This window comes from Streptomyces sp. S4.7 (genome assembly GCF_010384365.1).
GTDB lineage: Bacteria > Actinomycetota > Actinomycetes > Streptomycetales > Streptomycetaceae > Streptomyces.
In genome coordinates, this window is the sequence record NZ_CP048397.1 from 2,234,270 (window position 1) to 2,291,940 (window position 57,671).

Annotated in this window: 46 protein-coding genes and 2 tRNA genes (2 of these 48 running past the window's edge); 8 read left to right on the forward strand and 40 right to left on the reverse strand. The window is 69.9% G+C overall.

From position 1 onward, the window contains the following. From SSPS47_RS09865 to rplU, 5 genes are all read right to left on the reverse strand, one after another. Positions 1-1,052: the 5' portion of a bifunctional cytidylyltransferase/SDR family oxidoreductase gene (locus SSPS47_RS09865; protein WP_164250307.1), read on the reverse strand. 451 nt of this gene lie to the left of the window's left edge; the window shows 1,052 of its 1,503 coding nt (coding positions 1-1,052); its start codon is at positions 1,050-1,052; its stop codon lies beyond the left edge, outside the window. Positions 1,053-1,356: 304 nt separating this feature from the next. Then, positions 1,357-3,393 (reverse strand): glycosyltransferase family 4 protein, encoded by a 2,037-nt coding sequence (locus SSPS47_RS09870; RefSeq protein ID WP_164250308.1) that lies wholly within the window; start codon positions 3,391-3,393, stop codon positions 1,357-1,359. Positions 3,394-3,753: 360 nt separating this feature from the next. After that, on the reverse strand, positions 3,754-5,190 hold the full coding sequence (obgE, locus tag SSPS47_RS09875; protein WP_164250310.1) for a GTPase ObgE: 1,437 nt from the start codon (positions 5,188-5,190) through the stop codon (positions 3,754-3,756). Between the two features lie 139 nt (positions 5,191-5,329). Further along, positions 5,330-5,587, reverse strand: a complete 258-nt coding sequence (gene rpmA / locus SSPS47_RS09880) for a 50S ribosomal protein L27 (RefSeq protein WP_078077376.1) — start codon at positions 5,585-5,587, stop codon at positions 5,330-5,332. A 14-nt stretch (positions 5,588-5,601) separates the two neighbouring features. Beyond that, positions 5,602-5,925, reverse strand: a complete 324-nt coding sequence (gene rplU / locus SSPS47_RS09885; protein WP_147873018.1) for a 50S ribosomal protein L21 — start codon at positions 5,923-5,925, stop codon at positions 5,602-5,604. A 216-nt stretch (positions 5,926-6,141) separates the two neighbouring features. Here rplU and SSPS47_RS09890 point away from each other — a divergent pair, with 216 nt between their 5' ends. Together SSPS47_RS09890 and SSPS47_RS09895 are read left to right on the forward strand one after the other, a co-directional pair. Then, positions 6,142-7,230 carry an acyltransferase family protein gene (locus SSPS47_RS09890; protein ID WP_164250312.1) on the forward strand — a complete coding sequence of 363 codons (1,089 nt, stop codon included), beginning with the start codon at positions 6,142-6,144 and terminating at the stop codon, positions 7,228-7,230. A gap of 67 nt (positions 7,231-7,297) precedes the next feature. Beyond that, entirely contained in the window at positions 7,298-7,897 is a 600-nt protein-coding gene (locus SSPS47_RS09895) for an acyltransferase (protein ID WP_164250314.1), read from the forward strand. A gap of 92 nt (positions 7,898-7,989) precedes the next feature. Here SSPS47_RS09895 and SSPS47_RS09900 read toward each other — a convergent pair whose 3' ends face one another. The 19 genes from SSPS47_RS09900 to SSPS47_RS09990 all read right to left on the reverse strand — a co-directional run bounded on the left by SSPS47_RS09900 (position 7,990) and on the right by SSPS47_RS09990 (position 36,751). Next, positions 7,990-9,273, reverse strand: a complete 1,284-nt coding sequence (locus tag SSPS47_RS09900) for a nucleotide sugar dehydrogenase (RefSeq protein WP_164250324.1) — start codon at positions 9,271-9,273, stop codon at positions 7,990-7,992. Continuing rightward, positions 9,270-10,901 carry a glycosyltransferase gene (locus SSPS47_RS09905; protein ID WP_164250326.1) on the reverse strand — a complete coding sequence of 544 codons (1,632 nt, stop codon included), beginning with the start codon at positions 10,899-10,901 and terminating at the stop codon, positions 9,270-9,272. Before SSPS47_RS09905 ends, SSPS47_RS09900 begins: the two co-directional genes overlap by 4 nt. Further along, on the reverse strand, positions 10,898-12,478 hold the full coding sequence (locus SSPS47_RS09910; RefSeq protein WP_239064830.1) for a glycosyltransferase family 4 protein: 1,581 nt from the start codon (positions 12,476-12,478) through the stop codon (positions 10,898-10,900). Before SSPS47_RS09910 ends, SSPS47_RS09905 begins: the two co-directional genes overlap by 4 nt. Beyond that, complete coding sequence (locus tag SSPS47_RS09915) at positions 12,468-13,490, reverse strand: Gfo/Idh/MocA family oxidoreductase (RefSeq protein ID WP_164250328.1); 1,023 nt, start codon at positions 13,488-13,490, stop codon at positions 12,468-12,470. Before SSPS47_RS09915 ends, SSPS47_RS09910 begins: the two co-directional genes overlap by 11 nt. Next, positions 13,487-14,605, reverse strand: a complete 1,119-nt coding sequence (locus tag SSPS47_RS09920) for a DegT/DnrJ/EryC1/StrS family aminotransferase (protein WP_164250330.1) — start codon at positions 14,603-14,605, stop codon at positions 13,487-13,489. Before SSPS47_RS09920 ends, SSPS47_RS09915 begins: the two co-directional genes overlap by 4 nt. A gap of 350 nt (positions 14,606-14,955) precedes the next feature. Next, on the reverse strand, positions 14,956-19,032 hold the full coding sequence (locus tag SSPS47_RS09925) for an Rne/Rng family ribonuclease (protein WP_164250332.1): 4,077 nt from the start codon (positions 19,030-19,032) through the stop codon (positions 14,956-14,958). A 244-nt stretch (positions 19,033-19,276) separates the two neighbouring features. Continuing rightward, positions 19,277-20,059 carry a TIGR03936 family radical SAM-associated protein gene (locus tag SSPS47_RS09930; RefSeq protein ID WP_164250334.1) on the reverse strand — a complete coding sequence of 261 codons (783 nt, stop codon included), beginning with the start codon at positions 20,057-20,059 and terminating at the stop codon, positions 19,277-19,279. Between the two features lie 131 nt (positions 20,060-20,190). Then, positions 20,191-21,153, reverse strand: coding sequence for a hypothetical protein (locus SSPS47_RS09935; RefSeq protein ID WP_164254482.1), 963 nt, complete (start codon positions 21,151-21,153; stop codon positions 20,191-20,193). 108 nt (positions 21,154-21,261) lie between these two features. Next, positions 21,262-23,190 (reverse strand): TIGR03960 family B12-binding radical SAM protein, encoded by a 1,929-nt coding sequence (locus SSPS47_RS09940; RefSeq protein ID WP_164250336.1) that lies wholly within the window; start codon positions 23,188-23,190, stop codon positions 21,262-21,264. A 103-nt stretch (positions 23,191-23,293) separates the two neighbouring features. Further along, on the reverse strand, positions 23,294-24,889 hold the full coding sequence (locus tag SSPS47_RS09945) for a CYTH and CHAD domain-containing protein (RefSeq protein WP_164250338.1): 1,596 nt from the start codon (positions 24,887-24,889) through the stop codon (positions 23,294-23,296). A 61-nt stretch (positions 24,890-24,950) separates the two neighbouring features. Continuing rightward, positions 24,951-26,150 (reverse strand): rod shape-determining protein RodA, encoded by a 1,200-nt coding sequence (gene rodA / locus SSPS47_RS09950; protein WP_147875280.1) that lies wholly within the window; start codon positions 26,148-26,150, stop codon positions 24,951-24,953. Positions 26,151-26,153: 3 nt separating this feature from the next. Then, on the reverse strand, positions 26,154-28,457 hold the full coding sequence (mrdA, locus tag SSPS47_RS09955; protein ID WP_164250340.1) for a penicillin-binding protein 2: 2,304 nt from the start codon (positions 28,455-28,457) through the stop codon (positions 26,154-26,156). Then, complete coding sequence (mreD, locus tag SSPS47_RS09960; protein WP_164250342.1) at positions 28,454-29,119, reverse strand: rod shape-determining protein MreD; 666 nt, start codon at positions 29,117-29,119, stop codon at positions 28,454-28,456. The genes mrdA and mreD overlap by 4 nt, the downstream gene beginning before the upstream one ends. 11 nt (positions 29,120-29,130) lie before the next feature. Continuing rightward, complete coding sequence (gene mreC, locus SSPS47_RS09965) at positions 29,131-30,090, reverse strand: rod shape-determining protein MreC (protein WP_147875283.1); 960 nt, start codon at positions 30,088-30,090, stop codon at positions 29,131-29,133. A gap of 258 nt (positions 30,091-30,348) precedes the next feature. Further along, complete coding sequence (locus SSPS47_RS09970; protein ID WP_031231655.1) at positions 30,349-31,368, reverse strand: rod shape-determining protein; 1,020 nt, start codon at positions 31,366-31,368, stop codon at positions 30,349-30,351. A gap of 285 nt (positions 31,369-31,653) precedes the next feature. Then, positions 31,654-32,064 (reverse strand): nucleoside-diphosphate kinase, encoded by a 411-nt coding sequence (gene ndk, locus SSPS47_RS09975; protein WP_147875284.1) that lies wholly within the window; start codon positions 32,062-32,064, stop codon positions 31,654-31,656. 103 nt (positions 32,065-32,167) lie between these two features. Continuing rightward, complete coding sequence (locus SSPS47_RS09980; RefSeq protein ID WP_164250344.1) at positions 32,168-32,530, reverse strand: DUF4233 domain-containing protein; 363 nt, start codon at positions 32,528-32,530, stop codon at positions 32,168-32,170. A 6-nt stretch (positions 32,531-32,536) separates the two neighbouring features. Further along, a complete protein-coding gene (locus tag SSPS47_RS09985) occupies positions 32,537-34,060 on the reverse strand; it encodes a folylpolyglutamate synthase/dihydrofolate synthase family protein (RefSeq protein ID WP_164250346.1) in 1,524 nt (507 codons plus the stop codon). Positions 34,061-34,129: 69 nt separating this feature from the next. Beyond that, complete coding sequence (locus SSPS47_RS09990) at positions 34,130-36,751, reverse strand: valine--tRNA ligase (RefSeq protein WP_164250354.1); 2,622 nt, start codon at positions 36,749-36,751, stop codon at positions 34,130-34,132. A gap of 137 nt (positions 36,752-36,888) precedes the next feature. Between SSPS47_RS09990 and SSPS47_RS09995 the strand changes: the two genes are divergently transcribed. Further along, the gene (locus tag SSPS47_RS09995) at positions 36,889-37,833 is read left to right on the forward strand and encodes a hypothetical protein (protein ID WP_164250356.1); all 945 of its coding nucleotides are present in this window, start codon (positions 36,889-36,891) and stop codon (positions 37,831-37,833) included. 78 nt (positions 37,834-37,911) lie between these two features. Here SSPS47_RS09995 and clpX read toward each other — a convergent pair whose 3' ends face one another. The 5 genes from clpX to SSPS47_RS10020 all read right to left on the reverse strand — a co-directional run bounded on the left by clpX (position 37,912) and on the right by SSPS47_RS10020 (position 42,668). Beyond that, entirely contained in the window at positions 37,912-39,204 is a 1,293-nt protein-coding gene (gene clpX, locus SSPS47_RS10000; protein WP_078077342.1) for an ATP-dependent Clp protease ATP-binding subunit ClpX, read from the reverse strand. A gap of 153 nt (positions 39,205-39,357) precedes the next feature. Next, positions 39,358-40,041, reverse strand: coding sequence for an ATP-dependent Clp protease proteolytic subunit (locus SSPS47_RS10005; RefSeq protein WP_164250358.1), 684 nt, complete (start codon positions 40,039-40,041; stop codon positions 39,358-39,360). Positions 40,042-40,094: 53 nt separating this feature from the next. Further along, positions 40,095-40,700 (reverse strand): ATP-dependent Clp protease proteolytic subunit, encoded by a 606-nt coding sequence (locus SSPS47_RS10010; protein WP_203558053.1) that lies wholly within the window; start codon positions 40,698-40,700, stop codon positions 40,095-40,097. Positions 40,701-40,977: 277 nt separating this feature from the next. Continuing rightward, positions 40,978-42,414: a trigger factor gene (gene tig, locus SSPS47_RS10015; RefSeq protein WP_164250362.1), complete on the reverse strand. Its 1,437-nt coding sequence runs from the start codon at positions 42,412-42,414 to the stop codon at positions 40,978-40,980. A gap of 177 nt (positions 42,415-42,591) precedes the next feature. Next, positions 42,592-42,668 (reverse strand) — tRNA-Pro (locus SSPS47_RS10020). Between the two features lie 147 nt (positions 42,669-42,815). On the opposite strand from SSPS47_RS10020, the gene SSPS47_RS10025 reads away from it, so the two are divergent. Next, positions 42,816-42,889: transfer RNA gene (locus tag SSPS47_RS10025), tRNA-Gly, on the forward strand. Between the two features lie 104 nt (positions 42,890-42,993). Here the strand turns inward: SSPS47_RS10025 and SSPS47_RS10030 are convergent. Next, on the reverse strand, positions 42,994-43,188 hold the full coding sequence (locus tag SSPS47_RS10030; RefSeq protein WP_147875291.1) for a hypothetical protein: 195 nt from the start codon (positions 43,186-43,188) through the stop codon (positions 42,994-42,996). A 460-nt stretch (positions 43,189-43,648) separates the two neighbouring features. Here SSPS47_RS10030 and SSPS47_RS10035 point away from each other — a divergent pair, with 460 nt between their 5' ends. Next, positions 43,649-44,848 carry an acyltransferase family protein gene (locus SSPS47_RS10035; protein WP_164250364.1) on the forward strand — a complete coding sequence of 400 codons (1,200 nt, stop codon included), beginning with the start codon at positions 43,649-43,651 and terminating at the stop codon, positions 44,846-44,848. Here SSPS47_RS10035 and SSPS47_RS10040 read toward each other — a convergent pair. Then, a complete protein-coding gene (locus tag SSPS47_RS10040) occupies positions 44,825-45,274 on the reverse strand; it encodes an HD domain-containing protein (protein ID WP_164250366.1) in 450 nt (149 codons plus the stop codon). The genes SSPS47_RS10035 and SSPS47_RS10040 overlap by 24 nt on opposite strands. Positions 45,275-45,405: 131 nt before the next feature. Between SSPS47_RS10040 and SSPS47_RS10045 the strand changes: the two genes are divergently transcribed. Then, a complete protein-coding gene (locus SSPS47_RS10045) occupies positions 45,406-46,638 on the forward strand; it encodes a cation:proton antiporter (RefSeq protein ID WP_164250368.1) in 1,233 nt (410 codons plus the stop codon). A 37-nt stretch (positions 46,639-46,675) separates the two neighbouring features. On the opposite strand, the gene SSPS47_RS10050 is transcribed toward SSPS47_RS10045, so the two are convergent. Next, a complete protein-coding gene (locus tag SSPS47_RS10050) occupies positions 46,676-47,821 on the reverse strand; it encodes a PP2C family protein-serine/threonine phosphatase (protein ID WP_164250370.1) in 1,146 nt (381 codons plus the stop codon). Positions 47,822-47,929: 108 nt separating this feature from the next. Between SSPS47_RS10050 and SSPS47_RS10055 the strand changes: the two genes are divergently transcribed. Next, on the forward strand, positions 47,930-49,198 hold the full coding sequence (locus tag SSPS47_RS10055) for a GNAT family N-acetyltransferase (RefSeq protein WP_164250371.1): 1,269 nt from the start codon (positions 47,930-47,932) through the stop codon (positions 49,196-49,198). A gap of 324 nt (positions 49,199-49,522) precedes the next feature. Here the strand turns inward: SSPS47_RS10055 and SSPS47_RS10060 are convergent, their stop codons facing one another. The 3 genes from SSPS47_RS10060 to SSPS47_RS10070 all read right to left on the reverse strand — a co-directional run bounded on the left by SSPS47_RS10060 (position 49,523) and on the right by SSPS47_RS10070 (position 51,581). Beyond that, positions 49,523-50,344, reverse strand: coding sequence for an Fpg/Nei family DNA glycosylase (locus SSPS47_RS10060; RefSeq protein WP_164250373.1), 822 nt, complete (start codon positions 50,342-50,344; stop codon positions 49,523-49,525). An 85-nt stretch (positions 50,345-50,429) separates the two neighbouring features. Beyond that, the gene (locus SSPS47_RS10065) at positions 50,430-50,918 is read right to left on the reverse strand and encodes a ribose-5-phosphate isomerase (protein ID WP_164250375.1); all 489 of its coding nucleotides are present in this window, start codon (positions 50,916-50,918) and stop codon (positions 50,430-50,432) included. A gap of 69 nt (positions 50,919-50,987) precedes the next feature. Then, positions 50,988-51,581: a biotin transporter BioY gene (locus SSPS47_RS10070; RefSeq protein WP_164250377.1), complete on the reverse strand. Its 594-nt coding sequence runs from the start codon at positions 51,579-51,581 to the stop codon at positions 50,988-50,990. Positions 51,582-51,977: 396 nt separating this feature from the next. On the opposite strand from SSPS47_RS10070, the gene SSPS47_RS10075 reads away from it, so the two are divergent. Beyond that, positions 51,978-53,429, forward strand: a complete 1,452-nt coding sequence (locus SSPS47_RS10075; protein ID WP_164250379.1) for an amino acid permease — start codon at positions 51,978-51,980, stop codon at positions 53,427-53,429. A gap of 236 nt (positions 53,430-53,665) precedes the next feature. On the opposite strand, the gene SSPS47_RS10080 is transcribed toward SSPS47_RS10075, so the two are convergent. From SSPS47_RS10080 to SSPS47_RS10100, 5 genes are all read right to left on the reverse strand, one after another. After that, positions 53,666-53,863: a DUF397 domain-containing protein gene (locus SSPS47_RS10080; RefSeq protein ID WP_164250381.1), complete on the reverse strand. Its 198-nt coding sequence runs from the start codon at positions 53,861-53,863 to the stop codon at positions 53,666-53,668. Beyond that, positions 53,839-54,687, reverse strand: a complete 849-nt coding sequence (locus SSPS47_RS10085; protein ID WP_164250383.1) for a helix-turn-helix transcriptional regulator — start codon at positions 54,685-54,687, stop codon at positions 53,839-53,841. Before SSPS47_RS10085 ends, SSPS47_RS10080 begins: the two co-directional genes overlap by 25 nt. 173 nt (positions 54,688-54,860) lie before the next feature. Beyond that, positions 54,861-55,415, reverse strand: coding sequence for a hypothetical protein (locus tag SSPS47_RS10090; protein WP_164250385.1), 555 nt, complete (start codon positions 55,413-55,415; stop codon positions 54,861-54,863). Positions 55,416-55,667: 252 nt separating this feature from the next. Then, positions 55,668-56,291 (reverse strand): histidine phosphatase family protein, encoded by a 624-nt coding sequence (locus tag SSPS47_RS10095; protein ID WP_164250387.1) that lies wholly within the window; start codon positions 56,289-56,291, stop codon positions 55,668-55,670. Continuing rightward, positions 56,288-57,671, reverse strand: partial view of an FGGY family carbohydrate kinase gene (locus SSPS47_RS10100; protein ID WP_164250389.1) — the 3' portion only. It continues 77 nt past the right edge of the window; the window shows 1,384 of its 1,461 coding nt (coding positions 78-1,461); its start codon lies off the right edge, out of view — the gene reads right to left on this strand; it ends in the stop codon at positions 56,288-56,290. The genes SSPS47_RS10095 and SSPS47_RS10100 overlap by 4 nt, the downstream gene beginning before the upstream one ends.

Here is a 57,671-nt window from a genome sequence, read left to right on the forward strand (position 1 = left end):
GCTTCCTGAATCGTCGTGTTGTCCGTCTCGGCCAGCTTGCCGATACGCAGCACGCCCGCCGTGTTGATCACGTAGTCGATCCGGCCGGTCGCCGAGTACGCCTTCGACAGCGCGTCGTCGACGTGCTCCGGGTTCTCGACATGGGTGCCGGTGGTGGAGCGGCCCAGCGCGTACACCTTCGCGCCGTACCGCTCGGCGAGGGCGGCGATGTCGGCGCCGATGCCGTACGAACCGCCGAAGACCACCAGGGTCTTGCCGGAGAGCAGTTCGCGGTAGGCCGCCTCGTCCGCCTGGACGGGGGCGGCGGTGGAGGCGAGCTGGAACAGCTTGTCGGCGATGAAGACGTCGACCGGCTGCGTCACCTTCATGTTGTACTCGTCACCCGCGACCACATAGATCGGCACGTCGGGGAGATAGCGCAGGACCACCGAACAGTCGTCGGTGGCCTGGAAGTTGGGGTCGCCCGCGGCGATCTCGTACGCCTTGCGGATCGTGGACAGCTTGAACGCCTGGGGCGTCTGGCCGCGCCGCAGCCGGGAGCGGTCGGGGACCTCGGTGATGAACTCGCCGTCACCGCCGTGGGTGCGGGTCACGATGATGGTGTCGGCGGAGGGGATCGCGACGTCGACGGCCTCGTAGCGGTCGAGCGCGTCCACACAGTCCTTGATGACACGCTGTGACAGAAGCGGACGGACGGCGTCATGGAACAGGACGTTGCGGTCCTCACCCTCCGCGAGGCCCTCGCCGAGGGCCGAGATGGCACGCTCGGTGGTCTCGTTCCGGGTCTGGCCGCCCTCGATCACCTTCGTGACTTTGGTGAGACCGGCCTTGGCGACGATCTTCTCCACGTCGGGCACGAAACCCGGTGCCATCAGCACGATCACGTCGTCGATCGAATCCGACTGCTCGAAGATCGACAGCGTGTGCTCGATGACAGCCTTCCCCGCGATCTTCAGCAGCTGCTTGGGGATCGACAGGCCCACGCGCTGGCCGGTACCACCGGCGAGCACGACTGCCGTGGTGCGGGGATGGGCTGCATGCGGCACAGACACAGAACGACCTACCTTGAGACGAGTGGGGGACGCTGTGATAGTCGCACTCTCCGTGACCGTCTCGCAAGGCGGACGCCGGATGCCCCTCACCCACAGGAAACCATCTGTTTACCCTTTGGCCAGCCACATTGGGGCGTCATCCGGCCAAGTGCGGCGTGACCGACACCACATCGGCACGCCGGACCGGTATGTACCTCCACGGGACCTCTACTTCGCGTCCGCTATTTCGCGATCGCGGTGTAAGTACTACGTAAGGGAAATCCCCTGCCCGTCAGCCCGTTTGCGTGCTTTCCGAGGTCCCGCGCTATTTCCGCGGTGCGTCCGCGACGTTGACGATGAGGTCGTTGGTCCCCATGTACATGATCCGCACCCGCACCCACTGGGCCGGCCGGCTCCTCAGTTTACGGACCACTCTGCGCAACGGTCCCCAGGGCCTGCTCTTGCGCACCTCCGTGACCGGGTACTCGTAGATCGGCCGCTTCTCCACGACGTCGTCGAGCACCCGCGCGACCTTCACGGGCGCCGCGTCCGGGGCGTACTTCAGCAGCAGGTCCCACGACTCCGACCTGGCGATCTGGCGCCCGGCCGGTCCCGAGACGGGGAAGGTGAAACGGAAGCCGCGCTCCCCCTGCCGGCTGCCCGCGTACGTCAACTCCTCGGCGGGCTTGCCCCGTCGGCGTACCACCAGTGACGGGTCCCGGACCATCACACCGGCGCCGAACAGCTCGCCCGCGACCGTGATGCGCTTGCCGTCGACCCTGATGTCACCGGCCTCCGCGTGGATCGGCCGGACCCACGAGCGCAGCGCGAGCTGCTTCTGGGGCCGGGTCGCGTACGGGACGAGATTGTGGACGGGCTCGCCTTCGCGCGCGCGTTCGCAGGCGCTCATCGCGCCGCGCTGGTCGATGGAGCGGGCGCCGATCCGTACCCGCCGTCCGGATTCCGGGAGTTCGGCGAAGCACTCCCAGACACCCTCGGTGAACGCGGCGTCGGCCGGAATCGTGACCGTGCCGTTGCCGGACATCGGGAAGACACGCTCCTGGGTACGGATGTCGGAGCGCACACAGACCAGCTTCAGGCCCTCGTGGACGACCGCCGCGGCCTGCGGGGCGACGAGGGAGAAGGCCACCGCGCCGCCGGACTCCACCACGCAGTCGGCGACCGGCGCGAAGTCACCCACGGCCGCGCGCTGGGCGGAGACGGTCCGCAGCTCGCCGAAGAGTTCCTCGTACTTCTTGGCGATCTGGCCGGGGTCGAACCGGGAGGCGTTCTTCACGGCCGCCGCGCTCATCCGGCGGCGCAGCGGCTCGTCGTCGATGAGGGTCAGCAGCGCCCGCGCGACGGCGTCGGGGTCCGACACGGGCACCAACAGGCCGTCCACACCGGGCTGGAGGATCTCCCGGGGGCCGTAGTCGCAGTCGCTGCTGACGACGGGCAGGCCGCAGCGCATGGCCTCCACGAGGGTCATGCCGAACGACTCGTGGCGCGAGGTGGACGCGGCGATGGCGCCCTTCGCCCACTCCGGCTCGATGGGCGAGACCGAGCCCATCAGCCGCACGCTGTTGTAGAGACCGAGCTTGTCGATCTGCTTACGGAGGTTCTCCTTCTCCGGACCCCCGCCGTAGATCCTCAGGTCCCACTCCGGGCGCTCGGCGACGACCTTGGCGAAGGCGTCGACGAGCACGCTGTACTGCTTCTCGGAGGAGAGCCGGCCGGCGGCGACGATCGTGGTGCCGGAGCCCGTGGACGGCTGGATGGACGGCTCGGGAACGCTGTTGGAGATGGCGAGCACACGGGTCGCGGGCAGCGGCATCTGCGCGCGGTAGACGGCGGCGTCGCCCTCGGAGACGGTGACGTAGGCGTCGAGCGCGTCGATGTGCTGGTACATCTCGTTGCGCAGCGCGGGCTTGTGATGGTTGTACGTCATGTGCTCCTGGCCGATGAGCACCGCGCTCGCGGGGGCGAACTGGGCGACGTACGCGGCGAGTCCGGGTCTGGTCCCGATGACGACGTCGGCGTCCGAGCCCGCGTAGTGGTCCCTGACCCGCTCGTCCGTCAGCTTGCTGTACTCGCGGTAGCGCGCCTCGTTGCGCGGGAAGTACTCGGCGGGCTGGAGATGGAGCGGATGGTCCTTCTCGTGCGCCGGGGACTCCTTCCAGGTGTGGATGAGCGGTACGAGGGTGATGCGGGGGTCCACGTCGAAGAGCGGGACGGGCCGGTGCCGGAAGACCGAGACGATCTCCACCTCATGCTGTTCGGCGAACTCCTCCGCGAGGTTCAGCGTGGTGCGGATGGTGCCGCCGATGCCATAGATGGTGTGGATGAGGAAGGAGATCTTCATCAACGCTCCGTTCGGTGTTCGGAATCCCGGGCGGTCATTCCCAAGTTCCCCTTCAGGTCCGGACGGGTTCCCGCGGCCCCCGGCCGCCCCCACATGCAGGACGGGCGAAGCCGACCGACGGTTGTGCGAGCACTTGCAAAGAAACCGCATGACTCATTATTCCGCCCATATCACTCAATACCCGTAGATGGGTTTCGGCCAGCCGTCGCGTCGCGCGGTCCGGGCACGACAAAGGTCGCGGCCCGCTCCGGACGGAGTGGACCGCGACCCTGTCGCGTGCGGTGCGTGACCCCTCGATCACTGCTCGAAATCGACCCTTACGGAAGCGGACCCGAGCCGGACGGAGTCCGCCCGGAACCGCTAGAACGGCTTGAAGTCGTCGTACTCCTTGTCCGCTTCGTCCCGCTCCGCGTCCCGGTCCCTGCGCCGTACGGCGGCGGGCCGCGGCGCGTCGAGCCGGTGGTCCTCGCCGCGCCGCCCGAGCATCTCGGCGCCGGCCATCACGGTCGGCTCCCAGTCGAAGACGACCGCGTCGTCCTCGGGGCCGATCGCCACGCCGTCGCCGGAGCGGGCCCCGGCCTTCATCAGTTCGCCCTCGACGCCGAGCCTGCTGAGCCGGTCCGCGAGATAGCCGACCGCCTCGTCGTTGCTGAAGTCCGTCTGCCTGACCCAGCGTTCGGGCTTCTCGCCCCGTACGCGGTACAGGCCGTCCTCCTCCAGCGAGACGGTGAAGCCCGAGTCGTCGACCGCCTTCGGCCGGATGACGACCCGGGTCGCCTCCTCCACGGGCTTCGCCGCGCGCTGGGCGGCGATGATCTCGGCGAGGGCGAAGGAGAGCTCCTTGAGGCCGGTACGGGCCACGGCGGAGACCTCGTACACGCGCAGGCCGCGCGCCTCCAGCTCGGGACGGATCATCTCGGCCAGATCCAGGCCGTCCGGGATGTCGATCTTGTTGAGGACCGCGATGCGCGGGCGGTCGTCGAGACCGCCGTACTGCTTCAGCTCCTCCTCGATCGTGTCGAGGTCGGAGATGGGGTCGCGATCGGACTCCAGCGTGGCGGTGTCCAGGATGTGCACGAGGACCGAGCAGCGCTCCACATGGCGCAGGAACTCAAGGCCCAGGCCGCGGCCCTGGCTGGCGCCCGGGATCAGACCGGGGACGTCCGCGATGGTGTAGACGGTCGAACCCGCGGTGACGACGCCCAGGTTGGGGACGAGCGTCGTGAACGGGTAGTCGGCGATCTTGGGCTTGGCCGCGGAGAGCACGGAGATCAGCGACGACTTCCCGGCGCTCGGGTAGCCGACGAGCGCGACGTCGGCGACGGTCTTGAGCTCCAGGACGATGTCGCCGGAGCGGCCGGGCTCGCCGAGGAGCGCGAAGCCGGGGGCCTTGCGGCGGGCGGAGGCGAGAGCGGCGTTGCCGAGACCGCCGCGACCGCCTTCGGCGGCGACGTAGGTGGTGCCCTGACCGACGAGGTCGGCGAGCACGTTGCCCTTCTTGTCGAGGATGACGGTGCCGTCCGGGACGGGCAGGACGAGGTCCTGGCCGTCCTTGCCGGAACGGTTGGCGCCCTCGCCGGGCCTGCCGTTGGTGGCCTTGCGGTGCGGCGAGTGGTGGTATTCGAGCAGCGTGGTCACCGACTGGTCGACGACCAGGATGACGTCGCCGCCCCGGCCGCCGGTGCCGCCGTCGGGTCCGCCGAGGGGCTTGAACTTCTCACGGTGGACGGAGGCGCAGCCGTGGCCCCCGTTACCCGCGGCGACATGCAGCTCGACGCGGTCCACGAAGGTGGTCATGGTGGTGCCTCCAGTACATACGGAAAGTCCTGCGTTGACTTCAACGGTTGCAACAAGCGAAGGGCGGACCCGCTTCCCCTACGGGAAGTGAGGTCCGCCCTCGCGAGGAACCGATCGAATTCGCTCTACGGGTACCGAGTTACTCGGCGACCGGAACGATGTTCACGACCTTGCGGCCACGGCTCTTGCCGAACTCGACCGCGCCGGGGGCGAGGGCGAACAGCGTGTCGTCGCCACCACGGCCCACACCCGAACCGGGGTGGAAGTGGGTGCCGCGCTGACGGACGAGGATCTCACCGGCGAGCACGACCTGACCGCCGAAGCGCTTCACGCCGAGCCGCTGAGCGTTCGAGTCGCGCCCGTTACGGGTGGACGATGCGCCCTTCTTGTGTGCCATGTCTCCTCAGTCCCTTACTTCTTCGCGGCCGCGGGAATAGCGGTGACCTTGATCGCCGTGTACTGCTGGCGGTGACCCTGACGACGGCGGTAGCCGGTCTTGTTCTTGTAGCGAAGGATGTCGATCTTCGCGCCCTTGTGGTGGTCCACGACCTCGGCGGTGACCTTGATGCCGTCCAGGACCCACGGGTCGCTGGTCACGGCGTCGCCGTCGACCACGAGCAGGGTCGAGAGCTCGACCGTGTCGCCAACCTTGGCAGTGGGAATCTTGTCAACCTCAACGATGTCGTCAACAGCAACCTTGTGCTGACGACCACCGCTGCGCACGATGGCGTACACGCGGATCTCACTCTCGCTCGGAACGGAACTCCTGAAGCCAGCCGCCGCAACCGGATGGTGACGAGCGGCCTCCGCCGACGGCGTCGAGGACAGCCACCGGAAGGTGAGGTGCTCAGGAGTAGGCGCGCACAGAAACACGCCGACGGTCAAGAGTACGGGGCGGCCGCGTGGGGGGTCAAACCAGGTGGGGGCCGGGACACCCCCTAGGGTGTCGTGATGGTCTCACCCCTCTCGCCGGCCCGGGCCGGAAGCCCGTCGTCCGACTCCGCTCCCGTCGGCGGCGGTGCCGGTGCCGTGGAGCGGGATCCGTTCTTCGACAACGCGAAGTACCTGGCCATCGCGCTGGTCGCCGTCGGGCACGCGTGGGAGCCGCTGCCGGGCAGCGGGCGGGTAGTCGAGGCCCTCTACACCTTCGTGTACGCGTTCCACATGCCCGTCTTCATCGTGCTCGCGGGCTACTTCTCGCGCGGCTTCGACCTGAGCCCGAAGCGGCTGTGGCGGCTGGTCACCGGGGTCCTGGTGCCGTACGCCGTCTTCGAGGTGGCGTACACGCTCTTCCACCGCGCGGTGGAGGACCCCGGCTTCCCGCTGACGCCCGCCGACCCGTACTGGATCCTCTGGTTCCTGCCCGCCCTGTTCCTGTGGCGGATCACGGCGCCGCTCTGGCAGCTGGTCCGGTGGCCGGTGCCGCTGGCCCTCGCGATCGCCGCGCTCGCCTCGATGTCGACCGGGATCGGGGACGACCTCCAGCTCATGCGTGTCCTGCAGTTCCTGCCGTTCTTCGTCCTGGGACTGCGACTGCGCCCCGAGCACTTCGCGTATCTGCGCCGCGCCTGGGTACGGGCCGCCGCGCTGCCTGTCTTTCTGGCCGCCCTGCTGGTGGCGTACTGGTCGGTCCCGCGTGTCACCACCTCGTGGCTGTTCAGGAGCTACAGCGCCCGCGAGCTGAACGAGCCGGTGTGGACCGGCGCGGCGATGACCCTGCTGCTGTTCGCCGCCGCGATCGTGCTGGGCGCGTGCTTCCTGGCCTGGGTCCCGCGCCGCCGCCTGTGGATGACCGCACTGGGCGCCGGCACGCTCTACGGCTATCTGCTGCACGGCTTCTTCATCCGTGGCGCCCGGTACCTCGGCGGCTACGACGACCCTTTCCTGGAGACCCCACCGGGCCGGGTCGCGGTGACGCTGGCGGCCGCGCTGCTGGTGACGGCGCTGTGCACGCCGCCCGTACAGCGGCTGTTCCGGTACGCCGTGGAACCGAGGATGCGGTGGGCGCTCCGGCGGGACGGGGACGGGACGCAGGCGTAGCCGGGCCCGCACCGGGACGTATGCTCAACCGTCGTCAAACATGCTCGGGCATCCGAAAGGCAGCAGCGTGAACTACAGGGTCCAGCCAACCGCCCAGGTCGACGAGACCGCGGTGGTCGGTGACGGCAGCAGCGTCTGGGAGCTCGCGCAGATCCGGGAGAACGCGCGCCTGGGTGAGAACTGTGTGGTGGGGCGTGGTGCCTACGTCGGGACCGGGGTGCGGATCGGCGACAACGTCAAGATCCAGAACTACGCGCTGGTGTACGAGCCCGCCGAGCTGGCCGACGGTGTCTTCATCGGGCCCGCCGTCGTCCTCACCAACGATCTGAACCCCCGCTCCGTCGACCCCGACGGCAAGCTCAAGCGCGGCTCCGACTGGGAGGCGGTCGGTGTGAGGATCGCGGAGGGTGCCTCGCTGGGCGCCCGGTCGGTCTGCGTCGCGCCCGTGCGTATCGGGCGCTGGGCGATGATCGCGGCCGGGGCCGTCGTCACCCGGGACGTACCGGACTTCGGGCTGGTCGTGGGTGTCCCGGCCCACCGGATCGGCTGGGTCGGGCGGGCAGGCGTGAAGCTCGTGGAGCGGGCCGGGGGGCCCGGGGTGTGGGAGTGCCCCAGGACCGGGGCGCTGCACGACGAGAAGGACGGCGTCCTGACGGAGCGCGCGTGATCCTGACGGAGCGCGCGCAGGCGTCGGCGCCGATACGGCGCGAGGCCCGAACCGGCTTGCGGTTCGGGCCTCTTGCGGTTCCGTGCGGAGCGTCAGCCGCCGATGACGACGCGGCGAACACCGCGCCAGGCGTCCGGGTCGGTGGTGCGCCGGCCGTCGACGAGCACCGTGACGTCGGGCAGGTCGGCGGGCTTCAGATCGCGGTACTCGGCGTGGTCGGCCTGGAGCACGGCCGCCGTGACCTTCTGGCCCTCGTGCGGCGGCAGGCCGTGCGCCGTCAGCTCCTCGGAGGTGTACATCGGGTCGGAGACGTACGGCACGGCGCCGCGCGCCCGCAGCGCATCGACGGTCGGGAAGACACCGGAGAACGCCGTCTCCTTCACGCCGCCGCGGTAGGCCGCGCCCAGCACGAGCACGTTGACGCCGGTCAGGTCGCCGTACGCCGCGGCCAGCAGGTCCACCGCGTACTCGGGCATCGCGGCGTTCGCCTCGCGCGCCGAGCGCACGACGGTCGCCGCCGGGTCGTTCCACAGGTACATCCGCGGGTAGATCGGGATGCAGTGGCCGCCGACGGCGATGCCGGGCTGGTGGATGTGGCTGTACGGCTGGCTGTTGCAGGCCTCGATGACCTTCTTGACGTCGATGTCGTTCTGGTCGGCGAAGCGCGCGAACTGGTTGGCCAGGCCGATGTTGACGTCGCGGTACGTGGTCTCGGCGAGCTTGGCCAGCTCGGACGCCTCGGCGGTGCCGAGATCCCACACGCCGTTCTCGCGCGGCAGGTCCTCGCGTACGTCGAAGTCGAGCACGGCCTCGTAGAAGTCGACGCCGTGCTTGGCCGACGCCTCGTCGATGCCGCCGACGAGCTTGGGGTAGCGGCGCAGGTCGGCGAAGACCCGGCCGGTCAGGACGCGTTCGGGTGAGAAGACGAGGTGGAAGTCCTCGCCGGGGGTGAGCCCCGAGCCCTCCTGGAGCATCGGCGCCCAGCGGGTGCGGGTGGTGCCGACGGGCAGGGTGGTCTCGTAGCTGACGAGGGTGCCGGGCTTGAGGCCCTTGGCGATCGCCTTCGTCGCCGAGTCCATCCAGCCGAAGTCGGGCACGCCCTCGGCGTCCACGAAGAGCGGGACGACGACCACGACGGCGTCGCACTGCGCGACGGCGGCGGCGGTGTCGGTCGTGGCCGTCAGCAGCCCGGCGTCGACGGTCTGCTTGAGCTTGACGTCGAGGTCGTGCTCGCCGGGGAAGGGCTCCGTACCGGCGTTGACCAGCTCGACGACCTTCTCGTTGACGTCGGCGCCGAAGACGCGGTGGCCCTTGGCGGCGAACTGCACGGCGAGCGGCAGACCGATCTTGCCGAGCGCGACTACACAGATATTCATCGGACTACTTTCCTCTTGAACCGGGGCAGCAGGCGTCGTACCCGCGCGCGGAAGGACGGTGTCGGCTCCCACAGCGGAGCCGTGGTGATCACCAGTCGCCCCTTGGGATTCACATTGGCCGACGCCCGGTACGGGACGGTGTCGCCCCACCGGCGGGCCAGCGGCATCGGCAGACCCTGCGTACGGATCGGGATCTCGTAGGTCGATCCGGCGACGTCCACGTAGACACGGACGCCTCCCTTGACCTTGACCGCCGGAAGCGGAATCCGGGCGGTGAGTATGGTGCCGCCGCCACCGGGCTCCAAGACACGGTTGAACTCCCCCACAGGGTCGGGGAGTTGGTGCCCCGCGGGCAGTCGGCGTGCCGCCGCCTTGTCCGCGCTGTTCGGCATCGCGGTCCGGGCCATCCGGATCACGGCGGAGTCCGTGTCTCCGATCACACCGATCCGTACGGCGACGGCCAGGGAGAGCGCGGTCCCCTTCTGTTCCCATTCCGCCGAAATCAGCCGGGTGCCGTTGGCGAGCCGGCCGGGGACCGCCTCCCCGACCAGTTCGTAGGCCCGGTCGGGCAGTTGGACGACCGGAGCACGCAGACCGGGGTAGGCGGCGAACGCCCGCCCGCCGTCGAGCAGGAACGGCGGCGCACCGTGCTCGGCCTCGTCCGAGATCGCCTTCAAGAGCTCGGTCAGGGCACCTCGCTGTGCGAGCAGAATCCGCACCCGTCTCTTGACGTCGAGCGAGTCACGCAGCTCGTCCGTCAGGTAGTCGTCGGCGAGTTCGGCGATCCCCGTGCACAGCTCGCGCTGGGTCCCGGGGTCGAGCGGCAGGAAGTCGTCCTGGACGAGCTTGGCCAGCTCCCAGGTGAAGTGCCGCTTGAACACGGCGTCCCGCCGCGGACCCGCCTCGATCAGACCGGCCGCGTGCCGCATGATGCGGGTGGTGCAGCGCAGCCTGGCCAGATGGTCGGCTCGGTAGGTGATGTTGCTCGCGTCGCCGCGCTTCACCGCGTAGTAGTACGTGTAGTCGCCGAGGACGGAGATCCGGGCGGCCCGCACGCACGCCTCGATGGTGAACGGCTGGTCGCTGCCGACCGGCAGGTCCTCGGGGAACCGCAGCTTGTGCTGCTCCACCAGCTCGCGCCGGAAGAGCTTGGTGTTGGAGAGGGTGAACGGCAGATCGGAGCCGTACAGGCTGACGTCCGGATCGTTCTTCTTGTACATCGCCTGGCGCACGTAGCGGCCGTTGGTGCCGACCATCTTGCCGATCACCACGTCCGAGCCGTGCTCGTCGGCGCAGGCGACCATGCGCTCCAGCGCTTCTTCACCGAGGTAGTCGTCGGAACCGATGAAGTAGACGAAGCGGCCGGTGGCGACCTCGAGGGCGCGGTTGCTCGGAGCCGCCGGGCCACCGCTGTTCTCCTGATGGATGACCTTGACGGTGCCCGGGTACAACTCGGCGAACCGGTCGAGTTCGGCACCGCTGTCGTCGGTCGAGCCGTCGTTCACGGCCACGACCTCCAGCCGGCCGAGACCGATGGTCTGGCCGACGAGCGAGTTCAGGCACTCGGTCAGGTACGGCATCGTGTTGTACACCGCCACCACGACCGTCACATCGGGCGTGGTGCTCATGCCGCCACCCGAGTCGCCGGGACTCCGGTCTCGCCGCGCGGACGGCCCAGGAGCCGGGAGTAGACGCCGTCGAGGATCTCGGCCTGCGCCTCCCAGGTCCACTCGGAGAGCAGACCCCGGTCCTCGTACACGTCCCGGTACTTCTTGGGGTCGGCAAGGACCGCCTTGGCCGCGCGCACGTAGTCCGAGACGTCCTCGGCCGTGAAGACCTCACCCTGCCCGGTCTTCGCCACCATCTCCCCCATCGTCTTCACATCGCTGACCACGAACGGCAGCCTGGCGTGCGAGTACTCGAAGAACTTGGTGATCAGGGCGATCTCGTGGTTGGGCCAGTGGTGTATCGGGATGACACCCACATCGGCCGCCGAGAGGAACGGCACGACCTGGTAGTGCGGTACGTACGGGAGTATGTGGACCCGCTCGGTCACACCCAGCTCCGCCGCCCGTACCAGCAGCGACTTCATGTACTCCGAGCCCGGCCGCAGCACCACGAACGCGACATGGACGCCGGGCAGGCTCGGGAGTGACTCGACCATGATGTCGAGTCCGCGCTGCGGGGCCGCGGCGCCGCTGTAGACCGTGAGCGGGACATCGGGGCCGATCCCGCACAGCTCGCGCAGATCGGGCACCGGCTCGGCGGCCTGCTCCGGGGAGATCTCCGCGTCCGGGGCGTTGAGCACGATCTCCGGGGTGGCGGGGAGACCGTGGCGCTCCACGAGCATCTCGCCGAGCGTCCCCGAGACGGTGGTGACCGCGTCGGCGTGCCTCGCGTACTCGCTCTCGTGCGCGCACTGGGCGATGTGCCAGCGGGGGTGCGGGTTCCACGGCTTGATGCCCGGCAGGAACTCGTGTGCGTCCCAGACCAGCTTGACCTCTCGGCCCTTGCCCTTGGCGCGCAGTTTCGCCCGAGCGCCCACACCGATCATGCGGAAGTCGTTCGCATGGATCAGGTCGGGTTCGAGGGCGTCGATGACCTTGCCGTACGCCAGCTCCAGATCCCACAGGAACGGGTCGAGCCGCCGCCACGCGCGGACACCCATCGTCCGCTGCCAGAAGGCGGTGGAGAAGCGGTCCAGCGAGGACGTCATGTCCTTCCGGCGACGCTCCAGGGAACGCGCCTGTCCCGCGCGCAGGCCCACCCACTTGCTCAGCACATTGGAGGCGACGCGCGGCGGGATCAAGGCCAGTTTCCGGAAGGTCGAGCCCGCCAGCTTCGCCTCGATCAGCCGCAGATTGAGCTCGGCGCGCCATGCCTTCATCCGCTGCGTGCGGTAGGCCGCGAGCGGTCCCGGACGGTAGGCGAGGGGGGCGCGCAGGATCGCGCGCCGGTACTCGTAGCGCCGCCTGTGCATGGGACCCGGCACGTGGAGCAGCCTGACCTCGGCGTCCCCGAGATGCCATGTCTGCTCGGTCTTGTTCGGCGACTTGCCCAGCAGAACGACGTCCCAGCCGGCCGCCGCGGCCGAACGTGCTTCCTTCTGTACGCGCGAATCGCCGTTCACGCCGTTGTCGACGAGCATCACGATCCGCCCGCGCGGACTCTCATGACGCCGTGCCACCAAGTTGTCAGCCGACATGGCTCGCGCTGTCTCCCGTCTCGAAAACCACTGTGCGACCGTTCGCGGCCGACTCCAGAACGGACGCTGCCACCTCCACCGTTCGCAGCCCCTGCCGCAGTGTGCAGATGTCGTGCGACTCCCCGAGCACGGCGTCGCGGAACAGCTCGTGCTCCACCAGCAGCGGCTCGCGCTTGGGGATGGCGTAGCGGATCATGTCGCCCTCGGCGACGCCGCGGAACGCGCGCAGCGCCTCCCACTCGGTGGTCACCGCGGCGTTGGAGAAGAAGGTCAGGTCGGCGGTCAGCGTGTCGGCGATGAAGCAGCCGCGCTCACCGGTGACCGAGGTGAAGCGCTCCTTGAGCGGGCTCAGCCAGTTCACCAGGTGGTTGACCATCGTGCCGTCGGAGAGCCGGCCCACGGCGGAGACCATGTCCTCGTGCGGACGGCCGCTCTTGGACACCGTGTGGGCGGAGATCGAGGTGTACGTCTGGCCGGTCACCCAGCCGGTCAGGTCGATGTCGTGGGTGGCGAGGTCCTTGACCACGCCGACATCGGCGATCCGGTGCGGGAACGGACCCTGACGGCGCGTCACCACCTGGTACACGTCGCCGAGTTCACCGGCCTCCAGGCGGGAGCGCAGGCTGCGCAGCGCCGGGTTGCAGCGCTCGATGTGGCCGACGCCCGCGACGAGGTCGCGCGATTCGAACGCCTCGACCAGACGGCGCGCGCCGTCGACGGTGTCGGCCAGCGGCTTCTCGATGAGCGCGCTCACCCCGGCCTCGGCGAGCTGGAGCCCGACCTCCTCGTGCAGGGCGGTCGGGCAGGCGATGACGGCGTAGTCGACGCCGATCGCGAGCAGTTCCTCGACGGTGGCGAGGACGGGCGCGCCCTGCGCCAGTCCGTTCTTGTCGCCGAGCGGGTCGACGACACCGACGAGCGTGACGCCGTCGAGGCCGACCAGTACGCGGGCGTGGTGGCGCCCCATCGAGCCCAGGCCGATCAGGCCGGCGCGCAGTCCCCCGGTGGTCACAGGTTCTCTCCCAGCTCATTCACGGCGGAAACGATTCGCTCCAGGTCCGACTTGGAGAGCGAGGGGTGCACGGGCAGCGAGACGACCTCGGCGGCGGCCCGCTCGGTCTCCGGCAGGTCCCAGTTCCGGCCGGCCTTCTGGTCCGGCTCCCAGAACGGCCGCAGCCGGTGGATGGGGGTGGGGTAGTACACGGCGTTGCCGACGCCCGCCTCGGTGAGCTTCGCCATCGCGGCGTCGCGGTCACCGGTGATCCGGACGGTGTACTGGTGGTAGACGTGGTACGCGCCCTCGGCGACCGGCGGCGTCACCACACCGGGCGCGGTGATGTGCTCGCTCAGGTACGCGGCGTTGGCGCGGCGCTGCTCGGTCCAGCCGCCGAGCTTGCCGAGCTGCACCCGGCCGACGGCGGCGGCCACGTCGGTGAGGCGCATGTTGGCGCCGACGATCTCGTTCGCGTACCGCTGCTCCATGCCCTGGTTGCGCAGCAGGCGCAGGGTGCGGGCGACCTCGGCGTCACCGGTGGAGATCATGCCGCCTTCGAGGGAGTGCATGTTCTTCGTCGGGTAGAAGCTGAAGGTGCCGCCGGAGCCGAAGGCGCCGACCGGCGTGCCGTGCAGCGACGCGGCGTGCGCCTGGCAGGCGTCCTCCACGACGGCGAGCTTGTGCTTGTCGGCGATGGGCATCAGCTTGTCCATCGACGCCGGGTTGCCGTAGAGGTGCACCGGCATGATGGCGGCGGTGCGCGGGGTGATCGCGGCCTCGACGGCCGCCGGGTCGAGCCCGAAGTTGCCGGGCTCGATGTCGGCGAAGACGACGTCGGCGCCGACGAGGCGGACGGCGTTGGCCGACGCGGCGAACGAGAACGACGGCACGATCACCTCGTCGCCCGGGCCGATGCCGAGGGCGAGCAGCAGGAGATGGAGTGCCGAAGTGCCGGAGTTCACGGCCACGCAGTGGCGGCCGGCGACGAGTTCGGCGAAGCCTTCCTCGAAAGCGGCCACCTCGGGGCCCTGTACGACCCGGCCGGTGCGCAGTACGCGTACAGCGGCCTCGATCTCCTCTTCCCCGATGACGGGGCGGGCAGCGGGAATGGGCTGCACTTCACTGCTCGACATGGACGTCGTCCTCCTTGAACACCGCGAAAGCTCTCTGTGGCAGAGGCCAGGAGTGCAGCGGGCGTCTCACGAGGCCGCGTGTACTCCTACGGCGCGATTGGCCGACGCCCTGCCGAGGAATGTGGGACCGCTGTCCCTGGACGGGCCGGTCTCCGACCGCAGGTTCCGGGCGGAGACTGTCGACGGCGGGGACCGCCAGTCACATTATCAGGGATTTCCGACCGAATTTCGGCCCTGTTAACCGGCAATCGCATCAATTCCGAAACAGAAGAGCCCGTGCCCATCACTGGATTCACAGTGATGGGCACGGGCCGATCAACCGGCTGTCACCAAACGTTCAGCTGAACAGCTCAGCCATCCGTGGGGACCGACACGGCCGGGGCCGACTGCTGTTCGGCAGCCGATGTCTTCTTGGCCACGGACTTCGCGGCCGCCTTCTTGGTGGTGGTCTTCTTCGCGGCGGTCTTCTTGGCGGCCGTCTTCTTCGTCGCCGCCTTCTTGGCCGTGGCCTTCTTGGCGGTCTTTCGAGCCGCCTTCTTGGCCGGAGCGGAAGATTCCGCATTGTCGTCGCCGTCGGACCGATCAGCGTGTCCCTCGGATTCGGCCGATTCCGCGGGGGCCGGGGCCGTCTCCGGCGCCGAATCCACCACGAGGACCGCTCCCTCCTCGGCGCCCGCCGGCGAACCGGCCGGAGCCGACGCCTTACGGGTCGCCCTGCGGCGCGCCCGCGGCGGTGCCGCCTCGGGCGTGTCGCCGGACGGCGTGTCACCGGACGGCGTGTCACCGGCGGGCTCGGCCGATACGGCCTCCGGCTCCGCCGCGACCGGCGCCGCCGACTGCTCGACGACGACCTCGGCCGCCTGCTCCGCGACCTCGTCCGACCCGGCCGCCTTCGGCGAACCGGCCGGAGCCGACGCCTTACGGGTGGCCCTGCGGCGGGGGCGGCCCTGCGGGGCCGCCTCCTCCACCACTTCCTCGGGTTCGGCCACCGGCACGGACGAGGCGACCGGGACCGGCACCTGCGCCTGCTCGTCGGGGCGCACCCGCTGCTCGGGCTCCGCCGAACGCGGCGAACCGGCCGGAGCCGACGCCTTGCGCGAGGCCCGGCGGCGCGAACGCCCGCCACGGGCGGCCGTCTCGGCCTCCGCGACGCTGCTGTACAGCTCCTCGTCGGGCACGAACTCCGGCGCGGGCAGCGCCACCGGGGTAGCGACCTCCGCCGCGACCTCGGCCTCGGACTCGGTCTCCGCCGGACCCTCGGCCGTCTCGTGGTCGTGGTCATGGCTGTGGTCGTGGTCCGCGCCGGACCCGCCGCGGCGCTTCTTCGCGCGCTTGCCGTTGCCGCCACCGCCGGCGCCGCCACCGCCACCGGAGCCGGTCGGCTGCTCCATGTGGACGATCACGCCTCGCCCGTTGCAGTGGACACAGGTCTCGGAGAACGACTCCAGCAGACCCTGGCCGACGCGCTTACGGGTCATCTGGACCAGGCCCAGCGACGTCACTTCGGCGACCTGGTGCTTCGTACGGTCCCGGCCCAGGCACTCCAGCAGCCGCCGCAGCACCAGATCCCGGTTCGATTCGAGGACCATGTCGATGAAGTCGATGACGACGATGCCGCCGAGGTCACGCAGCCGCAGCTGACGCACGATCTCCTCGGCCGCCTCCAGGTTGTTCCTGGTGACGGTCTCTTCGAGGTTGCCGCCCTGACCGGTGAACTTCCCGGTGTTGACGTCGACCACGATCATGGCCTCGGTCTTGTCGATCACCAGCGAGCCACCGCTCGGCAGCCAGACCTTGCGGTCCAGCGCCTTCATCAGCTGCTCGTCGATCCGGTACGAGGCGAAGACGTCGACCTCGCTCGTCCAGCGGTTCAGCCGGTCGGACAGGTCGGGCGCCACGTGCGCCACATAACCGTGGATGGTCTGCCACGCCTCGTCACCGCTGACGATGACCTTGGTGAAGTCCTCGTTGAAGATGTCGCGCACGACCCGGACGGTCATGTCCGGCTCACCGTAGAGAAGGGTCGGGGCGTTGCCGCTCTTCGCCTTCTTCTGGATGTCCTCCCACTGCGACTGGAGGCGCTCGACGTCACGGCGCAGCTCGTCCTCGCTCGCGCCCTCGGCGGCAGTGCGGACGATGACGCCCGCGTCCTCGGGGACGATCTTCTTCAGGATGGTCTTCAGCCGCGCCCGCTCGGTGTCCGGGAGCTTGCGGCTGATGCCGGTCATCGAGCCCTCGGGGACGTACACGAGGTAACGGCCGGGGAGCGAGACCTGGCTGGTGAGACGCGCGCCCTTGTGACCGATCGGGTCCTTCGTCACCTGGACGAGGACCGACTGGCCGGACTTGAGCGCGGTCTCGATACGGCGCGGGCCGCCCGACATGCCCAGCGCCTCGAAGTTGACCTCACCGGCGTACAGGACGGCGTTGCGTCCCTTGCCGATGTCCACGAAGGCGGCCTCCATGGACGGCAGTACGTTCTGCACCTTGCCCAGGTAGACGTTGCCGACGTAGCTGGTGGCCTGCTCCTTGTTGACGTAGTGCTCGACGAGCACGTCGTCCTCGAGGACACCGATCTGGGTGCGCTCGCCGCTCTGCCGGACGACCATCACACGCTCGACGGCCTCACGGCGCGCCAGGAACTCCGCCTCGGTGATGATCGGCACACGGCGGCGGCCCTGCTCGCGCCCCTCGCGGCGGCGCTGCTTCTTCGCTTCGAGACGGGTCGAGCCCTTGATGGACTGGACCTCGTCCACGCCGGTGCCGGGCTCGGTGTCCTTCGTACGGCGCTCCCGCGGCTCACGGACCTTGACGACCGTACGCTCCGGGTCGTCCACGCCGTTGTTCTCGGTGTCGGAGCCGCCGTCGCCGCTGCGACGGCGCCTGCGGCGACGCCGGCGGCTGCTGCTGCTTCCGCCGCCCGACTGGCCGGCGGAGTCGTCGTCGTCCTGCTCGTCCAAGTCGCCCTCGACAGCGGTGTCGCCGTCGGTGTCGGCAGCCTCCTGCGACACCTGCTTCCTGCCGCGCTCGCGGCTCCGCTCCTCGGGCGCGTCCTCGGACTGTTCGTCCGACTGCTCGTCGGCCTCGGCCGACTCGCCGCGGCGACGGCGGCGGCCGCCCCTGCGGCGGCGGCGCGAGGGACGGTCGTAGTCGTCGGACTCGTCCGAATCGGACTCGTCACCCTCGGCGGACTGCTCGGTGCCGGACTCGTCGTCGGCGTCCCGCTCGGCGGCGGGGGCCTGCGCGGGCGCGGGCTCGGCCGCTTCGGCGGACTCACCGCGGCGACGGCGCCGACGGCGGCCCGAGGGCTCGGGCGCGGGCGCGGCCGTGGTCTCGTCCTCGATGTCGAAATCGTCGACGTCACCGCCGTCCTCGACGTCACCGGCGGCGGCCATCGCGGCGGCCGTCTCGGGGGTCTGGAACATCGGCTCGGCGAAGACGGGCGCCTGGAAGACGGCCACGGCGGGCCGGTTGGCACGCCGGCGCGACCGCTCGGGCGCCTCGGTCTCGCCGTCCTTCGTGGCGGCGGGGCCGGAGCCGTTGCGCTGCTCGGCCTTCCTGCTCCTGGGCTCGGGCTTCGTCTCGGTCTTCGGCGCGGGCGCCGGCTCCGTACTCGACTCGGCCTTCGGCTCGGTGGACTCGGACGCGCCACCGGCCCTGCGGCGGCCGCGGCCACGGGTCGCGGCCTTCTCCGCGGCCTCGACCCGCTCCTCGTCGGCGGTGATCTGCGTGACGGCGGTCGCGGGCAGCGTCTCGCCCTGCGTGGTCTCTTCGTCCGCCTCGGCGGCGGGGGTGGTGGCCGGTGCGGTCACCTTCCGGGTCGCGCGGCGGCGGGCACGCGGCGGCGCGGCCTCCTCGGCCACCGACTCGGGAGCGGTCTCGACGACCGGCTCCGGCGCACTCTCGGCGGGGGCGGCGACCTTACGGGTGGCGCGGCGGCGGGCACGCGGCGGCGCGGCCTCCTCGGCGACGGGCTCGGCGGCGGGCTCCGGGGCGGCGACGGCCGCGGGAGCGGCGGGCTCGACCACGGGCTCGACGACCTGTTCGGCGACCGTCTCGGCGGGAGCGGCGACCTTACGGGTCGCGCGGCGCCGGGCGCGCGGGGGCGCGACCTCCTCCGCCGCCGGCTCGGCGAGCGTCTCGGCCGCGGCGACCTCGGGTGCGGGCTCGGCCACGATCTCCACGGGAGCGGTGGCCTTACGGGTGGCGCGGCGGCGGGCACGCGGCGGCGCGGCCTCCTCGGCCACCGGCTCGCCGGCGGGCTCGACCGCGCCGTCCTGCGTCACGTCGTCGGCCCCGGCCGCCGCGGACGGCGGCCCCGCGGGACGCGACGCGGCGCGGCGCCTGCGGCGCGGCGGCAGCGTGTCGCTGGGGCTGTTCAGTTCTTCTTCGGTGTCCCGGTTCGTACCGGGCTCGTTCTGGGACATGCGGGCGGTTCTCCCGTCACGCTCCCGGGCGCCACGCCTTGATCCGGTCCGGCCGCGGCCCGCGCCAGTGCGCGAATGCCGCCGTCCGGGGCGCGGGCGCCGCACAGGAGCTGTTATGTCTGGGTCGCCGGTTCCGTTCGTACGCGTTTGTACGTACGGCCTGGCGAAAGTCTTCGTGGTCAGCGCGCCGCCCGACCCAGGTGGCTCCCGAGGCAGTTCGAGGGCAGCGCTACAACAACCGTCCCTACGCGGAACCTGCACCTTCCGGCGCCTTCGCGGCGGCGGGTCCGGCGGCCATGGACAGGCCTGCCGTGACTGCCTCGCGGTCGGGCGCGAGCGGGTCGGTCACCGTTCCGGACTCCTCGTCGAAGAGCCCCTGCGCCAGCCTGGTCACCGCTGCGGGGACCGGCGGCGCCAGGTCGGCCACAGCTCGGAGACCGGAAAGGACGTCGTCGGGTCGTACGGCGGGTGTCACGTGCCGAACAACCAGCCGCAGTATCGCACAGCGCTCGCCCTGCGGCCTATCGGCCTGTGGAGGAAGCGTCCGCAGGTCGACGACGGCTTCCCGGGCGTCGAAGGTGCGCATGCCGTTCTTCGCGCGCCGCTCGACCTCCACCACCTCGGCGGCGAGGAAGGCGGCCACGGCGCGCCCGGCCTCTTCCTCGTCCACCCCGTCGAGCCGCAGCTCCCACTCCGAGGCGGTGAGCCGGTCGGCGAGTCCCGAGGTACGGGCCTCGACGGCGTCGATGATGTCGAGCCCGGTGGGCAGCGACTCGTCGAGCAGTTCGCGCAGGGTGTCCGGGTCGCGTGGCGCCGCGAGGGCGATCTCCAGGTACTCGGCCTCGCTGCCCGTGCCGGTGGGTGCGGCATTGGCGTAACTGACCTTCGGATGCGGGGTGAAGCCCGCCGAGTACGCCATGGGGACGTCGGCGCGGCGCAGTGCCCGCTCGAAGGCGCGCTGGAAATCGCGGTGGCTGGTGAACCGGAGGCGGCCACGCTTGGTGTAACGCAGTCGGATGCGCTGCACCGCCGGCGCGGGCGGTGGGCCTTCGGGCTGTCGCTTGCCCAGTGGTTCTTCTCCTCGGTGCGGGGTGCGCGCGGTGGCGCACACCCTCGAAATCGCGCGGCCGACCGGGCGGTCGGCCCCGGGAACCCGGCTCACACCTGCTTGCGCAGGGAGATCTCGGGTGCGGGTACCGCGCCGGGGACGGTTGTTGTACTACCCAGCGTACGCGCCCCGTCGACCGGCCACGCCACAGGCTCGGCCGGGCGGGGAGGGCCGACCAGCGCGCGCCACGCGTCGCGGCGGGCCTGCCGGACCGTTTCGCCCGCTGAGCGCAGTGCGCTCCCGACGGCCCGGCCCGCCTCGATGGCGGCGCTCCTGGCCGGGACCCGGACATGGTCGCGCAGGAGGTGCCCGACCGGGGTGCAGACGGCGCGGTAGAACCAGCTCACGGGCTGCCCGATCAGAATCCAGGCCAGCCATTTCAGCGCCCGGCCCACGGCCCGGGAGATCTGTCCGGCGATCCGCCAGGCAACGCCGAAGGCGGCGGCGATCTCCCGGCCGACGGGGGCGAGGACCGCGCGGTGGAACCAGCCGAGCGGGGTGATCAGCAGGGTGACGACGAGCCATCCGAGCGCCGTCCCGATACCGGCGGCGATCAGCGCGATGCCTCTGCCGAGCCAGGTGAGCGACCAGAGGGTGCCGTGGCCGACCGGGGTGAGCACCTGCCGGTACAGCCACACCAGCGGCACGACGAGCCCGTAGTGCACGACCGGCACCAGCACATAACGCCACAGCGCCACCCACGGCCACACGAACAACGCCTTGCCCAGCCACCCCAGCACCACGCCCAGCGCACGCCCGAGCGGGGCGAGCAGTGCCTCGTACACCCACGAGCAGACGAACGCGGTGCCCCGTCCGAAGGGCCGGAACACCGAGCGGTGCAGCGCCCGTGCCCCGGCGGCGAGCAGATCCCACACCATGCGCACCGGGACGACGAGCACCAGTACGACGATCCGCACCGGAATCCGGATGGCGGTGGTCAGACAGCCGTCACCCGGCTCGTACCCCTCGCGCGCCGGCGGGGCCGACGGGGCCGGCCTCTTGTCCAGATCCATGCCCCACAGGACGCCCCCGGCGCCCGCCCTGATCCCGGATCCGGCCACGAGGCGGCGTCTGTGCCCGATTCGAGACCGGGCACCGGCTCCGCGCCTCGCTTCGGGGCCCTACTTCACGACCGTCAGCGGCAGCAGCTTCTTGCCCGTCGGGCCGATCTGGATGTCGAGGTCCAGCTGCGGGCACACGCCACAGTCGAAGCACGGCGTCCAGCGGCAGTCCTCGACCTCGGTCTCGTCGAGGGCGTCCTGCCAGTCCTCCCAGAGCCAGTCCTTGTCGAGACCGGAGTCCAGGTGGTCCCAGGGCAGGACCTCCTCGTACGTGCGCTCGCGCGTGGTGTACCAGTCGATGTCCAGGCCGAACCCGGGCAGCGTCTTCTCGGCGCTCGCCATCCAGCGGTCGTAGCTGAAGTGCTCACGCCAGCCGTCGAACCGGCCGCCGTCCTCGTAGACCGCGCGGATGACCGCGCCCACCCGGCGGTCGCCGCGCGAGAGAAGGCCCTCGACGATGCCGGGCTTGCCGTCGTGGTACCGGAAGCCGATCGAGCGGCCGTACTTCTTGTCCGCGCGGATCTTGTCGCGCAGCTTCAGCAGGCGCGCGTCGGTCTCCTCGACGCTCAGCTGCGGCGCCCACTGGAACGGGGTGTGCGGCTTGGGCACGAACCCGCCGATGGAGACGGTGCAGCGGATGTCGTTCTGGCCGGACACCTTGCGGCCCTCGGCGATGACCTTGACGGCCATGTCGCCGATCTGCAGGACGTCCTCGTCGGTCTCCGTCGGCAGCCCGCACATGAAGTAGAGCTTCACCTGGCGCCAGCCGTTGCCGTACGCGGTGGAGACCGTACGGATCAGGTCGTCCTCCGAGACCATCTTGTTGATGACCTTGCGCAGCCGCTCGGAGCCGCCCTCGGGGGCGAAGGTGAGGCCGGAGCGCCGGCCGTTGCGCGTCAGCTCGTTGGCGAGGTCGACGTTGAAGGCGTCGACGCGGGTGGACGGGAGGGAGAGACCGATCTTCTCCTCCTCGTACCGGTCGGCGAGGCCCTTGGCGACGTCGGCGATCTCACTGTGGTCGGCGGAGGACAGCGACAGCAGGCCGACCTCCTCGAAGCCGGTCGCCTTGAGCCCCTTGTCGACCATCTCGCCGATGCCGGTGATGCTGCGCTCCCGGACGGGCCGAGTGATCATGCCGGCCTGGCAGAAGCGGCAGCCGCGCGTGCAGCCGCGGAAGATCTCGACGGACATCCGCTCGTGCACGGTCTCGGCCAGCGGTACGAGCGGCTGCTTCGGGTACGGCCACTCGTCCAGGTCCATGACGGTGTGCTTGGAGACCCGCCACGGGACGCCCGATCGGTTGGGGACGGTGCGGGCGATACGGCCGTCCGGCAGGTACTCGACGTCGTAGAAGCCGGGCACGTAGACCCCGCCGGTCTTCGCGAGCCGCAGCAGCAGCTCCTCGCGGCCACCGGTCCTGCCCTCGGCCTTCCAGGCCCGGACGATCCCGGTGATCTGGAGGACGGCCTGCTCGCCGTCGCCGATGACGGCGCAGTCGATGAACTCGGCGATCGGCTCGGGGTTGAACGCCGCGTGGCCGCCCGCGAGGACGATCGGGTGGTCGACGGTGCGGTCCGCCGCGTTGAGCGGGATCCCGGCCAGGTCGAGCGCCGTGAGCATGTTGGTGTAGCCGAGCTCGGTGGAGAAGGAGAGCCCGAAGACGTCGAAGGCCGAGACGGGGCGGTGCGCGTCCACCGTGAACTGGGGGACCTTGTGCTCGCGCATCAGCGCCTCGAGGTCGGGCCAGACGCTGTACGTGCGCTCCGCGAGGACGCCCTCGCGCTCGTTGAGTACCTCGTAGAGGATCATGACGCCCTGGTTGGGCAGGCCGACCTCGTACGCGTCGGGGTACATCAGTGCCCAGCGGACGTCGCACTCGTCCCAGTCCTTGACGGTGGAGTTGAGTTCACCGCCGACGTATTGGATCGGCTTCTGCACATGCGGGAGCAGAGCTTCGAGCTGTGGGAAGACCGATTCAACAGCAGACATCACGGCGACTTTCGTGGGCTGACGGGGTGACCATCCAGGCTACCTTGACGGCCACCCGCCCCTTACCCGCGAACGGTGCCGTTCGCGGGGCGCACGCCGGTGCTCAGTCGAAAAGCGCCGTGCGCAGCTTCCGTTTCGCCGACTTCCGCCAGATTCGCGGTAGTTCGCGCTCCCGGTCCGCCGCCCGCGACTCCTCCTCGCCGTACAGCAGCCCCCAGGTGAAGGCGGACTCGCCGGCCGCGTGGGCCTGGACCGCGAGATCGCGCAGGGCGTCGCGGGCCACGACGCTGTCCTGGTGGTCGCCGAGGACGCTCTGCACGGCCTTCATCCGCTTCGAGAAGCGCTTCGCGGACTTCCCGAGGGCGGGCTCGGCCGCGTCGGCGGCGTAGCGGGCACGCTTGGCGGCCTTGCGGGCGTCGTGCAGCGCCAGGTCGCGCTCCTCCCCCGGCGCGAGTCGCAGCGCGTGCTCGACGCGGCCCGCGAGGCGCTCGTAGTCCTTGACGACCGCCCTGGGCAGCACCTTGGCCGGTCTGCGGCCGGCGCCGTCCAGCAGCGGCGGATCGGCGAGCAGTGCCGCCACCGAGTCCAGCAGGCGCAGGTAGCGCGCGCTGTCGAGGACGCTGAGCGTCCTGTCCCGCGCGTCGGTGCGGCCCGCCGCGTCCCAGATCCGCAGCCGGGCGTGCACGGGCCCGAGCAGCAGGGTCGTGTCGTGTGCCTCGACGCCCGCGGTGAGCCGCTCGGCGAGGACCTCCTGGTCGCGGTCGACGCCCAGCTCCCCGGCGAGCCACTTCAGCTCGGCGCCGATGGGCCGGGTGGCGTCGCGGTCGAGCACCTTCTTGTACGTACGGAAAGCGGACCGCATCCGGCGGGTGGCGACCCGCAGTTGGTGCACGGAGTCGGGCAGGTCGCGGCGGACGGCGGGGTCGTAGGAGACGATCGCGTCGGCCTGCTCGCGCACATAGGCCAGCACATGGTCCCCGGCGGTGGCGGGCGCGCGCTTCGGGGCGGTCTTCGCCCGCTTTCCCGGCCCGGCCCCCTCAGCGGCGGGCGCCGTCTCGGCGAGGGCCCGGGCGAGCTTGGAACTGGCGGACGCCGGACGCACTCCCGCTTTGCGGAGCACCTTCTCCACGGCGTCGAGCAGGGCCGGGTCGCCGTCGTCTGCCAGCTCGACCTCGATCTCGGTCCACTCGGCGGTGCCGGTTCCGGTACCCGTACCGGAACCGGACCGGCGCTCCGCGCGGACGGTGTCGACGGCCACCTCGGCGAGGGTCCGGCCCGCCTCGTCGACCAGCAGGCTGGTGTCGCGGGAGGTCCGCAGCCGTACGACGGGGGTCAGTTCCGCGCCGCGGACCCGTGAGCGCACCAGCGCCGCGAGTTCGTCCGGGAGGGTGTCGGAGAGCGGGGCCCGGATCTCGTCGCGGACGCCGTCGCCGACGGGGAACTTGAGGTGCCAGCCCTCGTCGGCGCCGCCGGTCCGGCGGCGCAGGGTGAGGGACCCGGCGGTCAGCCGTAGGTCCGGGGTGTCGTGGTAGACGGCGTCCAGTTCGGTGACGCCCCGCGCCGTGACGGCCGAGACGGCGCGGACCTTGGTGAGGTCCGGCAGGAGGGAAGGGCCTGCGGGCCGCGAGCCGCCGTCGCCGCCCTCCGGCCGCACCGGGAGTTCGTACTTGCGTTCGATCTCTCGCTTTGTGTCCGCCATCTTCACAAACGTAGTCGCAGGGGCCGCCGAGTGGCAGCCCCCGCGACGCCGAAGGGGCAGATCAAGCCGACATGGGCCGCTGCACCCTGATCGACTGGAGCAGCCCGACCGCGATCCAGACCGCGAACATCGAGGTGCCTCCGTAGGAGACGAACGGCAGCGGCAGCCCCGCCACGGGCATGATCCCGAGCGTCATCCCGACGTTCTCGAAGGACTGGAAGGCGAACCAGGCGATGATCCCGGCCGCCACGATCGTCCCGTACAGCTCCGTCGTCTCACGGGCGATCCGGCAGGCGCGCCACAGCACCACACCGAGGAGCAGCAGGATCAGCCCGGCCCCGAGGAAACCCAGCTCCTCGCCCGCGACGGTGAAGACGAAGTCGGTCTGCTGCTCGGGGACGAACTGGCCGGTGGTCTGGGAGCCCTTGAAGAGGCCGGTGCCGGTGAGCCCGCCCGAACCGATCGCGATCCGCGCCTGGTTGGTGTTGTAGCCGACGCCCGCCGGGTCGAGTTCCGGGTTGGCGAAGGCGGCGAAGCGGTTGATCTGGTACTCGTCGAGGACCCCGAGCGCGGCGACCGCGACGGCGCCCGCGACACCGGCGCCGACGAGCCCGAAGATCCACCGGTTGGACGCCCCGGAGGAGAGCAGGACGCCGAGCACGATCACGGCCATGACCATGACCGAACCGAGGTCCGGCATCATCATGACGACCAGGATCGGGACGATCGCGAGCCCCAGGGACTTGGCGACCGTCCGATGGTCCGGATGGACCTGATCACCCGCGTCGACTCTGGCCGCGAGCAGCATCGCCATGCCCAGGATGATCGTGATCTTCACGAACTCCGAGGGCTGGAGGGTGAAGCCGCCGCCGAGCACGATCCAGGCGTGCGCGCCGTTGATGGTGGCGCCGAGCGGGGTGAGGACCAGCAGCACGAGCACGACGGAGATGCCGTAGAGGACGGGGACCGCGCCGCGCAGGGTGCGGTGGCCGAGCCAGATCGTGCCGATCATCAGGGCCAGCCCGATACCGGTGTTCAGTATGTGGCGGAAGAAGAAGTGGTACGGATCGCCCTGGTTGAGATCCGTACGGTTACGGGTCGCCGACCAGACCAGCAGCGACCCGACGGCCGAGAGCGCCACCGCGGAGAACATCAGCGGCCAGTCCAGCCTGCGCGCCATCGAGTCACGGGCGGCGAGCGTCGCCCAGAGCCCGCGCTCGGGACCGTATCCGGAGACGGAGAAGCCGCCTGTGCCGGCCATGGGTCAGTCCCTCCGCGCGGGTGGCCCCGCGAGTGGTCCGTTGTCGTTCGGCGCCTGCCCCGGATCGTCCGGGACCTGCCCGGCGTTGTCCGGTGCCTGCCCGGCGTCGGGGGCCCGGCTCGCGTCGCCGGGTGTCTGCGGCACCTGTCCGGTGTTGTCGCCGGCCGGTGCGATCTCGTTGCCGTCCAGCGGCGTCTTGTCCGGCACGTACGGCTTGACGGGCGGCGCGTCGATCGACCCGTCGGGCTCGATCTTGGGCAGCGACTTGCGGGGCTCGGGCAGCAGCGCCTTCTTGAGGTTCTGCCCGCCCTTCGTGTCGAGGCCGTACATCGCCTCGTAGATCTTGCGGACGGCCGGACCCGAGGCGCCGGAGCCCGTACCACCCTGGGAGATCGTCATGACGATCGTGTAGTCCTCGGTGTACGAGGCGAACCAGGAGGTCGTCTGCTTGCCGTAGACCTCGGCCGTACCCGTCTTGGCGTGCATCGGGATCTTGTCCTGCGGCCAGCCGCCGAACCGCCAGGCGGCCGAACCGGACGTCGCCACTCCCGCGAGTGCCTTGTCCAGCTGGTCGCGCAGCTTGCGGTCGACCGGCAGCTTGCCGTGCGACTGGGGCTTGATCTCCTTGACGGTCTTGCCGTCGGGGCTGACGATCGCCTTGCCGACGCTCGGGGTGTACATCGTGCCGCCGTTGGCGATCGCCGAGTAGATCGTGGCCATCTGGATCGGGGTGACGAGCGTGTCGCCCTGGCCGATCGAGTAGTTGACCGCGTCACCGGCGCGCATCCGGTTGCCTTCGAGGCAGCCCTCGTACGCCAGTTGCTCGACGTAGGTGCCGCCCTTCTTGCCCTGCTTGCACCAGCCGTCCTTGTTGGCCTCCCAGAAGTCCTGCTTCCACTTGCGGTCCGGGATCCGGCCCGCCGTCTCGTTGGGGAGGTCGATACCGGTCTCCTTGGCGAGACCGAACTGCTTGGCGGTCTTGTAGAACCAGTCGTTGGCGCCCTTCTTGGGCTTGTTGCCGCCGTCCTTCTGCCACTCCTTGTGCGCGAGCCCGTAGAAGACGGTGTCGCAGGAGACCTCCAGGGCGCGGCCGAGGTCGATGCTGCCGTAGCCCTGGGACTCGAAGTTCTTGAAGACCTGGTTGCCGATGGAGTACGAACTGGGGCACGGGTAGCTGCCCTCGAAGTCGTATCCGGCCTTGACCGCCGCGGTCGACGAGATGACCTTGAAGATGGAGCCGGGGGCGGCCTGCGACTGGATTCCCCGGTTCAGCAGCGGGAAGTTGGACTTCTTGCTGGTGAGCTTGGAGTAGTCCTTCGCGGAGATCCCGCCGACCCAGGCGTTGGGGTCGTACGTCGGCTGCGAGGCCATCGAGACGACGCGGCCGGTCTTGGACTCCAGGACGACCACGGCGCCGGCGTCGGCCTTGTAGTTCTCGTTGGTGTTGCGGTCCATCTCCTTGCGAGCGGCCTTCATCGCCTCGTTGAGCTCGTACTCGGCGACGGCCTGCACGCGCGCGTCGATGGAGGTGATGATGTTGGAGCCCGGCTCGGCCTGGTCGCTCTTGGCCTCGCCGATGACGCGGCCGAGGTTGTCGACCTCGTAGCGGGTGACGCCCGCGTCACCGCGCAGGTACTTGTCGTACGTGCGCTCCAGGCCGGAGCGGCCCACCTGGTCGGAGCGGAGGAACGGCGAGTCGGTGTCCTGCGCCTCGGTGATCTCCTCGTCGGTGACCGGCGAGAGATAGCCGAGCACCTGGGCGGTGTTGGCCTTGGCGGGCGCGGCGTAGCGGCGCACGGCGGTCGGTTCGGCGGTGATGCCGGGGAAGTCCTCGGCGCGCTCACGGATCTGGAGCGCCTGCTGGGTGGTGGCCTCGTCGGTGACGGGGATCGGCTGGTAGGGCGAGCCGTTCCAGCAGGGCTGCGGCGTCTTGTTGTCGCAGAGCCTGACCTTGTCGTGGACTTCCTTGGGCTTCATGTCGAGGACTGCGGCGAGGCGCGCGAGAACCGCTTCCCCGCCGTCCTTCATCTTCATCAGTTCGGTGCGGCTGGCGGAGACGACGAGACGGGTCTCGTTGTCGGCGAGCGGCACGCCCTGCGAGTCGAGGATCGAGCCCCGGACGGCGGGCTGGACGACCTGCTGCACATGGTTGTTCTTGGCCTCGTCCGTGTACTCGGCGCCGTTGCGGACCTGGAGGTACCAGAGCCGTCCGCCGAGCGTGAGCAGGAGCGAGAAGACCAGCACCTGGATGACGACGAGCCGGATCTGGACCCGCGGCGTCCGTCCGGTCTCCGGAATGTTGCTCACAGTCGTTTGACCCCCTTGATCCGTCCGGCCCGTGCCGCGCGGGAGCGGGCCGTCTTCAGTCGCAGTCCGCCGCGCTGGTTCCCGATCTTCAGTCCGGTCCCCGCCGCCAGCCACCCGGAGGCGACGTCGCTGCCACCGCTCGACTTCTCGGCGAGCGGATCGTTCTCCGCGCGTCTGGCCAGGGCCATGATCAGCGGCACGGTGAAGGGGGCGAGCAGCAGGTCGTAGATGGCCGCCGTGACGACCAGGTTCGTCAGACCGACATGGCGCGCGGCGGTGTCACCGACGAGAGCGCCGACTCCCGCGTACAGCAGGGTGGTGGTGACGGCCGCGCCGACCACCACGACCATCGGGCCGAGCGCGGTGCGCAGTTGGCCGGTGTCGGGCTTGGCGAGCCCGGCGAGATAGCCGATCAGGCAGAGCACCAGCGCGTAGCGTCCGGCGGCGTGGTCGGCGGGCGGGGCGAGGTCGGCGAGGAGTCCGGCGCCGAAGCCGATGACCGCGCCGCTGACGTGCCCGTAGACGAGGGCGAGCGCGACGACGACGAGGAGGAGCAGATCGGGTACGGCTCCGGGGAGTTGGAGGCGGGCGAGGACGGACACCTGGACGACCAGCGCGACCACGACCAGGGTGATGGAGAGCAGCGTCCGGTTGAAGCGCATGGGGATCAGCTCTACTCCTGCTCGTTGACCTGCCCGTCGCCCGGGGCGGCCTGGCCGCCTGGCGACGGGGTCACCGTCACGGTGACGGTCGGTGTGGGCTTGGGCTTGGCGGGCTTCTTCGGCAGGACCATGTCGCGCGGGTCCTCACGGGGTGCCTGGACGACGACGCCGACGATGTCGAGCTTGCTGAAGCCGACGTACGGGCGGACGAAGATGTCGCGCGTGAGGCCACCGGCGGCGGGGTCGACGCGCACGACCTGGCCGACGGGCACTCCGGGTACGAACGGCCGGTCCTTGCTGGAGCCGAACGTGACCAGCCGGTCGCCGTTCTTCACCTTGGCCTTGCCGTTGAGGAGTTGGACGTTGAGCGGCTGGTCGCCCTGGCCGGTGGCGAAGCCCAGTTCGTCGGACTTCTCCATCCGGGTGCCGACCGTGAAGTCCGGGTCGTTGGCGAGCAGTACGGTCGCGGTGTTGGGTCCCACGGTGGTGACGCGGCCCACGAGCCCGTCCCCGTTCAGTACGGTCATGTCGCGCTTGAGGCCGTCGTCGGCGCCCGCGTCGATGGTCACGGTCCAGGAGAAGCCCTGGGCCGCTCCTATGGCGATGACCTCGGCGGCCTTTATGCCGTACTGGCCGGCGCCCGCGGTCTTGAGGAGCTTGTCCAGCTCCTTCACCCGGCTCCGGTTGCGGTCGTCGCTGCCGAGCCGCTGCTTGAGCGCCGCGTTCTCCTGCTCCAGGGCGGTCACACGGTCGTGCCGCCCACCGGAGTCCCGTACGGCCCCGATGGCGTTGCCGACCGGGTCGACGGCTTTCGCGACACCGTTCTGCACGGGTCCGAAGACCGTGGCCGCGGCCTGGCGGGCACCGTCGACGGGTGACGCCTCTCCTCCGCGGATATCCACCGTGATCAGTGCGAACGCGATGGCGATCAGCAGCACCAGGAGCAGCCGGCTCTCTCGTGTGTCCCTCACGTGCGGCGGCCGTGCCTTCCTCGTTGGAATGCCTCGTCGGAAAATTTCACGCGAATCGCGGGAATCGCCTGCAAGGGATTCGTCGCAATTGGCGCATCGGATTGGTCTTGTCTGTATATCAACGATCCACCGGCGGGGACGTCAGCGTTCCATATGGGGTGTCCCCCGGGCCTGTTGGGGCCCGGGGGATATTCGCCCTTTCGTGATCTGCCTCATGACCTGCCTCGTGATCGGCGGATCAGACCGGGCGGCGGTCGGTCACCTGCGCGGTGAGGCGTCCAGCACCTGCTGGAGCGCCTCGAACTCCTCGACGCACTTGCCGGAGCCGAGAGCCACCGAATCCAGCGGGTCCTCGGCGATGTGGATGGGCATGCCGGTCTCACGGCGCAGCCGCTCGTCGAGGCCGCGCAGCAGGGCGCCGCCGCCGGTGAGGACGATGCCGCGGTCCATCACGTCGCCGGAGAGCTCCGGCGGACACTTGTCGAGCGTGGTCTTGACCGCGTCGACGATGGCGTTGACCGGCTCCTCGATGGCCTTGCGGACCTCGGCGGCCGAGATGACGACGGTCTTCGGCAGCCCCGACACCAGGTCGCGGCCGCGGATCTCGGTGTGTTCGTCCTTGTCGAGGTCGTAGGCCGAACCAATGGTGATCTTGATCTGTTCGGCGGTCCGCTCACCGAGGAGGAGCGAGTACTCCTTCTTGATGTGCTGGATGATCGCGTTGTCCAGTTCGTCACCGGCGACCCGGATCGACTGGGCGGTGACGATCCCGCCGAGCGAGATCACCGCGACCTCGGTGGTGCCGCCGCCGATGTCCACGACCATGTTGCCGGTCGCCTCGTGGACGGGAAGACCCGAGCCGATGGCGGCGGCCATGGGCTCTTCGATGATGTGCACCTGGCGGGCGCCCGCCTGGGTGGACGCCTCGATGACGGCGCGTCGCTCGACTCCCGTGATGCCCGAGGGCACACAGACGACGACCCGCGGACGGGCCAGATAGCGACGCTTGTGGATCTTGAGAATGAAGTAGCGCAACATGCGTTCGGTGATCTCGAAGTCGGCGATCACGCCGTCCTTCAGTGGCCGGACGGCAACGATGTTGCCCGGTGTCCGGCCGATCATCTTCTTCGCTTCGGCGCCGACCGCGAGAATGCCGCCCGTGTTGGTGTTGATGGCGACGACGGACGGCTCGTTGAGCACGATCCCTCGACCCCTGACGTACACCAGCGTGTTGGCGGTCCCGAGGTCGACAGCCATGTCACGGCCGATGAACGACATCTTGTTCCCCATGAGGATGCGTCTGGCCTTCCCAAATCGAGCATTGACGGCTTTTCAGGATGGCGAGGTGGATGCTGTGGCGAGGAGGCTTCCATCGTAGTGCCGCCCGTGCCGACGCGGCGCGGTAGATCCACCTCTTATAAAGGTGACGATGTGTCGAAGCCATGCGTTCCCGATCTGGCTCCGCATATGCCGGGGGTGGCCGAATTCCGTCGGTCGCCGCAGGCGCGCTCAGCGCTGTATGGCTGACGTGTGGTCAGGAAAGACCAGCTTAAGGGGTGTCTTTCAGTGCTCGGGAAAGAAAAGTTTCAGTTCCCGAATGGCGGACTCCTCGGAGTCCGAAGCGTGGATCAGGTTCTCCCGGACGATCGTCCCGAAATCCCCCCGAATGGACCCCGGCGCCGCGGCGATCGGGTCAGTGGGGCCCGCCAGGGCGCGTACGCCCTCGATGACGCGCTCGCCCTCGACGACCAGCGCGACGACCGGGCCGGACGCCATGAACTCGATCAGCGGCTCGTAGAAGGGACGGCCCTTGTGCTCGCCGTAGTGCTGCTCCAGCGTGCCCTCGTCGAGCGTACGCAGCTCAAGCGCGGTGATGCTCCAGCCTGCCTTGCGCTCGATACGGCCGACGATCTCTCCCACCAAAGCGCGACGGACGGCGTCCGGCTTGAGGAGGACGAGAGTGCGCTGGGTCATGGTGTGCGGCTCCTTGCGGGCATTCGCTGCGGGCAAACGGGTGAAGTGGTGTGAGGCTACAGGTGCGCGCGGGGCGCGCCGTACCCGGTACAGGTACGAGCCCTCACGTCCCCGGCTCCGCCGACGGCTGGGCAGCGGACTGCTCGGCCCATCGCGCCTTCGCCGCGTCGATCTTGCGCCCGAAGTGGACCGAGGCCCACCACAGCCCGCCGAAGAGCACTCCCAGGAAGAACATCGCCGGCACCACGAAACCGCCCGCGATCAGCGCGATCTGGAACACCCAGCCGACCTGCACCCCGCCCGGCCTGGTGATCATCCCGCACAGCAGCAGGGACACCAGCATCGCGACACCGCAGACCGTCCACACGGTCGTCATCGAGTGGTCGTCCGACTTCATGGCGACGAGCCCGGCGAAGCCGATCACGAAGAACTCACCGATCAGCGTCGACGCGCAGAGCGTACGCATAGGAAATCAGCCCTTTCCCAGGAGCAGCCGGGCCTCGCCGACCGTGATCACCGAACCGGTCACCAGCACCCCGGCGCCCGCGTACTCCTCGTCCTCCTCGGCGAGCGTGATCGCCGCCTCCAGCGCGTCGTCGAGCCGCGGCTCGACCTGCACCCGGTCGTCGCCGAACAGCTCGACCGCCACGGCCGCCAGTTCGTCCGCGCCCATCGCCCGGTCGCTGGAGTTCTCCGTGACGACGATCTCCGCGAAGACCGGCTCCAGGGCTTCGAGCAGCCCGCGGACGTCCTTGCCCGTGCTCGCGCCGACCACCCCGATCAGTCTGCTGAAGCCGAACGCCTCACCGACCGCCGCGGCGGCGGCGCGGGCCCCCGCCGGATTGTGCGCCGCGTCCAGCACGACCGTCGGCGAGCGCCGTACGACCTCCAGACGGCCGGGCGAGACCACGGAGGCGAACGCCGCGCGCACCGTCTCCAGGTCCATGGGGCGGGCGTGCTCGGCGCCGACCCCGAAGAACGCCTCGACCGCCGCCAGCGCCACCACCGCGTTGTGCGCCTGATGGGCCCCGTGCAGCGGGAGGAAGATCTGCTCGTACTCACCGCCGAGGCCGCGCAGCGTCAGCATCTGCCCGCCGACCGCCACCTCGCGGGAGACGATGCCGAACTCCATGCCCTCGCGCGCCACCGTCGCGTCCACGTCGACGGCCTTCTTCAGCATCACCTGCGCCGCGTCCACCGGCTGCTGCGCCAGGACGACCGTCGCGCCCTGCTTGATGATCCCGGCCTTCTCCACGGCGATCTCGCCCGGCGTGGAGCCGAGCCGGTCGGTGTGGTCCAGGTCGATGGGGGTGACGACGGCGACGGTGGCGTCGATCACGTTCGTCGCGTCCCAGCTGCCGCCCATGCCCACCTCGACCACCGCGGCGTCCACCGGCGCGTCCGCGAAGGCCGCGTACGCCATGCCGGTGAGCACCTCGAAGAACGAGAGCCGGTACTCCTGCGCGCCGTCCACCATGTCGACGTACGGCTTGATGTCCCCGTACGTCTCGATGAACCGCTCCGGGGAGATCGGTTCGCCGTCGAGACTGATCCGCTCGGTGACCGACGAGACGTGCGGGCTGGTGTAGCGGCCGGTGCGCAGGTCGAACGCGCCGAGCAGCGCCTCGATCATGCGGGCCGTGGACGTCTTGCCGTTGGTGCCGGTGAGATGGATCGAGGGATACGCGCGCTGGGGGTCCCCGAGCACGTCCATCAGCGCCTCGATGCGCGTGACCGACGGCTCCAGCTTCGTCTCGCCCCAGCGGCCGGCCAGCTCCTGCTCGACGGCGCGCAGCGCCCTGTCGACCTCCGGGTCGGCGGGCCGGGCCGGGACGCCGTCACCCTGCGGGGGGCCCGCCTGGGTGCGCAGCGTACGGCTCCCGGCCTCGATCACGGCCAGGTCGGGGTCGCGGGTTGTCTCGGCGTGGACGATCTCGTCGAAATCGTCGTCGTACTCGCCGGGCTGGTCTGGCTGGTCGGGCTGGTGCTCGCTCACACGACCAGTCTACGGAGCGGGTGCGGCGCGTTCGCCGCCCCGCCCCGTAGACCGGTACGGGCTCCGGTCTCAGCTCTCCGGGAGAGCCGCGAGCTGCGCCGTGATCCGCTCGATGTCGGCCTCGGCCTTGGACAGCCGGCCGCGGATCTTGTCGACCACGTTGTCCGGGGCCTTCGCCAGGAACGCCTCGTTGCCGAGCTTGGCCACGGCCTGCTGCTTCTCCTTCTCGGCGGCGTCCCGGTCCTTCGTCAGCCGCTTGCGCTCCGCCTCGACGTCGATGGTGCCGGACAGGTCGAGCTCGACCGTGGCACCCGCGACCGGCAGGGTCGCGGTGGCGTGGAAGTCGTCGCCCGCGGCCTGGAGACGCAGCACCTGCCGGATGGCCGCCTCGTGCGCGGCCAGCGGCGTCGCGGACAGGTCGAGCCGCCCCGGGACCTTCTGCCCCGACTGGAGGCCCTGGTCGGCGCGGAACCGGCGGACCTCGGTGACGACCTGCTGGAGGTGCTCGATCTCACGCTCGGCGGCCTCGTCGCGGAAACCGGAGTCGGCCGGCCAGTCGGCGACGACCACCGACTCCTTGCCGGTCAGCGTGGTCCACAGCGTCTCGGTGACGAAGGGGACGATCGGGTGCAGCAGCCGCAGGGTGACGTCCAGGACCTCGCCGAGGACCCGTCCGGAGACCTTTGCCTGCTCGCCGCCCGCGAAGAACGTCGTCTTGGACAGCTCGACGTACCAGTCGAAGACCTCGTCCCACGCGAAGTGGAAGAGGGCGTCGCTGAGCTTCGCGAACTGGTAGTCCTCGTAGAGGGCGTCGACCTGGGCGACGGTCTCGTTCAGCCGCGAGAGGATCCACCGGTCCGTGGCGGACATCCGCGAGGCGTCGGGCAGCGGGCCCTCGACCGTCGCGCCGTTCATCATGGCGAAACGCGTGGCGTTCCAGATCTTGTTGGCGAAGTTGCGGGAGCCCTGGACCCAGTCCTCGCCGATGGGCACGTCGACGCCGGGATTGGCGCCCCGCGCGAGTGTGAAGCGGACCGCGTCGGACCCGTAGGTGTCCATCCAGTCGAGCGGATTGACCGCGTTGCCGTAGGACTTCGACATCTTCTTGCCGAACTGGTCGCGGACCATTCCGTGCAGCGCGATGGTGTGGAACGGCGGTGTGCCGTCCATCGCGTACAGACCGAACATCATCATCCGGGCGACCCAGAAGAAGAGGATGTCGTAGCCGGTGACCAGGACGGAGTTCGGATAGAACTTCTCCAGGCTCGGGGTCTGTTCGGGCCAGCCGAGCGTGGAGAACGGCCACAGGCCGGAGGAGAACCAGGTGTCCAGGACGTCCGTGTCCTGGTGCCAGCCCTCACCGGTCGGCGGCTCCTCGTCGGGGCCGACGCAGACGGTCTCGCCGTCCGGGCCGTGCCAGACGGGAATCCGGTGGCCCCACCACAACTGCCGTGAGATGCACCAGTCGTTGAGGTTGTCGACCCAGCCGAAGTAGCGGGGCTCCATCTCCTTGGGGTGGATCGTGACCCGGCCGTCGCGGACCGCGTCGCCGGCCTCCTTGGCGAGCGGGGCGACCTTGACCCACCACTGGAGCGACAGACGGGGCTCGACGGTCGTCTTGCAGCGCGAGCAGTGGCCCACGGAGTGGACGTACGGCCGCTTCTCGGCGACGATCCGGCCGTCCGCGCGCAGCGCGGCCACGATGGTCGAGCGGGCCTCGTAGCGGTCGAGTCCCTGGAAGGGGCCGGGGACCGTGATCACGGCCCGTTCGTCCATGACCGTGATGTTCGGCAGGTCGTGACGACGGCCGATCTCGAAGTCGTTCGGGTCGTGCGCGGGCGTGACCTTGACGGCGCCCGTGCCGAACTCGGGGTCGACGTGCGTGTCCGCGACGACCGGGATCGTGCGGTCGGTGAGCGGCAGTCTGATCCGCTTGCCGACCAGGTGCGCGTAACGCTCGTCGTCCGGGTGGACGGCGACGGCGGTGTCACCCAGCATCGTCTCGGCGCGGGTGGTGGCGACGACGAGCGTCTCGTCGCCGTCCCCGTACTTGATGGAGACCAGCTCGCCGTCGTCGTCCTGGTACTCGACCTCGATGTCGGAGATGGCGGTGAGACAGCGCGGGCACCAGTTGATGATGCGCTCGGCGCGGTAGATCAGTCCGTCGTCGAAGAGCCGCTTGAAGATGGTCTGGACGGCCTCGGACAGTCCCTCGTCCATCGTGAACCGCTCACGTGACCAGGCGACGCCGTCGCCGAGGCGCCGCATCTGCCCGGAGATCTGGCCGCCGGACTCCTCCTTCCACTGCCAGACGCGCTCGACGAACGCCTCGCGCCCCAGGTCGTGCCGGGACTTGCCCTCCTTCCCCAGCTCCCGCTCCACGACGTTCTGCGTGGCGATACCGGCGTGGTCCATGCCGGGCTGCCACAGCGTCTCGTAGCCCTGCATGCGCTTACGGCGCGTCAGGGCGTCGATGATCGTGTGCTCGAAGGCGTGGCCGAGGTGCAGGCTGCCGGTGACGTTCGGCGGCGGGATGACGATCGTGTACGGGGGCTTGTCACTCTTCTCGTCAGCCTCGAAGTAGCCGCGTTCTACCCAGCGCTCGTACAGCTTCCCCTCCACCTCGGCCGGCGCGTACTGGGTCGGCAGTTCAGGGTTGGCTGCGGGCTGCGCTTGAGAGTTCTCGGTCACGCTGGACAGTTTAGAGCCGTCACAGCTCCGCACTGAAACGGGATAGTTCGGTAACGGTGCGCCCCCCGATGGCCCATGCCGCCGGTCCTTCAGTCAGGATGTCGGGAACGCATAAATATCTGGAGGGGACAGAGCACATGAGTTACAACCAGCCGGGCCCGTACGGTGGGCAGCCGCCGCAGGGCCAGCCCGGACCGTACGGACAGCAGCCGCCGCAGGGCCAGCCCGGCTACGGGTACCCGCAGCAGCAGCCGCAGGGTGAGCCCGGGTACGGCTACCCCCAGCAGGCACCGCAGGGAGTCCCCCAGCAGGGTTACGGCCAGCCCCAGCAGCCGGGCCCGTACGGCCAGCCGCAGCAGCCCCCGTACGGCGGCGCACCTGGGTTCCCGCCGTCGCAGGGCGCGCCGAAGAAGAAGACGGGCCTGATCATCGGCGCGGTCGTCGTGGCACTCGTGGTGATCGGTGGTGGGGCGTACTTCCTGGTGGGCGGAGGCAGCAGCGATGTCGCCGACGACGGCCCGCACAAGCTGATCACGCCGGCGACGGTGATCGGCGGCGAGTACAAGAAGGGTGAGGGCGAGGGCGACGCCGGTGGCATGACCAAGGACGACCTCAGGAACGCCGAGAAGTGGGGGGTGACCAACCCCAAGGACGTCAGCGCCGCTTACGAGGCAGGCTCGGAGGACAACCCGCTGGCCCAGAAGCTGATCCAGTTCGGTGGCGTCTACGGCGAGGTCGACGACCCGGAGAAGGCCGTGGACGCGATGTTCAACTACCTCAAGTCGGAGGCCGCCAAGGAAGAAGGCGGTGACACTCCCACATTCGAGGGAGACGCCGAGTCCTTCGAGCCCGCCGGTCTCGACGGCGCCATCCTGAAGTGCCAGTCGGGCAAGATGACGCTGCCCGAGGGCGAAGGTCCGTCCGAGATGAACTTCCCGATCTGCATCTGGGGCGACCACAGCACCCTGGGCTTCACCATGCCGATCGACATGGCCACCGCGCTCACGGGCAAGGGCGGCTCGCTCGACGATGCCGCGGCCACAACCGCCAAGCTGCGCAACGACGTTCGCGTCAAGCTCTGACGAACCCGCTCGACACGAAGAGGGGCGCCCGGCCGGTTGAACCGGCTGGGCGCCCCTCTTCGTGTCACTCGCTCTCGGCTACGCCGACTTCTCGTGGCGGCCGTCGTTCTTCACGATCCGCGGCTCGCGCGGCACCAGCGTCGGGTTCACGTTGTTGCGGACGACGTCCGCCGTGATGACCACCCGGGCCACGTCCTTGCGGGACGGGACCTCGTACATCACCGACTGGAGGACCTCTTCGAGGATCGCGCGCAGACCGCGTGCGCCCGTGCCGCGCAGGATCGCCTGGTCGGCGATGGCTTCGAGCGCCGGGAGGTCGAAGTCCAGCTCCACGCCGTCGAGTTCGAAGAGGCGCTGGTACTGCTTCACCAGCGCGTTGCGCGGCTCGACCAGGATCTTCAGGAGCGCCTCACGGTCCAGGTTGTGCACCGAGGTCAGGACCGGCAGTCGGCCGATGAACTCCGGGATCATCCCGAACTTCACCAGGTCCTCCGGCATGACCTCCTGGAACTGGTCGCTCTCCTCGATCTCGCGCTTGGAGCGGATCGTCGCGCCGAAACCGATGCCCTTGGCGCCGGCCCGTGACTCGATGATCTTCTCCAGGCCCGCGAAGGCGCCGCCCACGATGAACAGCACGTTCGTCGTGTCGATCTGGATGAACTCCTGGTGCGGGTGCTTACGGCCGCCCTGCGGCGGGACCGAGGCCGTCGTGCCCTCCAGGATCTTCAACAGGGCCTGCTGGACGCCCTCGCCGGAGACGTCGCGGGTGATCGAAGGGTTCTCGCTCTTACGGGCGACCTTGTCGATCTCGTCGATGTAGATGATCCCGGTCTCGGCCTTCTTGACGTCGTAGTCGGCCGCCTGGATCAGCTTCAGCAGGATGTTCTCGACGTCCTCGCCGACATAGCCGGCCTCGGTGAGCGCCGTCGCGTCCGCGATGGCGAACGGTACGTTCAGCATCCGGGCCAGCGTCTGCGCGAGGAGCGTCTTGCCGGAGCCCGTGGGGCCCAGCAGCAGGATGTTGGACTTCGCGAGCTCGATCGCGTCGTCACGGCTGCCCGCGCCGCCGTTCTCACCGGCTTGCACGCGCTTGTAGTGGTTGTACACCGCTACCGAGAGGGCCTTCTTCGCGGGCGCCTGCCCGACGACGTACCCCTCCAGGAACTCGTAGATCTCCCGCGGCTTGGGCAGTTCCTCCCAACGCACCTCGGAGGTCTCGGCGAGCTCCTCCTCGATGATCTCGTTGCAGAGGTCGATGCACTCGTCGCAGATATAGACCCCGGGACCTGCGATGAGCTTCTTCACCTGCTTCTGGCTCTTCCCGCAGAACGAGCACTTGAGCAAGTCGCCGCCATCACCGATGCGTGCCACGAGGTGCTTCCCCTTCGCCTGGGAGCAGCCTTGTTCAGCGGCTCCTGTGCCTCATACCCGACGGTACCTTGCCTGGCCCCCCGTTCGGGCCCCCCTTGGCGCGGTTCAGGTGTACGTGCGACCACCCGGGCCGCGCCAAGGGCACCGGACGGGTCAGGCCGCTGCCGCCGCCGTGGTCTTACGGGTCGAGACGATCTGGTCGACCAGACCGTACGCCAGTGCGTCCTCGGCGGTCAGGATCTTGTCGCGCTCGATGTCGTCGCGGACCTTCTCGATCGGCGTCGTCGAGTGCTTGGCCAGCATCTCCTCGAGCTGCGCGCGCATGCGCAGGATCTCGTTGGCCGCGATCTCCAGGTCGGAGAGCTGCTCGCGGCCGGTCTGGCTGGACGGCTGGTGGATCAGGACGCGCGCGTTCGGCAGGGCCAGGCGCTTGCCCGCCGTGCCGGCCGCGAGCAGGACCGCCGCCGCGGAGGCGGCCTGTCCCATGCAGACCGTCTGGATGTCCGGCTTCACGAACTGCATCGTGTCGTAGATGGCCGTGAGGGCCGTCATCGAGCCGCCGGGGCTGTTGATGTAGATCGAGATGTCACGGTCGGGGTCCATGGACTCCAGGCACAGCAGCTGCGCCATGACGTCGTTGGCCGACGCGTCGTCGATCTGGACACCGAGGAAGATCACGCGCTCCTCGAACAGCTTCGCGTACGGGTCGTACTCGCGCACGCCCTGCGACGTGCGCTCCACGAAGCGCGGGATGACATAGCGGTTGTCCACCTGAGGGCCGGTGTAGAGGCCGCTCGGGGAGGCGCCGGGGTAGTTGTTCATATGGGTGTTCACCATCCTGGTGGCGTTCGATGGGCTGACGTGGCCGGTCCGGGGCGGGACTCTCGCCCTCAGGCGCCGGTGCCGCCGCCGCCCGGAACACCCGAAGCAGCGGAGATGATCTCGTCGATGATGCCGTAGGACACGGCTTCCTCGGCGGTGAACCAGCGGTCGCGGTCACCGTCGCGGATGATGGTCTCCTCGGTCTGACCCGTGTGGCGGGCGGTGATCTCGGCCATGCGCTTCTTCGTACGCAGGAGCTGCTCGGCCTGGATCTTGATGTCGGAGGCGGTGCCGCCGAGGCCCGCGGAGCCCTGGTGCATGAGGATGTCGGTGTTGGGCAGCGCGAAGCGCTTGCCGGCGGTGCCGCCGGTCAGCAGGAACTGGCCCATGGAGGCCGCCATGCCCATGCCGATGGTCACCACGTCGTTCGGGATGTACTGCATGGTGTCGTAGACCGCCATGCCCGCCGTGACGGAACCACCGGGGCTGTTGATGTAGAGGTAGATGTCCTTCTCGGGCTCGGCCGCGAGGAGAAGGAGCTGCGCGGTGATCTTGTTGGCGATGTCGTCGTCGACCTGCTGGCCGAGGAAGATGATCCGCTCACCGAGCAGTCGGCTGTAGACCTGGTCGCCGAGGCCACCACCGAGGGACGGCTCACCGGCGGCGAAAGGCATCAGATTCGTCACGTATCCACCTGCTCGTCTCTGACGGCTCCGGCCGTCTCAGCGTCTTTCGTTCCGGGGGACGGGGGTAGACCCCAGCCCTCGTATTCATGGACCCTAACGCGCTGGTCGGCGGGCGCCATCCCGCTTCCTGGGCTGTTCGCTGGCAGCGCAAGGTAGTTGGGTCGTCGCAGGGGCGGGGCACGGCCTCGGGGGCCGTGCGGGGAACGGCGCGGGCCCCGGGCGCGCGTCGCGTCCCGGGGCCCGGCGATCCGTCGAGCGGGGGCGCTCAGCCCTCGTTCTTCGACTCGGCCTTGTCGTCGGCCTTGTCGTCCGCCGCGGCTTCCGCGGGGGCGGTGGCCTCGTCGGAGGACGCCTCGACCGCGTCGACGGTCTCGGCGGTCGCGTCCTCCTCGTCGTCCTCCAGGTCCACGACCTCACCGTTGGTGTCGGTGACCTTCGCGGACTCGACCACCACGGCGAGCGCCTTGCCGCGGGCGACCTCGCCGACGAGCATCGGCACCTGGCCGCCTTCGACGACGGCCTGGGCGAACTGGTCGGGCGACATGCCGGAGGACTGCGCGCGGCGCATGAGGTGCTCGGTGAGCTCCTCCTGGTTCACGTTCAGCTTCTCCTTGTTGACCAGCTCGTCGAGGATGAACTGGGTCTTGATGCCCTTGACCGCCTGCTCCTTGGTCTCCTCGTCGAACTCCTCCTCCGTCTTGCCCTGGATCTCCAGGTACTTCGGGAGGTCGAGGCCCATCTGACCGAGCTGGTGGTGCTCCAGGTTGTGCTTACGGGTCTTGATCTCGTCCTCGAGGAGCTTCTCGGGGATCGGCACCTCGGCCAGCTTCAGCAGCTCGTCGAGGACGCGCTCCTGGGCCTGGGTGGCCTGGTCGTACTGCTTCATGCTGCCGAGGCGCTTGCGGCTGTCGGCCTTCAGCTCGTCGAGGGTGTCGAACTCGCTCGCCATCTGCGCGAACTCGTCGTCCAGGTCGGGCAGCTCGCGGGAGGCGACCTGGGTGACCTTGACGGAGACCTCGGCGTCCTTGCCCTCGGCGGTGCCGCCCTTCAGCTGGGAGGTGAAGGTGGCCTCGCCGCCGGCCTCCAGGCCGGTCACGGCCTCGTCGATGCCTTCGAGCAGCTCGCCGGAGCCGATGGTGTACTGCACGTCGCTCGCGACGCCGTCCTCCAGGACCTCGCCGTCGACCTTGGCCTCCAGGTCGATCGTCACGACGTCGCCGTCGGCGGCGGCGCGCTCCACGGGGTTGGTGGAGGCGAAGCGCTCGCGAAGCTCGTCGACGGACTTGTCGACGTCCTCGTCGGACACCTCGACCGCGTCGACGGTGACCTCGATACCGGAGTAGTCCGGGATCTCGATGACGGGGCGGATGTCGACCTCGGCGGTGAACGACAGCAGCTCGCCGTCCTTCAGCTCCTTGATGTCGACCTCGGGCTGCCCGAGGACATTGAGCTCACCCTCGTTGACGGCCTCCGTGTAGAACTTCGGAAGGGCGTCGTTGACGGCCTCCTCCAGCACAGCTCCACGGCCGAACCGCTGGTCGATGACGCGGGCCGGGATCTTGCCCTTACGGAAGCCCTTCACCGTGACCTGGTCGTTGATCTTCTTGTACGCCGCGTCGAGGCTGTCCTTGAGCTCCTCGAAGGGCACCTCGACAGTGAGCCGAACCCGGGTCGGGTTCAGGGTCTCCACGGCGCTCTTCACGGTTCGGTCTCCTTGGTGGCTGATTCTGGGGTCTGCCGTGCCCGCCGTGACTCCGGCGGACCAGCGGATTCGGCCCGGTTCTTCACAGTCTCTTCAGACACACGGGCACGCAGCTTGCATAGTAGCCGCAAGCAGGATGAGGCCCACAACGCGATCACGAACAGTCACGTGGACAGATGGTCGGGGTGGCCGGATTCGAACCGACGACCTTCCGCTCCCAAAGCGGACGCGCTACCAAGCTGCGCCACACCCCGCCGGTGCGACACGTAGGGTACATGCCCGCGAGCGGTACGCCGGACGTATTAAGTGGAGCGGCGGCGAGGGAGGAAGCGGTGTGCGCCGGAGGCCACGGACCCGCTACGATGTTTCCCGTGCCACGGTCCTTGTGACCTGCGGCGCGTGCGGGCGTAGCTCAATGGTAGAGCCCTAGTCTTCCAAACTAGCTACGCGGGTTCGATTCCCGTCGCCCGCTCCACACGACTCAGGGCCAGGTCGGAGAGTGATTCTCCGGTACTGGCCCTGACGCGTTGTCGGGTGGTTGCCGGGCCGCCCGGGGTGGAGTCCGGTCCGGTCGGGTCGCTAGAAGTTGATCTGGTTGATCGTCTCGGCTATCGAGTTCATGAACCTGTTCACCGACGGCGCCATGTCCGTGGACGCCAGGAAGAAGCCGAACAGGATCGCGACCACGGCGGGGCCGCCCTTCAGGGAGCCGCCGCGGATCAGAACCACGAGGACGATCGCCAACAGCAGCACCACAGACAGTGAAATGGCCACAACTGATCACACCCTCGGTCGGTCCGCCTTGCCGGCCGCGGGAGCTCACGGCCTCGCACTCATCCCGCTGCCTCCATCGTGCCACCAACCGCCCCTCAGGTGTTGGTCCGTGACGAATCATCGAGGTAAGGATCACGCCAATCGGCCGACGGGTGTGCCGGGCGGGCGACCGGATCCGCCCAGGGACGGGCGGATGAATACGGACGTCAATTCGACAATGCGGCGCGATCATTCCCCCGGCACTCACAGCTCCTTCACAGGAAACCGCGAGGTCATCTCACGGCGCTTCGCCCAGTGAATTCACCCGGAGTCACATCGAGGCCAAAACCCTGATGATATGCCCCATTTAAGGGGGATTAACAGGGGCATTTCTACCGGTGGGCGACTCTTTCGGTTCCGAACACCCCCACTTGCGCCGGAGGTTTTACTCAACGCATTGTGCGGAGCTAGGGTTAATCAGATGTCCCACGCTCCGCACGGATATGAGAGGGCCCGACTCCCCCGCACGCGGGAGTTGGATCCCGTCCCCCCGACAGCGCAGACCACATCGGCCACTGTGGCCGAAACCCCTGTACGGACCCCTCAGGATTCCGCGAAGTCGACGCCCCCCACGGCCAAGACGTCCACGAAGCGAGACGCGTTCTTCGACAACGCGAAGTACCTGGCCATCGTGCTGGTGGCGATCGGCCACGCCTGGGAGCCGGTCATGGAGGGCAGCCGGGCGACGAAGGCGCTCTACATGGTCGTCTACTCGTTCCACATGCCGGCCTTCATCATCATCTCCGGCTACTTCTCCAGAAGTTACACCGGCCGCCCGCACCAGATCAGACGTCTGCTGACCGGGATCGCCGTCCCCTACATCGTCTTCGAGGTGGCCTACTCGCTGTTCAAGCGGGTCACGAACGACCCCGGCCACCCGATCAGTCTGCTCGACCCCTGGTATCTCACCTGGTTCCTGGCCGCGTTGTTCATCTGGCGGCTGACCACCCCCATCTGGCTGACGCTGCGCCATCCCCTGCCGGTCGCCCTCGGTATCGCCGCGCTCGCCTCCTTCACGCCGAACATCGGCGAGGACCTCAACCTCCAGCGCGTACTGCAGTTCCTGCCGCTCTTCGTCCTGGGGCTCGTCCTCAAGCCCGAGCACTTCCAGCTGGTCCGCCGCCGTGAGGTCCGGCTGCTGGCCGTGCCCGTCTTCGCGGGTGCGGTCGTCTTCGCGTACTGGGCGGCCGTCCGGATGGAGAACGCGTGGTTCTACCACAACAGCGCGGCGCAGGATCAGGGGGCGCCGTGGTGGATCGGCGTCGTCATGACCTTCGCGCTGTTCGGCAGCTCGGTGGTGCTGACGGCCGCGTTCCTGTCCTGGGTACCGCGCCGCAGGATGTGGTTCACGGCGCTCGGCGCCGGCACGATCTGCGGCTATCTGCTGCACGGCTTCCTGGTCAAGGGAGCGGTGTACAGCGGGATCTTCGACACGAACGTGTGGCTGACCGCACCGGCCGGGCGCGTCTTCCTCACGCTGCTCGCGGGCGTCGCGATGACGCTGCTGTGCACGCCGCCGGTACGCCGGCTCTTCCGCTTCGCGACGGAGCCGGAGATGAAGTGGGCCTTCCGGCGGGACCCGGCGCAGGACGCGGCGTCACGGGCGGGGCAGGCCAAGTAGCCGCCGTACCTCCGCGTATTTCTCGGTGAGCCTGGTCCGGGTCGCCTCGTCCAGTACGGCGAGGCGGCCCGGATCCGCGTTGTGCGCCAGGTCCGCCTCCTTGACGAGCAGCGCGCCCGGGGTGGCGAGGATGCGGCGGGTGTAGGCGACGGTGTCCTCGCCCTCGGCCTTCGTCACGGCGAGGACCATCTCCTTGACCGACGGCGGCAGCGCCGCGGCGTCGAGCCATGCGCGGGACAGCGCGTCGTCCTCGACCGAGTCGTGCAGCCACGCGGCGGCGATCTGCTCGTCCGAGCCGCCCCGCGCCCTGACCCCGTCGGCGACCGCCCGAAGGTGCTCCGCGTACGGCCGGCCGGCCTTGTCCCGCTGGCCGGCATGCGCCTCGCGGGCGATGAACTCCACGTCGGCCAGGCTGAGATACGTCATGTGGCGAACTCCGTAGTCGGTCAAAACTTGCAGAGTAAATCGTTTGGTAAACTAATTACTGACGCTTCCTTGACGCGCCTTTGACTCGATGGAGGAACGGTCCCATCGGACACGCAGACACGCTCATAGCCATGGGCGGCGCCTTCCTTGCTGCCGCTCTCCTCGCCCGTCTCGGCAGCCGGATCGAGCTGCCGACGATCCCGCTGTTCATCCTGGCCGGAATCCTGCTCGGCCCGCACACACCCGGCATCGTGCTCGTCTCCGACCCGCACGAGCTGGAGATGCTCTCGGCCCTCGGCCTCGTACTGCTCCTCTTCTCCCTCGGCCTCGAATTCCATCTGGACGATCTCAAGACGGGCGGCCGCAAGATGGCCCTCGCCGGCGGCGCCTATCTCGCCCTGAACGTGGGCGCCGGGCTCGGCTTCGGCTTCGCGCTCGGCTGGGGCACCTCCGAGGCGCTGGTGCTCGCCGGTGTGCTCGGTATCTCCTCGTCCGCGATCGTCACGAAGATCCTGGTCGACCTCGGCCGTATCGGGAATCCGGAGACGAAGCCGATCCTCGGGATCATCGTCGTCGAGGACATCTTCCTGGCGCTCTACCTGGCCGCGCTCCAGCCGATCCTCTCCGGCGCCGACAGCCTCTCGGCCGCGCTCGCCGACGGCGGGAAGGCGTTCGGGTTCCTGCTGCTGCTGGCGCTCGCCGCGCGCTTCGGCAAGAAGGTCATCGGCCGTCTCATCAACACGAAGGACGACGAACTCCTCGTCATCTCCTTCCTCGGCACCGCGGTCTTCATGGCAGGGGTCTCCGAGTGGTTCGGCGTCGCGGACGCGATCGGCGCGTTCATGGTCGGTCTGATGCTGGGCAGTACGACTTCCGGCGACCGGATCCGCACGCTCGTCCACCCGCTGCGGGACGCGTTCGGCGCGATCTTCTTCTTCGCCTTCGGGCTGTCCATCAATCCGGGCGACCTGCCGATGGTGCTGTGGCCGGTCCTGGCCGCCGTCGCCCTGACGCTGACGATGAACATCGTGGCCGGGCTGGTGGCCGCCCGTATCTACCACTTCGGGTCCGGCCCCGCGGCGAACGTCGCGACGACACTGGTCGCACGCGGCGAGTTCGCGCTGATCCTCGCGACGATGGCGGCGGGCGCGGCACTGGACGCGCGTCTGGCGCCGTTCATCGCCGGCTACGTCCTGATCCTCGCGGTCCTCGGCCCCTTGGCGGCGGCCAAGTCGCACTGGCTGGCACGGGTGCTGCCGGGCGGCGGGCGCGGCGGCGGCGACGGAGGTGGCGACGGCGGTGGTCCGTCCGGCGACGGCACATCGGACGGTGACCTGACACTGGCGAAGGCCTCGGGCGCCTGACGCGCGACGCAGGGCCGGTGCCGAGGGGTGCCGGCCCTCAGCCCTCGCGGCAGATCAGCAGCAGCGCCCTGTCGTCGTTCACGTGCTTGGCCACCGCCTCGATCAGGTGCCAGGCCGCTCCCTCGAAACCCGCCGCGACATAGCGGTCCGCCTCGCCCGAGAGGCGGTCAACGCCCTCGCTCAGATCGCGGCCCGACGCCTCGACGAGGCCGTCGGTGAACAGCATCAGCACGTCACCCGGCAGCAGGGACCCCTTCACCGGGTCGAACTCCGCGCGGTCGTAGACGCCGAGGAGCGGGCCCTCGCCCGCCATCTCCTCCCAGCGGCCGCTGCCGGCGTGGAGCTGGAGCGCGGGCAGATGGCCCGCCGAGAGCAGTTCGTACTCGCCGGACTCGAGGTCCAGGACGAGGTGGATGGAGGTCGCGAAGCCCTCGTCCCAGTCCTGGCGGAGCAGATAGCCGTTGGCGGCCGGCAGGAAGTCGTGGGGCGGGAGTGAGCCGAGCAGTCCGCCGAACGCGCCGGACAGCAGCAGTGCGCGGGAGCCGGCGTCCATGCCCTTGCCGGAGACGTCGGTGAGGACGACTTCGAGCGTGCGGCCCCCGTTGGTACGGGCCGCGACGACGAAGTCGCCGGAGAAGGACTGGCCGCCGGCCGGCCGCAGCGCCATCTCGCGGTGCCAGCCCTTCGGCAGCCGCGGCAGCGCGCTCTGGACCCGGATGCGTTCGCGCAGGTCGAAGAGCATCGTGCCGCCGCGCCGCCACGGCACCCCGACGCGGGCCCTGAACTGGGCTATGAGGAGTCCGAAGAGCCCGCAGGCCGCCACGACGAGGACGGTGCCCGGCGTCACCGTGGCCGGCCCCTGGTCGTAGGGGCCGAGGACGAGCGATTCGACGATCAGGGCGGTGGCGGCGACCGCGTACAGACTGAGCAGGCTGGAGGGCCGCAGCAGCAGTCCTCCGGCGACGATCGGCAGGACCAGCGCGGAGGGCGCGAACCAGACGGGGATCGCCATGGTGGCGAAGGCGATCCCCGGGACGGTCAGCATCAGTCCGACGAGCGCGATCCAGTCCGAGCCGTCGCCCCGGAAGTAATCGACACCGGATTTGCGCACGGCGTTGCGGGCCCGGTGCAGCGACTTGCGCATCCGGGCCGTGTACGAATCCGCCTTCGCTCCACCGGTCATTGTGGTTGGACCCTATCCATCAGCGGGCTCGCCGTGCAGGGGGACCCCTGTGACATTGCGTTCGATATCGGGTCGCCTCGACCGCCCGGTCCCTGGTACTGATGGCATATGACCACAGACTTGCGAGTACTCGAAGCCTCCGACTGGGACCGCTGGTTCGGGACGCTGGAGAGAGCCTTCGGCGGGGCGCTCGTCAGCTCCGCCGAGCAGCGCGAGATGTGGCGCTCCGTGACGGAGTGCGATCGCTCCATCGGGGCCTGGGACGGCGACGAGTGCGTGGGGACCGCGGGGGCCTACACCTTCGGGCTCTCGGTGCCCGGCGGTGGTGTCGTGTCCGCCGCGGGCGTCACGATGGTGAGCGTCGCGGCGACGCACCGGCGGCGCGGGATCCTCACCTCCATGATGCGGCGGCAGTTGGACGACGTCCGTCGGTGGGGCCAGTCGGTCGCGCTGCTGACCGCCTCGGAGCCGGAGATCTACGGAAGGTTCGGATACGGCGTCGGCGCACGGCAGTTGAGCGCCGAGATCGACACCTCGCGGGTCTCGATCAAGGTGCCCGCCGCCCCGGGCGACGGTGGTGACGGCGGTGACGGCGGGACACGGCTGCGCTATGTCGCGCCCGACGACGCGCGGGAGGCGATCGAGTCGGTGTACGCGCGCCTGGTCGCGAGCCGCCCCGGAATGCTGGAGCGCCGGCCGGGCTGGGACCGGAAGCTGCTGATCGACCCGCCGGAGACGCGCGAGGGCGCGTCCGCGCTCCAGTGCGTGCTCGCGCGGCGCGGCGAGGGCGACGACGCCGAGACGGTGGGTTACGCGCTCTACCGCATCAAGCCCCTCTGGGATTCGGCTGGTCCGAAGGGCACGGTGGTGGTCGATCAGCTGGCGGGACTGGACCCCGTGACATACGCCACCCTGTGGCGCTTCCTCGGCGAGATCGATCTGACGTCGACGGTGAGCGCGTCGAACCTGCCCGTGGACGATCCGATCCAGTTCCTGGTCTCCGACGTCCGCCGGGCCGGTATCGGGGTGCGGGACTCGCTCCACGTACGGCTGGTGGAGGTGGGCGCGGCGCTCGCGGCGCGGGCCTACCAGGCGCCGGTGGATGTGGTGTTCGAGGTGGACGACGCCTTCTGCCCCTGGAACGAGGGCCGTTGGCGGCTGACCGGTGACGAGAAGGGCGCGTCCTGCGAGCGGACGGCGGACGCGGCCGATCTGTCGCTCTCCGTACGGGAGTTGGCCACGATGTATCTGGGCGACACCTCGCCGGCCGCGCTGGCGCGGGCGGGTCTCGTACGCGAACTGCGCCCCGGCGCGCTGACGGAGGCGTCGATCGCCTTCGCCTCGCCGGTGGCGCCGTGGCTGCCGCACGGCTTCTGAGGTCCGGTGTCCGGTGTCCGGGGCCGGGTGCCTAAGCCAGGAGAGTTGACCGGGAGTGTCGACCGGGTTGCGCGGACCCTTGGCCGGGAGCGCCCGGCCAGCCGTCCCGGTCACAGCCCCAGGGCGTGTCCGAGAGTCCCGCCTGGCACGGCACCTCTCCCCCGGAGCCCCCGAGCGGGCACGGGAGGTGCCTCCTGCGTTGTCGGAGCCGACCGAGTACGGCCGGTCCATCCACCACACCGCTCCTCCGCGCCTTGCGATGCACCGCGCCGGCCGCCGCGGGCCCCGCCCCTCGGGCGGACGACGCCAGTTCGAAGACAGGACCTAGGCCCGCTGGCAGCCCGGGCACCAGAAGAGGTTGCGGGCGACGAGTGGTGCCGTGCGGATCTCGCTGCCGCACAGGTGGCACGGCATCGTCGCGCGACGGTAGACGTACACCTCGCCACCGTGGTCGTCCACGCGCGGCGCGCGGCCCATCGCCTCGGGCAGGTGCTCGGGCCGTACGGTGTCGATGCGGTTGTGCCGTACGCCCTCGCGCATCAGCGCGACGAGGTCCGCCCAGATCGCGTCCCACTCGGCGCGGGTGAGGTCACGGCCCGCGCGGTAGGGGTCGATGCCGTGCCGGAAGAGGACTTCGGCCCGGTAGACGTTGCCGACGCCCGCGATGATCTTCTGGTCCATGAGCAGGGCGGCGACGGTGGTGCGGGAGCGGGAGACCCGTGCCCACGCGCGCTCCGGGTCGTTGCCCGGCGCGTCGGGCGGGCGCAGCGGGTCGGGTCCGAGCCGGTCGTGTATCGCCTGCTTCTCCGGTTCGGTGATCAGCGCGCAGGTGGTGGGGCCGCGCAGCTCCATGTACGACGTGTCGCCCAGCAGGCGCAGCCGGACGGTGTCGGTGGGCGGCGGGGCGGGGGTGTCGCCGAGCGCGACCTTCCCAAACAGCCCGAGGTGGACATGGATCCAGCCGCTGTCGCCGAAGCCGACGAAGAGATGCTTCCCGTGGGCGCTCGCGCCGTCGGTCACCCGGCCGTCGAGGAGCGCGGCGCTCTCGGTGAACCGGCCCTGGGGGCTGGCGACGCGCACCGGTTCCGCGGCGAAACGGTGGTTGAGGTCCTGGGCGAGGCGGTGGATCGTATGCCCCTCGGGCACGGGTTCTCCTCGGTGCGTGGAGGGTGACATGGCGGTGCCGCCGGACCCGCGCCCGGCGGCACCGTTCGCTGTTTGCGGGCCGGGTTCAGTCCTGCTTCGGGTGGTGCGCAGGGATCGGCGGCACCTCGCCGGTCTTCTCGTACGTCGCGAGCATCTCGATGCGGCGCGCGTGGCGCTCCTCCCCCGTGTAGGCGGTGGCGAGGAAGATCTCCACGAACCTGGTCGACTCGTCCCGGGTGTGCATCCGGCCGCCGACGGAGATGACGTTCGCGTTGTTGTGCTCGCGGCTGAGCGCGGCGGTCTGCTCGTTCCACACGAGCGCGGCGCGCACGCCCTTCACCTTGTTCGCGGCCATCTGCTCGCCGTTGCCGGAGCCGCCGATCACGATGCCGAGGGACTTGGGGTCGGCCGCTGTCCGCTCCGCGGCGCGGAGGCAGAACGGCGGATAGTCGTCCTGGGCGTCGTAGATGTGCGGGCCGCAGTCGACGGGCTCGTGGCCATGGGCCGTGAGCCATTCGACGAGGTGGTTCTTGAGTTCGAAGCCGGCATGGTCGGAGCCGAGATACACGCGCATGGGCGAAGTGTGGCACGTCGGGGGCGGTGCGGAGCGCTCCGGGGTCGGGAGGCTCCCCCGGGGCAGGGCCTAGTTCTGGCGGCCGATGAGCTTCCAGGAGACGGGCAGCAGTCCCATCGCCAGCGCGGCCTTGAGCGCGTCGCCGATCAGGAACGGGGTGAGTCCGGCGGCCAGGGCCGCGCTCGGCGAAAAGTCGGCGGCGAAGGCGAGATACGGCACGCCCACCGCGTAGATGATGAGGGAGCCGACGACCATTGTCCCGGCGGTGCGCGGGACGGAGCGGTCGCCGCCGCGCCGGGCGAGCGAGCCCACGACCGTGGCGGCGAGCAGCATCCCGAGCACGTAACCGAAGGAGGCGCCGCCGGGGCCCGACGAGCCCTCGGAGAACCACGGCATGCCGGCCATGCCGACGAGGGTGTAGACGGCGAGCGCGAGGAAGCCGCGGCGGGCGCCGAGCGCGGTGCCGACGAGCAGCGCGGCGAAGGTCTGGCCGGTGACCGGGACCGGGGAGCCGGGGACCGGGACGGCGATCTGCGCGGCGATGCCGGTGAGTGCCGCGCCGCCGAGTACGAGCGCGGTGTCGACGGCGTACCGGTGCCGGGCGGCGGGGAGCAGATCGGCGAGGACCGCTCCGGATCGGGTGGTGGCGGCAGCAGTGCTCATCGGGACTCCGCGAGGTGAGGACAGACGTGTGGGCGGGGGAACAGGCTGACGGTAGCCCACCCGCCCGTGCCCGGACACGGGCGACCGAGCACAAGACGGCGGCCCGGCTGATGGTGGACTTCCGACAACCGGGGCGCCCCATGCGGCCGATGGGCGTGACGCTCGTCACGGAATTCGCTCAGGTGAGGATCGTGCGTCCCCGACGGGGATCGTTTCGTGTGGCGGAGTGGCCGCCGGTGGACTGTGACTTCCCACCAAAGGGCGGTTCTAGGCGGTCGGTGGGCTCCTCTTGCCCCCGGGTGAGCCGGATGTCCGTATAGAGGGACCGGGTTACGGGTAAGCGGTACGCGCGGCCAGACTGTGCCCCTCCCCCATCCGCTACCGAACAGGCACCCCATGTCAGCGCCTCGGACCCCCGCCGACGCGCCCGCGACTCCCCCCGCCCCCGAAGCCTCCGGCACCTCCGGCGCTCCCCGTACGGACTCGGCGCTCACGCACGGGCTCAAGCAGCGCCATCTGTCGATGATCGCGCTCGGCGGTGTGATCGGCGCCGGGCTGTTCGTCGGGTCGGGCTCGGGCATCGCCGCCGCCGGTCCGTCGATCGTCGTCGCGTACGGCGTCTCCGGACTGCTCGTCATGCTCGTGATGCGCATGCTCGGTGAGATGTCGGCGGCCAACCCGGCGTCCGGTTCGTTCTCCGTCCACGCCGAACGGGCGATCGGCCCGTGGGCCGGCTTCACCGCCGGCTGGGCCTTCTGGGTCCTGCTCTGTGTGGCGGTGGGCCTTGAGGGGATCGGCGCGGCGCAGATCGTCTCCGGCTGGCTGCCCGGGACCCCGGAGTGGGCCTGGGTGGCGCTTTTCATGGCGGTGTTCCTGGGCACGAATCTCGCGGCCGTGAAGAACTTCGGTGAGTTCGAGTCCTGGTTCGCCTCGCTCAAGGTCGGCGCGATCGCCCTGTTCCTGGTGCTCGGTGTGCTCGCGATCCTCGGTGTCCTGCCGGACACCGACGCGCCCGGCACCGCCAACCTGACCGGCGACGGCGGCTTCCTGCCGAACGGCTCCGAGGGCCTGGTGATCGGCCTGCTGGCCTCCGTCTTCGCGTACGGCGGTCTGGAGACGGTCACCATCGCGGCGGCCGAGTCGGAGGATCCGGTCCGGGGCGTCGCGAAGGCCGTACGGACGGCGATGTGGCGCATCGCGCTCTTCTACGTCGGTTCGATGGCGGTCATCGTCACGCTGGTGCCGTGGGACGACCCGAAGATCGTCGAGAAGGGCTCCGGCCCGTACGTCGCGATGCTCGACCGCCTCGACATCCCCGGCGCGGGCCAGATCATGAACGTCGTCGTGCTGGTGGCGCTGCTGTCGGCGATGAACGCCAACATCTACGGCGCCTCCCGCATGGCCCGCTCACTGGTGGCTCGCGGTCAGGGCCCGAAGGTGCTGGGCAGGGTGACGTCCGGCGTCCCGCGCAACGCGGTGCTCGCCTCGTCGGTCTTCGGTTTCCTGTGCGTACTGCTCAGTTACTGGCGCCCCGACGACATCTTCGCCTGGCTGCTCAACATGACGGGCGCGGTGATCCTCGTCGTCTGGGCGTTCATCGCGGTCTCCCAACTGGTCCTGCGCCGCCGCACGGAGCGCGAGGCACCGGAAAAGCTGGTGGTGCGGATGTGGCTGTACCCGGCGCTGACGTGGGTCTCGCTGGCGGGGATGGCGACGATATTCGTCCTGATGCTCGGTCAGCCGGACACGCGTGACCAGTTGATGGCGACGGGGCTGCTGACGCTGGGCCTGGCGACGATCGGTGCCGTACGGCAGCGGCGTGCGCGCGGGGCTGGGCCGGCAGCCTGAAATCCATGGCTCCGGCAGGGCCGCCGAGCGTGGAGCGATCACCCTACGAAACAGGACATACGGGCCAATGCGGCGATTGGTGAACGCGCGTCGGCCGAGCGCGGATCGGGGCGAGAGGGTTGCGGGCCCGTAGGGAGCGCCACCGGGGTCCGCACAGTCCCGACGACGCCCAAGGAGCACGCAAGACGACGGCTCCGGCGTGGAAGCGCCGGAGCCGTGTGGTGGCGACGGGGTGATCAGCGAAGCGTCTGAACGAACGCCTGCCACGCATGGGCGGGGAAGGCGAGCGCCGGGCCGCCCGGAACCTTCGAGTCGCGGACGGGGACGACACCGGGGAAGCTGTCGGACACCTCGACGCAATCGCCGCCGTCCGAGTTGCTGTACGACGACTTACGCCAAGCGGCCTGGGTCAGGTCGGGTCGGACGGTTCGCATCGCGGGATCTCCTCGATCAGTCGCCTGATGAAATCTGCGGAGCTCTCGGGAGAGAGCGTCTTGTCTCGTAGCAGATCGTAGGACAAGCGCAGCGCTTCGACCTTCTCCGGTTCCTCGATCAACTCACCGGACTTCGAACTCTCCAGATAGGCCACGGACTTCCCGTTCGCGAGCCAGAGGACGGTCAGCGAGCCACCCAGCAGATCGTGCAACCCCGCCGAGAACGGCACCACTTGGATGGTGACGCCGGACCGCTGCCCCGCTTCGAGCAGCGCTTCCAACTGGTCCCTCCACACCTTCGGATCCGTTGCCGCGCGGCGGAACACGGCCTCGTCGAGCAACGCCCTGAAGTGAGGGGCGTCGTCGCCCTCCAGGATGTCCTGACGGCTCATCCGCGCCGTGACCTGCTCGGCCAGTTCCCCATCGTCCCGCGGACGACCCTTGGCCAGGATCTCCTCGGCGTACGCCTCCGTCTGGAGCAGGCCTGGGACGACGCTGCACACGTACTTGTACTGGACCGTCGCCTCCCGCTCCAGCCTCATGAACCGCTGGTACCGGTCCCCGAACGCGTCCTCCCTCGCCAGCACCCACAGCTGCGACAACTGTCTCTTCGTCCCGTACACCGCGTCCAGCGCAGCCACCACCTGCGGTGACCCCAGCCGCGCCCCCGTCTCCAGTTTGTGCAGATACGCGCGGTCGTACGTCGTCAACTCCTGCAACTCGGCGAGCGACTTGCCCGACTCCTCACGCAGGCGCGCGATCGTCTCGTACAACATGACCCGCGCCGATGCCTCCCGGCCCGCATCGGACCCGCCCTTCGCCATGCCAACTCCCCTGTGTCCTGCGGCGACAGGGCCGTGACAGCCCGTTGCGAGCGTAGCCAGCCACACGCCGAGGCGGAGCAGAGAGAGACGCGTTCATCACATAGAGCTACAGGGCTGTCTCACGCACGGCACGTTCAGCGACAGCAGCGACGCGCCCTCGTCCTGCCTTCGCCTCAGGCGGACGGCAGGCCCAGAGCACGCAGCGTGCCGGGCGCCACTTCGAGGCTTTCGAGTTCGTGAGCGAGGCGCAGCACCTGGTCGGCGACGGCGAGTTCGCGGGGCGTCTCGGGGACGGTGTCGCCGATACTCCGCAGAAACTCCGCGATCTCGCGCCAGGAGTAGAAGACCGTCGCTCCCGGCGGACCGGGCAACGGCTCCGGAAATCCTGGCAGCGCCGCAAGTGACTCCTCGTTACGGTCGCAGCGCTGCGCCGCCTCCCCCAGCGTCACCGTGTCGTCGTGGCGGACACTGACGGCGTGCAGCCCTGGGATGAGCCGGATGTCGCGGGCCACTCGGGCGACCGCGTCAAGGAACGACGGCGCCTCGATGTCGCAGGACAGCTCGCTCAGTTCGGCGGGGTCCGTGTGAACCGCGAACTGACTCGGGTCCTCAGGGCCGAGGACGTACGACACAGATCCGTCTGCGAAGGCGTCGCAGTGGTCGAAGGCGTTGGCCTGCTCAGCGGTCAGAGGCTGGTTGAGACGAAGGATGAAACTCCGCTCGGACACAGAAAGCACTCCTCTCAGTGCTGAGGGTCACGGACGAACCGGTCGATTCGCTTCGCCTCATTGCCGGGGTTCTTGGGCGCGCCGGGCACGGTGTGGGTATCTCCGCAGGTGCAGCACACCACCCATCCTCACCGATGACCATTCTTGTCGGGCGTGATCTTGCAACCAGCCCTCTTCGCGCGTTCGAGGGCAGCCGCGATGTCCCCGGCTTGGTGTCGCCCTTTTGAAATCATGCGCAGATAATACCCAGAGCTACGAGCAGGGTACGTTCAGCGACAGTATGGCGGCCTGGCTACCCGCCATCCGCAGCTCCGTCACCGCCGCGTTCCGCAGGCGCGGGAACACCCGGCGGTAGTCGCTCAGCGCGATGCCCAGCAGTTCGCAGAGCACCAGCCGCAGCAGGGTATTGTGCGCGACGACCAGGACCCGGCCGTCCTCGTGCGTCGCGGCGATCCGGCGCAGGGCGTCCGTCCCGCGGGTCGCGGCCGAGCGGGGGTCCTCCGCGGCGGGGAACGGGTTCAGCACCGGGTCGGCGCGGAAGGCCGCAGCCGCCGTCGGGTCCACGGTCTCGAACTCGGCGAGCGTGCGGCCCTCCACCACCCCGAAGTCGCACTCGCGCAGGTCGTGTTCGCGGGTCGGTACGAGGTCCAGCGCCCGGCAGGCGGGCTCGGCCGTGGCGATCGCGCGGGGCACCGTGGATGTCCACACGGCGTCGATCCCGGCGCCCGCCGCCGCCTGCCGCCCCGCCCACCAGCCCAGCCGGACCGCCTGGGCGCGCCCCTCGTCGGTGAGGCCGATGTCGCTCACGCCCGCGTAGCGGTTCTCGGCGTGCCAGAGCGTCTGTCCGTGGCGGGCCAGCAGCAGGGTCGCACTCATGAGGTCTCCAAAGCGTCGGCACGCGTGCGGGCGTGGGCGGCGACGGGCGCCGGGAGCCAGCCACGCTGTTCCAGTTCGTCCACCATGCTCAGATACGGCGGGAGGAAACGCGCGGTACGGGCCGGGTCGGGGCGCAGGACATGGCTGAGGCCGACCATCCGCTCGGCCGCGTCAGCGAGGGTGGGGGCGGCGTCGGCGCCGTACGCGGCGAGGACCGCCATGCCGAGCGCCGGTTCGCTGTGCCGGGGGATGTGCACGCTGCGGCCGAGGATGTCGGTGCGCAGTTGGTTCCAGTACGCGCTGCGCGAGGCGCCGCCGGTGAAGGTGAGCGGGCCGTCCTGCGGGGCGCCGAGGTGGTCCAGGTAGTCCAGGCAGAGCCGTTCGGTGTGGCCGACCCCCTGGAGGAGCGCCGCCCAGTGGTCGGCGTCGGAGCGGGGCCGGCCGAGCAGGAGGGGCGTGGCGTCGGGGGCGAGGAAGGGGAACCGCTCGCCCCGTGAGACCAGTGGGTAGGCGAGCGCGGTCGACGGTTCGTGCGCGGCGGCGAGGGCGTCGAGGCGCGCCGGGTCCGCGTCCGGGAAGGCTCTGCCCAGCGCGCCGGCCCCGACGCCGGAGGCGCCGCCGGGCAGCCAACCGCCGTCCGGGGCGCGGTGGTTGTAGACGGCTCCGGTGCTGTCGTGGACGGGTGCGGCGGTGACGCCCTTGAGGACGAGCGTGGTGCCGAGGACGGAGTTCCAGGATCCGACGCCCAGTGAGCCCGAGGCGATCTGGGCCGCGCAGCCGTCGGTCATTCCGGCGATCACGGGGGTGCCGGCGGGGACACCGGTGGCGCTCTCGCCGTCCGCGTCGACCTCGCCGAGCCGGTCGCCGGGCCGTACGACCTCCGGGAAGAGGTCCGGGGCCAGACCCAGGGCGCGCAGTTCGTCGTGCGGCCAGGTGTCGCCCGTCAGGTCGTAACCCGTCTTCAGGGCGTGGCTGGAGTCGGTGGGGGTGGGAGCGCCGACCAGCCGGGATACGACGAGGTCCGCCTGATGGGTGAGGCGTGTCCCCGCGGTCGGCGGCTGCTCCTTCAGCAGCCACATCACCTTCGGCAGCGCCCACGTCGGCTGGACGCGCAGTCCTCGCTCGCGGGCCAGCGCGGCCTCCGCCGTGGCGCGCCCGTCGTCGTACATCAGGCCGGGTGTGAGCGGGCGGCCCGCGCCGTCGGTGAGCAGGACCGTGCCGGAGGTGCCGCACACGGCGAGCGCGCGGACGGGGGGTGACCCGCCGTCAGGGACGGACTTCAGGGCCTGGCCGATCGCCGTGCGCGCCGCTTCCCACCAGTCGTCCGGCGACTGCTCGTGGCGTACCCCGTCGCGTCTGCCGCCGAGTGGGGCCGCCCCG

Excerpts from the sequence above, each read along its gene's own strand:
- SSPS47_RS09870 (WP_164250308.1), bottom strand. The coding sequence starts at position 3,393 with ATGAAGATCTCCTTCCTCATCCACACCATCTATGGCATCGGCGGCACC.
- obgE (WP_164250310.1), bottom strand. The coding sequence starts at position 5,190 with ATGACCACCTTCGTGGACCGCGTCGAGCTGCATGTCGCCGCGGGTAAC.
- rpmA (WP_078077376.1), bottom strand. The coding sequence starts at position 5,587 with ATGGCACACAAGAAGGGCGCATCGTCCACCCGTAACGGGCGCGACTCG.
- SSPS47_RS09890 (WP_164250312.1), top strand. The coding sequence starts at position 6,142 with ATGGTCTCACCCCTCTCGCCGGCCCGGGCCGGAAGCCCGTCGTCCGAC.
- SSPS47_RS09900 (WP_164250324.1), bottom strand. The coding sequence starts at position 9,273 with ATGAATATCTGTGTAGTCGCGCTCGGCAAGATCGGTCTGCCGCTCGCC.
- SSPS47_RS09905 (WP_164250326.1), bottom strand. The coding sequence starts at position 10,901 with ATGAGCACCACGCCCGATGTGACGGTCGTGGTGGCGGTGTACAACACG.
- SSPS47_RS09910 (WP_239064830.1), bottom strand. The coding sequence starts at position 12,478 with ATGTCGGCTGACAACTTGGTGGCACGGCGTCATGAGAGTCCGCGCGGG.
- SSPS47_RS09920 (WP_164250330.1), bottom strand. The coding sequence starts at position 14,605 with ATGTCGAGCAGTGAAGTGCAGCCCATTCCCGCTGCCCGCCCCGTCATC.
- SSPS47_RS09925 (WP_164250332.1), bottom strand. The coding sequence starts at position 19,032 with ATGTCCCAGAACGAGCCCGGTACGAACCGGGACACCGAAGAAGAACTG.
- SSPS47_RS09935 (WP_164254482.1), bottom strand. The coding sequence starts at position 21,153 with ATGGATCTGGACAAGAGGCCGGCCCCGTCGGCCCCGCCGGCGCGCGAG.
- SSPS47_RS09940 (WP_164250336.1), bottom strand. The coding sequence starts at position 23,190 with ATGTCTGCTGTTGAATCGGTCTTCCCACAGCTCGAAGCTCTGCTCCCG.
- SSPS47_RS09945 (WP_164250338.1), bottom strand. The coding sequence starts at position 24,889 with ATGGCGGACACAAAGCGAGAGATCGAACGCAAGTACGAACTCCCGGTG.
- rodA (WP_147875280.1), bottom strand. The coding sequence starts at position 26,150 with ATGGCCGGCACAGGCGGCTTCTCCGTCTCCGGATACGGTCCCGAGCGC.
- mreD (WP_164250342.1), bottom strand. The coding sequence starts at position 29,119 with ATGCGCTTCAACCGGACGCTGCTCTCCATCACCCTGGTCGTGGTCGCG.
- SSPS47_RS09970 (WP_031231655.1), bottom strand. The coding sequence starts at position 31,368 with ATGTCGTTCATCGGCCGTGACATGGCTGTCGACCTCGGGACCGCCAAC.
- ndk (WP_147875284.1), bottom strand. The coding sequence starts at position 32,064 with ATGACCCAGCGCACTCTCGTCCTCCTCAAGCCGGACGCCGTCCGTCGC.
- SSPS47_RS09980 (WP_164250344.1), bottom strand. The coding sequence starts at position 32,530 with ATGCGTACGCTCTGCGCGTCGACGCTGATCGGTGAGTTCTTCGTGATC.
- SSPS47_RS09995 (WP_164250356.1), top strand. The coding sequence starts at position 36,889 with ATGAGTTACAACCAGCCGGGCCCGTACGGTGGGCAGCCGCCGCAGGGC.
- SSPS47_RS10005 (WP_164250358.1), bottom strand. The coding sequence starts at position 40,041 with ATGGTGAACACCCATATGAACAACTACCCCGGCGCCTCCCCGAGCGGC.
- SSPS47_RS10010 (WP_203558053.1), bottom strand. The coding sequence starts at position 40,700 with ATGCCTTTCGCCGCCGGTGAGCCGTCCCTCGGTGGTGGCCTCGGCGAC.
- SSPS47_RS10035 (WP_164250364.1), top strand. The coding sequence starts at position 43,649 with ATGTCCCACGCTCCGCACGGATATGAGAGGGCCCGACTCCCCCGCACG.
- SSPS47_RS10040 (WP_164250366.1), bottom strand. The coding sequence starts at position 45,274 with ATGACGTATCTCAGCCTGGCCGACGTGGAGTTCATCGCCCGCGAGGCG.
- SSPS47_RS10045 (WP_164250368.1), top strand. The coding sequence starts at position 45,406 with ATGGGCGGCGCCTTCCTTGCTGCCGCTCTCCTCGCCCGTCTCGGCAGC.
- SSPS47_RS10050 (WP_164250370.1), bottom strand. The coding sequence starts at position 47,821 with ATGACCGGTGGAGCGAAGGCGGATTCGTACACGGCCCGGATGCGCAAG.
- SSPS47_RS10055 (WP_164250371.1), top strand. The coding sequence starts at position 47,930 with ATGACCACAGACTTGCGAGTACTCGAAGCCTCCGACTGGGACCGCTGG.
- SSPS47_RS10065 (WP_164250375.1), bottom strand. The coding sequence starts at position 50,918 with ATGCGCGTGTATCTCGGCTCCGACCATGCCGGCTTCGAACTCAAGAAC.
- SSPS47_RS10070 (WP_164250377.1), bottom strand. The coding sequence starts at position 51,581 with ATGAGCACTGCTGCCGCCACCACCCGATCCGGAGCGGTCCTCGCCGAT.
- SSPS47_RS10075 (WP_164250379.1), top strand. The coding sequence starts at position 51,978 with ATGTCAGCGCCTCGGACCCCCGCCGACGCGCCCGCGACTCCCCCCGCC.
- SSPS47_RS10080 (WP_164250381.1), bottom strand. The coding sequence starts at position 53,863 with ATGCGAACCGTCCGACCCGACCTGACCCAGGCCGCTTGGCGTAAGTCG.
- SSPS47_RS10085 (WP_164250383.1), bottom strand. The coding sequence starts at position 54,687 with ATGGCGAAGGGCGGGTCCGATGCGGGCCGGGAGGCATCGGCGCGGGTC.
- SSPS47_RS10095 (WP_164250387.1), bottom strand. The coding sequence starts at position 56,291 with ATGAGTGCGACCCTGCTGCTGGCCCGCCACGGACAGACGCTCTGGCAC.